Consider the following 56922-nt stretch of genomic DNA (forward strand, 5'->3'; position numbering starts at 1 on the left):
CGTATTACCGCGGCTGCTGGCACGAAGTTAGCCGGGGCTTCTTCTCCGGGTACCGTCATTATCTTCCCCGGTGAAAGAATTTTACAATCCTAAGACCTTCATCATTCACGCGGCATGGCTGCGTCAGGCTTTCGCCCATTGCGCAAGATTCCCTACTGCTGCCTCCCGTAGGAGTCTGGGCCGTGTCTCAGTCCCAGTGTGGCTGATCATCCTCTCAGACCAGCTATGGATCGTCGCCTTGGTGGGCCTTTACCCCACCAACTAGCTAATCCAACGCGGGCCGCTCCAATGGCGATAAATCTTTCCCCCGAAGGGCACATTCGGTATTAGCACAAGTTTCCCTGTGTTGTTCCGAACCAAAGGGCACGTTCCCACGCGTTACTCACCCGTCCGCCACTCCCCCGAAGGGGCGTTCGACTTGCATGTATTAGGCCTGCCGCCAGCGTTCGCTCTGAGCCAGGATCAAACTCTCAGGTTGAGTTGACGTTCTGACTTTCAGCGTCATCGACCCTCAACGGATCGACTGGCTATAGTCTGCGTAGTTCTTGACGAGTTCCCACAAATCGTGGCCACGCCGAAGCGCGACCATATTCATGGTGTCTTCAAGAGACCGCAGTCACAGTCAGCGTCGAGATAGTCTGGTTAGGACTATCGCCAAGACGCCGCCGCCTGCGTTTCTCTTTCCAATTCAACGATGTCAAAGACCCGCACCGGCTTTCGCCGAGCCCACTGTTTAGCGCCGGTGGCCGGCGGAGGCGGCTATCTATTGAGCCGTCTCAGTGGTGTCAACCGGCCTTTTTCGAGGCTTTGCGACATTTCCGAGAAGCCTCGGATTTGACCGCAAAAATCACCGCGGGCCGCCGAGGGAAGCCCTCCAAGTCCGTGACGATTCGATTGAGGCTCGGGAACATACTCATTTCATTTCGAAGATCAAGAGCCGATTTCGGCGCCCGCCGTCGATCCGATTTGAGCCCCGCCCGAGCGGGAGGCGGCTATCTAGTGGCCGTCCCCCTGGGTGTCAACCGATCCTTTTCCCGAACCTTCCGGGAGGATCCGTGGCTGATCTCCGAAAGCTTCGGATCTTCGAGCCCGGCCCCGCTCCAGCGCGTTCGGGAAGCAAGCTTCCCTCGACCCTGAGGCGGAACTGTCGACCTCTCGGAATGCGCCGGCTTCTTCAGGATTTTCAAGAGCTTGCGCCCTCTCCGATCCGTCCGTCGCCGCCCCGTTCCGAGCGGAGGCGGCTATCTATTCGGCCCCCCGGCCCCCGTCAACACCCTGTCGCAAAGAATCTCGGAGACCGCCGGCATGCCGCATCCGCCGCATCCCCGCGGCGGCGCCCGGCATGCCCCGCGCGTATGGGCGCGTTCCTTGCACGCGAGGCCCGGCCCCGTCACAACGGGGGACGGAGGCGCCATGCTCTCGCAGAAGGCCAAGTACGGATTGCGCGCGCTCGTGGCGCTGGCGCGGGCGGAGGGCGCCCAGGTGTCGGCGGGCGAGCTGTCGGTGCGCGCCGGCGCCCCGCGCAAGTTCCTGGAAGCCATCCTGCTGGAGTTGTCGCGCAACCAGATCGTGGTGAGCCGGCGCGGCAAGTTCGGCGGCTATGTGCTCGCGCGCGAGCCGGGCGCCATCACCTTCGCCGAGGTGATCCGGGTCATCGACGGCCCGCTGGCGCTGGCGCCCTGCGTCTCGCCGCGGCTCGGCTTCCGTAAGTGCGCCGACTGCCCCGACCTCCTCACCTGCACCCTGCGCGAGGCGCTGGCCCGCGCCCGCGACGCCACGGCCGACGTGCTGGAGGGCTACACCCTGGCCGACGCGGCCGCCTCGGGCGTCGTCGACGGGATCACGCCGGCGGCGTAGGGAGGTCGCAGGTCCCGACGGGCGTAAGCGGGAAGCCGTGGCCTTGCGAACCGGCCAACCCGGCCAGCGGGACCACCCCCTTGGAAGCTTCCGGCCTCAGGTAGAGGAGGTGATCAGGCTGTAGCTGCACTTCGACGGGATAGCCATGATCATGGTCAGGCCGCGTGCCCCCGAGTCCGTCCGCCTCCCGCCAAGGAAAGTTCAGATCCATGTAGGGCAGCCTGTAGCGCCACTCGCAGCCGTCGAACCTGATCGTCAGGTTGGGGCCGTAGATGTTCCAGATGCGCACCGCGCCGCCGGGTTCCAGGTCAATCTTCCTGGCCTGTTGTCCACCCTTCGCGATCTCCAATGCGAGGGGCCGCCCTACTCCATTATGAAGCCGGATGTTCGGCGCGATATCACAGGCGCTCAGCCCCAAAGACATCGCAACGCTTGCGATGATCACCCGGCAAAGGCGCGCAGGCCTCTGGATGGCGCGCGTCATCTCCGCCCTCGCCTCGGCGCCCAAGCTCCTCCGTCTTTGAGTGGGCCCCGCTCGTTCCAATTGTGATCGCCGTGCCAGCCCTCCCCAGGGGTTCCCGGGCAGCTCCGGGTCGTCGGCCGCACCGGATGCTGCTCGAGCGGCTCGAACCCGACCTTCCCGTCGGCGCCCCGGAATGAGGCGATGGGCACGAGATAGGGCGCATCGCCCGTTGCGCGACGCACGGCGGCGCCGATCACCAGGCCTTCGCCGGCGGCCAGGGACACCCTGCGAAAATAGGCCTCTTCGTAGACATAGTCGCACCCCTCCAGCTCCAGCGTCACCCGGCCGCCGTTGACGAGGGCGTCCACCCGGAACCGCTGCCGCTGACCTGGCGCAAGCCCGACGACCTTGTCCTGCCAACCGACTTCGCCGTTCCGGCCATCGACATGCACGCCTATGGCGCCGCCGGTCTCATTGACCAAATGCGGCCTCGGTACGACCGAGCACCCGGCCAGCAGCACGACGATCAGGAGAAGCGCCCTCACCGGGACTTTCCCGCCGCCCATGGCCGCGGCGGATTCAACTGAGGGCCACGCTCGTTCCAGTTGGAAGGCCCATGGCCGGTAATCTGGCCGTCCTCGTCTTTCTCACGGCGCAGGATGGACGAAAGCAATCCCGCAATGTTCGAGGGCAGATACAGTGGCCCAAGCGCTTCGCCCTGATATGTATGCTGCTCTTCGTGCTCTTGGACAGGATGGCCGTAGAGCGTTCGATACCTCGCCCAGCCAGCATCGTTCGGATCGTAGGGATCGCCGGCATAGGTGATCGTGTTTCCGAGCGTGATCGCTCCCACGCCGCCGGCGGGTTGTTCACGAATTCCACCGCGTTGTTCCCGAACTGAATGCGCGGGTCGTTCGGCTGATCGCCCGGCCGCAACCGGTTCAGTTGCCCCGCCGCGTAGCCCGCCAGGCCGTAACCCAGCCCGAGCGCCGTGTTCGGCGCGTTCCAGAGCTTGCCGGCGACGTCCGCCAGCCCGACGCTCCGCGGCTTCCTCGGCGCTCGTTCCAGCGCAGCCCGCTCGGAAGGCGTCAAGCCTCCCACCATCGGCTCACCGCCCCGAAACGACGGCCTCCGCCGCCCGGGACCGTCCACGCCAAGTCCTTCGAACCTCGTCGCCATCTCGCTCGCCTCGCCATCGCGCATCACCGATGTTCACCATCGCATGAACGCGCCGCCAGGTGAAGAACAAAAGAAGAACATGTGGTAGCCCCAGGGTCCGCCCCCGATACCGCTCATCCCGGCGAACGCCGGGATGAGCGGAAGTTATTGAATTCCCTCAGAGGGAATCGAGTTCGGACGCTAGCTGGCGGCGATGTAGGCCTTGAGGCCGTCGGCCTCGGCCTCGACCTCGGAGATCTTCCACTTCACCAGGTCGCCGATGGAGACGATGCCCACCAAGCGGTCGTTCTTGCAGACCGGAAGGTGGCGGATGCGCCGGTCGGTCATGCGGCCGAGCAGGCTGTCGATCGTCTCGCCCGGCTCGGCGAAGAGCACGTTGGCGGTCATGAAGTCGCTGACCGGCCGGGCCAGCACGCCGGCGCCGTGGGCGGCCACCGCGCGGACCACGTCCCGCTCGGAGACGATACCCACCACCATGTCGGCGGCGAGGACGACCAGGGCGCCGACGCCCTTCGTGTGCAGGTGCTCGACCACGGCGCCGACCGCTTCGTCGGGCCCGATCGTGAAGACCGAGTCGCCCTTGGCCTTGAGGATCTGCGAGACCAGCATGTGGGCCTCCGTTTCCATTGCGTCACGCGCAGGGAAGCGCAATTTCAACCCTGACACAATGCACGCGCCCGTCACGCCCGCGTGAGGCGGCGCGAGCCTTCGAGCAGCGTTGGCGCGTCAGCGCCGTTTTGATTCAACCACGAAGATCACCAAGAGCACGAAGGCGCCGCGGATGAGCTGGGCGCAACGCGCGTCTCCGACCCTTCGTGCTCTTGGTGATCTTCGTGGTGGGAATCAGGGCGCCTGCGGCGCGCAGGAAGCTCGCCGGCCTCAGTCGTCCTTGTGGGCCAGCCAGCCGAACGGCTGGATGAGCAGGACGCCCGCCGCGAAGCCCGCCAGGTGCGCCTCCCAGGCGACGCCCGCGTCGCCGGCGCCGACCATGAGGCCGCCGGTGAAGGCCATGATCACGTTGACGACGATCCAGGCCGTCCCCATGCCCGTGACGGCCTGGGAGAACAGCGGGCCCACCTCGCCCTTGCCGCCGATCAGCCGCGCGGCCGCGCCCATCAGGCCCGACGCCGCGCCCGAGGCGCCGACCATGGCGTTGGGCTGGCCCCAATGGGCCGCGGCGAAGCCCAGGGCGGCCACCACCCCGCAGGTCAGGTAGAAGAGGAAGAAGCCGGCCGCGCCCAGGAGCCGCGGCCCGAAGAACCGCGAGACCGGCGCGCCGAAGGCCAGGATGAAGGCGGCGTTCATCAGGGCGTGCGGCCAGCCCCCGTGCAGGAACTGCGACGTGATGAGCGGGGCGAAGTCGCGATACAGCAACTGGTCGGGCGAGAAGGCGTAGGCGTCGACCAGGAACGGGAACCGCGACTGGACCGCATAGATGGCCAGGATCCCCAGGCAGATCACCACCACCGGCCACGGCGCGTTGACGATCGGCTCGGACGGGGGGCGATAGCCGGGCTGGCCGGGCTGGGGCGACGGCTGCGGCCCCTGACCGCCGGGCGCGGGCGCTTCGAAGTGGACGGCGTGCATCGGTCCCCATGTAGGCCGGATCGCGCGCCGCCCCAAGCCGCCTCGAAGCGGCCTTGCCGCCGCCATCAGGCTTGGCGATGGTGCGCGGCTGTTTCCAGCGGTTTCCAGGCAGACTTGATGATCCGTCCCCTCGGGCAAGGCGCGGCCCTCCTCGCGGCGTTCTCCCTCGCCTTCGCCCCCCCGGCCTGGAGCCAGGCGTCCCCCGCGCCGCCCCCGGCCAGGCTCGCGCCCGGCGAGTGGCCGCAGGGGCAGTCCGACCTCAAGCCCGATCCGGCGATCCGCTTCGGCGCCCTGCCCAACGGCATGCGCTATGCGCTGCGCCGGCAGACGATCCCGGCGGGCCAGGCGGCGTTCCGCCTCTGGTTCGGCGCCGGGTCGATGATGGAGACCGACGAGCAGGCCGGCCTCGCCCACTTCCTCGAGCACATGGCCTTCAACGGCTCGAAGAAGGTCAAGGAAGGCGAGATGGTGAAGATCCTGGAGCGCCTGGGCCTGGCGTTCGGAGCCGACACCAACGCCTCGACCGGCTTCTCCGAGACCATCTACAAGCTGGACCTGCCCAGGACCGACGCCGAGACGGTCGACACCTCGCTGATGCTGCTGAGCGAGGCGGCGTTCGACCTCACGCTGGACCAGGCGGCGATGGACCGCGAGCGCGGCGTGGTGCTGGCCGAGGAGCGCGCCCGCGACACCCCCGGCTATCGCGTCGCCAAGGCGCGGACGGCCTTCCTGCTGAAGGGCCAGCGCCTGCCGACCCGCTGGCCGATCGGCAAGGTCGAGGTGCTGAAGACCGCGCCCGTCAGCCGGATCGCCGACTACTACAGGACCTGGTACCGGCCGGACCGCGCCGTGTTCGTGGCCGCCGGCGACTTCGACCTCGACGTCATGGAGGCGAAGATCAGGGCCACGTTCGGCGGCTGGAAGGCCCAGGGGCCGGGCCGCCCGGACCCGGACCAGGGGCCGGTGGCCCGGCGCGGCGCCGAGGCCCGGCTGGTCGTCGACCCGGGCGTGACCCAGTCGATGCAGGTGGCGTGGGTCTCGCCGCCCGACCTGTCGCTGGACACCCTGGCCAAGCGCCGGCGCGACCTGATCGAAGGGCTGGGCCTGTCGGTGCTGAACCGCCGCTTCTCGGCCATCGGCCGCGGGGGCGATCCGGCGTTCCTGGGGGCGCAGGTCTACAAGGGCGAGCAGGACGATGCGGCCGAGGTCGCGACCCTGGTGGTCAGCGCCGAGACCGGGCGCTGGCGCGAGGCGCTGACGGCGGCCGAGCAGGAACAGCGCCGGCTGGTGCAGTACGGCGTGCGCCAGGACGAGCTGGACCGCGAGATCGAGGAGGTCCGCGCGGGCCTGAAGGCCGCCGCCGCCGGGGCCAACACGCGCCGGCCGGCCGACCTGGCCAACGAGATCGTGGGGTCGCTGGCCGACCACACGGTCGTGACCTCGCCCGCCGACGACCTCGCCGCCTTCGAGGCCGGCGTGCAGGGGCTGAAGGCCGAGACCGTCAACGCGGTGCTGAAGACCGTCTTCCAGGGCGAGGGCCCACTCCTCTTCATGAGCTCGCCCACGCCGATCGAGGGGGGCGAGGCGACGCTGCTGGCGGCGCTGAAGGCCTCGCAGGCGGTGGCCGTCGCGCCGCCCGCCGCCACCGCGCAGGTGGCCTGGCCCTACGAGACGTTCGGCCCGCCGGGCGCGGTGGTGGAGCGGCGCGAGGTGAAGGACCTGGGCGTCACCTTCGTGCGGTTCGGGAACGGCGTGCGGCTGACCGTGAAGCCCACCCCCTTCCGCGACGACGAGGTGCTGGTCCGGGTGAACGCCGGCTCCGGGATGCTGTCGCTGCCCAGGGACCGGCAGAGCCCCTACTGGGCCTCCAGCGCGGTGATCGAGGGCGGCCTGAAGAAGATCGGCGTCGAGGACATGGAGCGGGTGCTGGCCTCCAGGGTCTATGGCGGCCGCTTCGGGATCACCGACGACGCCTACACGCTGACCGGCGGCACGCGGACCGGCGACCTGCCCACGCAGCTCCAGGTGCTGGCCGCCTACCTCACCGAGCCGGCGTGGCGCGACGCGGCGTTCACGCGGATCAAGGCCGCGTCCAGGACGATCCACGACCAGTTCGAATCCACCGTGGGCGGCGTGCTGCAGCGCGACCTGGCGGGCCTGACGCACTCGGGCGACCGGCGCTGGACCTTCCCCAGCCGCGACGAGATGGCCAGCGCCCGGCTCGCCGACGTGGAGGCCGCCATCATGCCCGACCTGTCCAAGGGCCCCGTCGAGGTGGTGATCGTGGGCGACGTGACGGTCGACGCGGCCATCGCGGCGATGGCGCCCACCTTCGGCGCCCTGCCCCCGCGGCCCGACCCGACGCCGGTCCCGGCCGCCGCCCGCGCCGTCGCCTTTCCGAAAGGCAACGCCGCGCCGCTGAAGCTCATCCACAAGGGCCGCGCCGACCAGGCGATCGGCTACATCGCCTGGGGCACCACCGACTACTGGGCCGACCCGCAGCGGGCGCGCGACATCGCCGTGCTGCGCGAAGTCATGAAGCTGCGGCTGACCGACGAGCTGCGGGAGGCGCAAGGCGTGACCTATTCGCCCGACGCCAGCTCGCAGCACAGCCTGGTCTGGAGCGGCTGGGGCTACATCGCCGCCAACGTCGAGGCGCCGCCGGACAAGCTGCCGGGCTTCTTCAGCGACGTGCAGAAGATCGCCAGGGACCTCAGCGAGCACGAGGTCAGCGCCGACGAGCTGGCGCGGGCCAAGACGCCGCGGATCGAGGGCATCCAGCGCGCCATGCTGACCAACGGCTACTGGCTGGGCGAGCTCTCGGGCGCGCAGGCCGACCCGCGCCGCCTGGACGTGACCCGCCAGATCCTGCCCGGCACCGAACGCGTCACCGCCGCCGACGTGAAGCGCGCGGCCCAGGCGGTCCTGAAGCCGGAGAAGGCGTTCAAGCTGGAGGTCGTGCCCGCCTCCCTCCCCTGAATGGGGAGGGACAGGCCGCGTGAGCGGCCAGGGTGGGGCGGTTTAGTGCGAGACCTGAGAGCGTGGGGATGATCCAGACTTCCCCACCCTGCTCGCCTCCGGCGAGCTGTCCCTCCCCATTAAGGGAGGGAAGCGGGGTCGTAGACCGGAGCGTCGTCGGCCGGGAGGAAGGCGCGGCCGCGGATGGCGTCGGAGACCTTCTCGGCGATCATGATGGTGGGGGCGTTGGTGTTGCCGCCCACCAGGGTCGGCATGACCGAGGCGTCGACCACGCGCAGGCCCTGGAGGCCCTGGACGCGGCACTCTGCGTCGACCACCGCCATCGGGTCGCCCGCGACGCCCATGCGGCAGGTGCCGACGGGGTGGTAGATCGTCTCGGACGAGCGACGGATCCAGGCGTCGATGTCGGCGTCGGACTGCACCGCGGCGCCGGGCGAGAACTCTTCCTTGACGTAGGGCTTGAGGGCGGCCTGCTTCGCGACCTCGCGCATCATCTTGACGCCTTCGCGCAGCGCGCGGCGGTCCTCCTCGGCGGCGAGGTAGTTGGCGAAGATCGCCGGGTCGGCGGTGGGATCGGCGCTCCGCAGCCCGACGCGGCCGCGGCTCTCGGGCCGGAGCTGGCAGATGTGGAAGGTGAAGCCGTCCTTCTTCACCTGCACCTTGCCGTGGTCCTGCATGATGGCGAGGACCGTGTGGACCTGCAGGTCGGGGCGGTCCAGGTCGGGCCGCGAGCGCAGGAAGGCGCCCGATTCCAGCATGTTCTGGGCGCCCAGGCCCTTGCGCTGGAACAGGTATTCCAGGCCGATCGCCAGCGTCCTGAAGCCCTTGCGCAGGGAATAGATCGTGATCGGCTCGGGGCACTCCCACGACATGCAGACGTCGAGGTGGTCCTGCAGGTTCTCGCCCACGCCGGGCAGGTCGTGGACGACCTCTATGCCGTGCTTGCGAAGCTCCTCGCCCGGGCCGATGCCCGAGAGCTGCAGGATGTGCGGCGACTGCACCGCGCCCGCCGACAGGATGACCTCGGCGTCGGCATGGAAGGTCTGCGTCTGGCCCTTGTCGTCGAGGGCCTCGATGCCGGTCGCGCGGCCGTTCTCCACGATGATGCGGCTGGTGCGCAGCCCGGTTAGGCAGGTGAGGTTCGGCCGGTCCAGCGCGGGGTAGAGGTAGGCCCGCGCGGCGCTCCAGCGCTCGCCCTCGTGGATGGTGAGCTGGTAGGGGCCCCAGCCTTCCTGCTGGAAGCCGTTGAAGTCGCTGGTCCGCGGGTGGCCGGCCTCGGCGCCCGCCTCGATGGCGGCGCGGTAGATCGGGTTGGGCGACTTGGCCTTCGACACATGCAGCGGCCCCTCGCCGCCGTGCCAGGCGTCGCCGCCGCCCTCCAGGCTCTCGGCCCGCTTGAAGTAGGGCAGCACGTCGGCATAGCCCCAGCCGCCCAGGCCCATCTGCCGCCACTGGTCGTAGTCGCGCGCGTGGCCGCGGATGTAGATCATGCCGTTGATCGACGACGAGCCGCCCCAGCCCTTGCCGCGCGGCCACCACAGCCTGCGGCCGTCGAGGTTGGGCTCGGGCTCGGTCCAGAAGCCCCAGTTGAAGGCGCCCTGCTTGCTGATCAGGCCGCCCACGCCGGCCGGCATGGTGACCATCAGCGACTTGTCCTTGCCGCCCGCCTCCACGAGCAGGACGGTCTTGCCGCCGTCCTCCGAGAGCCGGTTCGCGAGCACGCAGCCGGCCGAACCGGCGCCGATGATGATGTAGTCGAAGCGGGTCATTCGGGGTGCGCCTGGGCAGCGTTCGGTTGGGGCGCGACCCTCGCCCAGCCCGCGGGGTTCCGCAAGATTGAACGCGGCGTCAACTTTGCGAGAAGGCCCGTGAGGTCCGGCAGCGGAAGGACAGCCGCCGCCGGATCAACCGCAGCAATCAGCGCCCCTTCCAGTTGGGCGCCCGCTTCTGGGCGAAGGCGAGCGGGCCTTCCTTGAAGTCCTCGGAGGCGTAGAGGGCGGCGACGGCAGGGTACTTGTTCTGGCCCCTGAGCGCCGCTTCCAGGCTGGGCTCGTCCAGGCCCGCCAGCACCGCCTGCTTCGAGGCGCGGATCGACATCGGGCCCAGCTCGCAGATGCCGGCGGCGATCTCGCCCGCGCGGCGGAGCAGGTCCTGCGGCGCGGTCACCTCGTGGACGAAGCCCAGGTCCTTGCCCTCGGCGGCCGAGACGCGCCGCGCGGTGAGGATCATGCCCATGGCCCGCTTGGTCCCGATGGCGCGCGGCAGGCGATGCAGGCCGCCGGCCAGGGCGGCCAGCCCCACCCGCGGCTCGGGCAGCGAGAACACCGCCGCCTCGGACGCCACGATGATGTCGCACGCGAGCGCGATCTCGAAGCCGCCGCCCATGGCCACGCCGTTCACGGCCGCGATAAGGGGCTTGGTCAGGTCGAAGCGCGCGGTGATGCCGGCGAAGCCCGACGGCGGCGACTTCATCTGGCCGCCGCCCGCCTGATACTTGAGGTCGTTGCCGGCCGAGAAGGCGCGGTCGCCGGCGCCCGTGACGATGCCGACCCACTGCTCCGGATCAGCGGCGAAGGCGTTCAGCGCGTCGTCCATCTCGAAGTGCGCCGGCGAGTGCATGGCGTTCATCACTTCGGGGCGGTTCAGCGTGATCGTCGTGACCGGCCCTGCGCGGTCGACCTTGATGAATTCGTAGGCCATGGCGTCCTCTCCCTCATTCATCCCTCCTCTTCAGGGGAGGGACAGGCCGCGAAGCGGCCAGGGTGGGGCTTACCGACTGGACCCAGCGTCACGCCAAGTCCTGTTTCCCCACCCGTCCGAGGCTTCGCCTCGTCCACCCTCCCCTAAAGAGGAGGAGTGATTCAAGCGATCTGGCCGGGCTCGCGCCGATAGCGCTTCCAGTTCTCGACGTCGCAGCCTCCGTGCGGTAGTGATTACAGACGATTACAAGAGACTACGCCATGCCCGCCCGTCCGACCGCGCCGATCACGATCCGCACGTCCATGACCGAGGAGATCGACGCGCTGGCCGCCGCCATGGACCGCTCGCGCAACTACATCATCAATCGGGCCATAGAGCAGTACCTTGAGGCTAACGCCTGGCAGGTCGAGCGCATCCGGGAGGGCCTCGCGGCCGCGCGAGACGGGCGCGTGACGCCGGCGGACGAGGTCTTCGACGCCATCGCCGCCAAGCACGGCTGGCCGCGTTGAAACGGGTCGTCTTCGCGGAGCCCGCTGCGCGCGACCTCGAAGACATCATCGACCACATCGCTCTCGACAACCCCGTCGCAGCCGAGCGGGTCTATCGCGCCATCGTCGAAGCCAGCCGCCGGCTCGCGCGGTTCCCCGACCTCGGCCGGCCCGGCCGGTTCTCCGGCATGCGCGAGCTCAGCGTCACGCGCCTGCCCTATCTGATCGCCTACGAAGCCGATCGCCGGACCGTCACCATCCTCGCCGTCTTTCACACGTCGCGCGATCTGGCCCGGGCGCTCGCCGAGCGCCGGAGCGGCGCCGGATCGTGAGCCATGCGGATCAACCGGCCGCCCCAAGCTCCCGCCGGTAGCGCTTCCAGTTCTCGACGTAGTGGGCCGAGCCGAGGGCCACGCGGGCGGCCTGTTCGGGGGAGAGCTCGCGGATCACCTTGCCGGGCGCGCCCATGACCAGCGAGTTGTCCGGTATCTCCTTGCCTTCGGTGATCAGGCAGTTGGCGCCGATCAGGCAGTTCTTCCCGATCTTGGCCCCGTTCAGCACGATCGAGCCGATGCCGATCAGCGAGCCGTCGCCGATCTCGCAGCCGTGCAGCATCACCATGTGGCCGACGGTGACGTTGGCGCCGATGGTCAGCGGCGAGCCGGTGTCGGTGTGGCAGACGCTGCCGTCTTGGATGTTCGAGCCTTCGCCCACGACGATCGGGTCGTTGTCGCCGCGAAGCGTGGCGCCCCACCATACCGACGCGTTCTTCTTCAGAATCACGCGGCCCATAACCGCAGCCGTCGGCGCAATCCAGTATTCGTCATCATTCGGTAGCTCAGGTGTCACATTGCCTAAGTTGTAGACGGCCAATTCCCAACCCCTCTTCTTCCCGCCAAGCCCCCTTTAACGACTCGTAAAGGACGCTACCCTCATTCTAGTCGGGCGATTCGAGAGGGTGAAAGCCTTCCCGAAAGCCGCCGCGGGGGTTTCGCCTCCGTGTCTCGCGCTGGACGGGGTGGATGGCGCCGAGCTTGTTGCTCCACCGGGTCGTTTCACCCGGAACCGCAGACGAAACCGGGCCTCCGGGCGCGGCGCGCGGACTCCGCCACCACCGTTCTCTCCCACCATGTGAAGGGCGCTCCCACGCGGGACGCCCTTTTTTCTTGCCCCCTGAGGAGGCCTTATGAGCAAGCGGGCTCTGAAGCGACAAGTGCGCGAAGGCGCGTTCGACGCCGGTCAATTCCAGGGAGACGACAAGATCCGCCGGCTGCCGGTGGACCGGGGCTGGTCGCCCCTGCAGCACCACAACGACGACCGCGAGCAGGGCTACCTCAAGACCATCAAGGCCAAGTCCGAGGGCCAGCAGCAGCTCCTGAACGCCATCGACGCCAAGAGCCTGGTCCTGGCGCTGGGGCCGGCCGGCACCGGCAAGACCTATCTGGCCATCGCCAAGGCCGTGGAGGCGCTGGAGAGCGGTCGGGTCGGGCGGATCGTGCTGTCGCGCCCGGCGGTCGAGGCCGGCGAGTCGATCGGCTTCCTCCCCGGCGACGCCGAGGACAAGCTCGCCCCCTACCTGCGGCCGCTCTACGACGCCCTGTCGGACCGGCTGTCGATGAAGCGGGTGCGCGCCCTCATGGCCGAGGGCGCGATCGAGATCGCGCCCGTGGGCTTCATGCGCGGCCGTACGCTCAACAACGCCTTCGTGGTGATCGACGAGGCGCAGAACTGCACCTACACCCAGATCAAGATGCTGCTGACGCGCCTCGGCTGGCATTCGACGATGGTGGTGACGGGCGACCCCGACCAGTCCGACCTGCTGCCCGAGTTCTCGGGCCTGGGGCCGGTGGCGACGAAGCTGGAAGAGGTGAGCAACATCGCCGTCGTCCGCCTGGCCGACCGCGACATCGTCCGCCACCCGCTGGTGGCCGAGATGCTGGGCGTCCTGTAGCACCCCGGGACGTACGGCAAGTGGGGAGAGGGCTCGCTCCGGCGGGCCCTTTTCTTTTGCCGGACCGCTTGAACCGGCCGTGCGACGCATGTAGATAGTTCGACAACCTAACTATCTGCCGAGTCCATGCCCCAGGCCGTAGACGACACCGACATCGCCGCCCTCGCCGAGGCCCTGCGCCCGGCGATCCTGAAGGTGTCGCGGCGCCTGAGGCAGGAGGCGCAGAAGGTCGGGCTGTCGATCCAGGACGCCACGCTGCTGGCGTACATCCGCAAGAACCCCGGCGTCGGCGTGAGCGCGCTGGCCGAGGCCGAGGGCACGGCGAAGCCGACCATGAGCGCCCACGTCAAGCGCCTGGAGGCCGAGGGCCTGGTCGCCCGGAGCGACAACGCGGACGACGGCCGCCGGTCCGGCCTCAGCATCACTGCGGCGGGCGCCCGCAAGCTGGAGGCGCTGCGCCGCGGGCGCAACGACTGGCTCGTCGGCCGGCTGTCGCGCCTCGGCGAGGACGAGCGCGCCCTGCTGGCGGCGGCGGCCCCGGCCCTCTTCCGGCTGGTCGAGCCATGACCCCCAGCGACGAGACCCTCGACACCGCCCCGCCGCCCGAGGCCGCCGCGCCCCATGCGGCGGCGGAGGCGGTGAGGCAGGCCGAGTTCAAGCGCGGCTGGCTAGTGCCCGCCATCATCGGCTCGGCGCTGCTGATGCAGACGCTGAACGCCACGGTGATCACCAATGCGCTGCCGGCCATGGCGCACAGCTTCCACGTGGAGCCCGTCAGGCTCAGCGTGGCGATCACCACCTACATGCTCTCGGCGGCGATCTTCCTGCCGCTGTCGGGCTGGCTCGCCGACCGTTTCGGCGCCCGGCGGGTCTTCATGTGCTCGATCGTGCTCTACGCCCTGGGCTCGGCCGCCTGCGGGCTCGCGGGCTCGCTCTGGCAACTGGTCGCCGCGCGCTTCGTCCAGGGCGCCGCGGGGGCCACGCTGATGCCCGTCGGCCGGCTCGTGCTCCTGCGCACCACGCCCAAGAGCGAGCTGGTGGGGGCGCTCTCGGTGGTGACCATGCCGGCGCTGCTGGGGCCCGTGGTCGGGCCGGTCATCGGCGGGGCGATCGTGACGTTCGCCGACTGGCGCTGGATCTTCTTCATGAACCTGCCGATCGCCCTGCTCGGCCTGTTCCTCGTCTACCGGCACGTCCCCGAGGTGCGCGAGCAGGACGCGCCCAAGGTCGACATCCTGGGCATGGTCCTGACCGGCCTGGGGCTCGCCGCCCTCATCGTCGGCTTCGAGAGCCTGGGCCGCGACTCGCTGAGCCCGCTCGCGGTCGCCGGCCTGTTCGGCGCGGGGCTCGCCATGCTGGGCGTCTATGGCTGGCACGCGAACCATACGCCGCACGCGGTGGTGAACCTGACGATCTTCAGGCATCGCACCTTCTCGGCCTCGGTGATCGGCGGGGCCTGGATGCGCATCGCCATGGGCGCGAACCCCTTCCTGCTGGCGATGCTGCTCCAGGTGGCGTTCGGCCTCTCGGCCTTCGCGGCGGGCCTGATGACCTTCATCTCGGCGGTCGGCGCGCTGGTGATGAAGACCGCCGCGCCGCCGATCCTGCGCGCCTTCGGCTTCCGCACCACGCTGCTGGTCAACGCCGTGATCGTGGGCGTGAGCTTCATCGCCTATTCGTTCTTCCGCCCCTCGTGGCCGCACTGGGCGATCATGGTGGTGCTGGGCGTCGGCGGCTTCTTCCGCTCGCTGCAGTTCACGGCGCTGAACGGCATGGCCTACGCCGACATCGACCAGGACCAGATGAGCCGCGCGGCCACGACCTCGTCGATGGTGCAGCAACTGGTGCAGTCCATCGGCATCGGCCTCTCGGCCAGCCTGCTGCATTTCCTGATGACCCTGCACGGGGCGACGAAGCTGACGCCCGAGATCGTCGCGCCGGCCTTCATCGTCGTCGGGCCGGTGACCATGATCTCGATGTGGTGGTTCTTCCGCCTGCCGGCGGACGCAGGCGACGAGATGAACGGGCGCACGCGCGCCTTGGAATAGCCTTGCCAATCTTCTATGACGCGCGCTTCTTTTTCTCCGGAAGCCTGCCGAACCATGAAATTTCTTGCCGTCCTCGCCGCCCTGTTCCTCGCGGCGAGTTCGCCTGTCTGGGCCGCCCCCGCCGCCAGGCCGGGCGCCGCGAAACGGGTGGTGCTGCCCGCCGACGTGCGGCCCGACCGCTATGAGATCCACGTCGCGCCCGACGCCGCGAAGCTGACCTTCGACGGCCATGTGAAGATCGCGCTGACGGTGGTGAAGGCGACCGACCGCATCGTGCTGAACGCCGCGGACCTGACGATCGGCAAGGCCAGCCTCTCCGGGACCGACGCGGCGCCGAAGGTGGTGTGGAACGAACAGGAGCAGACGGCCGCCTTCGTCTTCCCGAAGGCGCTGGCGCCCGGACGCTACACGCTCGACATCGACTACGCGGGCCGGATCTTCCAGCAGCCCGCGGGACTGTTCTACCTCGACGACACCGCGCCCGACGGGGGCAAGCGCCGCGGCCTCTACACCCAGTTCGAGAACTCCGACGCCCGCCGCTTCGCGCCGATGTGGGACGAGCCGGGCGTCCGCGCGGTCTTCTCGCTCAGCGTCGAGACGCCGTCCGGCCAGATGGCGGTCTCGAACATGCCGGTGGCCGACGACAGGACGAGCGCCGCGGGCCGGCGCACCGTGCGCTTCGCCGACAGCCCGAAGATGAGCTCGTACCTGCTGTTCCTGGCGGTGGGCGACTTCGAGCGCGTGTCGCGGAAGGCCGGCCCGGTCGACGTGGGCGTCGTGGTGCGCAAGGGCGACGCGGCGAAGGCCGGGTTCGCGCTCGATGCGACCGTGAAGCTGCTCGACTACTACAACGACTGGTTCGGCACGCCCTACCCGCTGCCCAAGCTGGACCTGATCGCCGCGCCGGGCCGCAGCCAGTTCTTCTCCGCCATGGAGAACTGGGGCGCGATCTTCTACTTCGACTACGCCATCCTGCTCGACCCGAAGCTCTCGACCGAGGCGGACCGCCAGCAGGTGTTCGTCACCATCGCGCACGAGACGGCGCACCAATGGTTCGGGGACCTCGTCACCATGTCGTGGTGGGACGACCTCTGGCTCAACGAGGCCTTCGCCTCCTGGATGGAGAACAAGGCCACCGACCACTTCCATCCTGAGTGGAACATCTGGCTCTCCACCCAGGCCGGCCAGCAGCGGGCCATGCGGCTGGACAGCCGCACCGGCACGCACCCGGTGATCACCGACATCCCCGACGTCTTCGCCGCCGCCAGCGCCTTCGACGACATCACCTATCAGAAGGGCCAGGCGGTGGTGCGGATGCTGGAGACCTACGTCGGCGAGGACGCCTTCCGCGACGGCGTGCGCGCCTACATCAGGAGGCACGCGTACGGGAACACGGTCTCGGACGACCTCTGGGCCGCCCTGGACGCCGCCGCCCCCGGCAAGGACGTGGGCCGGGTGGCGCGGGACTTCCTGACCCAGCCCGGCGTGCCGCTGATCCGCGCCAAGACCGGCGCGGGTGGAACGACCCTCACCCAGGACCGCGTCGCCGCCGACCCGACGCAGAAGGCGCCGCAGACCTGGCGCACGCCGGTGAGGGCCGCCGCCCTGGCCGGCGGGACGTGGGAGGGCGTCGTCAGCGCCGGGAAGCCGCAGGCGGCGCCGCTCGCCGCGCCCGTCGTCGTGAACGCCGGCCAGACCGGCTACTTCCGCACGCTCTATTCGCCGGCGCTGTGGGCGAAGCTGGCCCCGGCGTTCGCGAGGCTGGCGCCCGCCGACCAGCTCGGCCTGCTCTACGACAGCCGCGCCCTGGGCGAGGCGGGCTATGCGCCGATGAGCGACTTCCTGGCGCTGGCGAAGAACGCCCCGGCCGACGCCGACCCGCTGGTGCTCGACACGCTGGCGATGCAGCTCGCGGCGCTGGACACCCTCTACGAGGGCCGCCCGACGCAGGACGCCTTCCGCGCCTTCGCCCGCGCCCGCCTCGCGCCCATGGCCGCCCGCCTGGGCTGGGACGCCAGGGCCGGCGAGCCGGACAACGCCGCCATCGCACGCCGCACGCTCCTCGGCGTCCTGGGCGACATGCGCGATCCCGCCGTGATCGCCGAGGCGAAGGCGCGCTTCCAGCGCTGGCTGGGCGACCCCGACAGCCTGGAGGGCGCCGGCCGCCGCACGGTGCTCGCGATCGCCGCGACCCACGCCGACGAGGCGACCTGGGAGGCGCTGAAGGCGCGCGCCCTGGCGTCGAAGGACGTCGCCGACCGCTCGCGGCTGCTGAGCTACCTCGCCCTCAGCGACGACCCGAAGCTGATCGACAGGGCCCTGGCGCTGGCGATCTCCAGGGACGTCAGCCCGACCGACGCGCCGACGATCATCGCCACGGTCGCGTCGAACCACCCCGACAAGGCGTACGACTTCGCCATCGCGCACCGGGCGCAGGTGGACGAGTTCCTGGAACCCACCAGCCGCACCTCGTACTACGCCGAGCTCGCCGCCGGCTCGCGCGATCCGGCGATGCTGCAGAAGCTCGCGAAGCTGAGGGCCACCGTGCCGGCTTCTGCGCGCGGCGAGGTGGCGAAGGCCGAGGGCGCGATCCGCTACCGCCTGGACGTCATCGCCAAACGCCTGCCCGAAGCGGACCGCTGGCTGGCGGCGGACGGGGGCTAGGCCCCCCAACTCCGCTCATCCCGGCGAATGCCGGGACCCAGATGGAATGTCTCTGCGGAAGGCTCCAAGGGCTCTAAGCCCTTCCAGTCAGCTTCCACGCCATTGGATCTGGGTCCCGGCATTCGCCGGGATGAGCGGATATCAAGCGTAGACCTGCGGACGCAGCGGCTTCACGCGGACCGAGAGGCCCGGGGCGACGCCCGCCGGCAGGGTCGGGCCGTGGCCGATGAGCTCCATCAGGACGCCTTCGATCCGGCAGTCGATGCGGACGTCGGGGCCGCGCCGGGCCACCGCCAGCACCTCGGCCGCGAGACCTGCCCCTTCGGCCGGCGCGAAGGCGACCTCGTCGGGGCGGAAGAACACCTGGACGGCGCCCTGCGTCGCGCCTTCGGGCGCGGCGGTCTCCCAGTCGGCGACGGTGAGGCTCCCGCCCTGCACGACGCCGGGGAGCTGGCAGGCCTGGCCCAGGAAGTCGAACACGAACGGGGTCGCCGGGTGCTCGTAGACGGCGTTCGGCGCGCCGAGCTGGACCAGCTCGCCGTCCTTCAGGATCGCGACGCGGTCGGCCAGGTCGAGGGCCTCCTCTTGGTCGTGGGTGACGAAGACGGTGGTGACGCCGGCCCGGTCGTGCAACTCGCGCAGCCAGCGGCGCAGTTCGCGGCGGACCTGGGCGTCGAGGGCGCCGAAGGGCTCGTCCAGCAGCAGCATCCTGGGCTCGATGGCGAGCGCGCGGGCGAGCGCCACGCGCTGGCGCTGGCCGCCGGAGAGCTGGCTGGGGAAGCGTTTCTCCAGGCCCTGGAGCTGCACCAGGTCGAGGAGCCGGGCGACGCGGTCCCTGATCTCGGACTTGCCGGGCCGCTCCCTGGCCGGGCGGACCGTGAGGCCGAAGGCGATGTTCTGGGCCACCGTCATGTGCCGGAAGAGCGCGTAGTGCTGGAACACCATGCCCACCTTCCGCTTGCGGACGGGCAGCGCCAGGAAGTCCTCGCCGTCGAAGCGCACCTCGCCGGCGTCGGGCTCCTCGAGGCCCGCCAGCACGCGCAGCAGCGTGGTCTTGCCCGAGCCCGACGGTCCGAGCAGCGCCAGGAACTCCTTGTCGCGCGCCTGCAGCGACACGTCCTTCAGCGCCGGGAAACGCCCGTACGCCTTGGAGATCCCGCGGATTTCGAGCGCCAGGTGCTCGTCAGTGCTTTCGACCAGCGGAGAGCTCCCCGGAATGACGCCATTCGAGTGCGGTCTTGAGGACGAGCGTGACGATCCCGAGACCGGCGAGGAGCGACGCCGCGGCGAAGGCTCCGACAGAGTCATAGTCATTGTAAAGCACCTCGACGTGGAGCGGGAGCGTGTTGGTCAGGCCGCGGATGTGGCCCGAGACCACCGAGACCGCGCCGAACTCGCCCATCGCCCGCGCATTGCAGAGCAGGACGCCGTAGAGCAGCGCCCACTGGATGTTGGGCAGCGTCACCCGCCGGAAGGTGGTGAAGCCGCTGGCGCCCAGGGTGAGGGCCGCGGCCTCCTCGTCGGCGCCCTGCTGCTGCATCAGCGGGATGAGCTCGCGGGCGACGAAGGGGAAGGTGACGAGGATCGTCGCCAGCACCAGGCCGGGGACGGCGAAGATGACCTTGAGGTCGTGGGCCAGCAGCCACTTGCCGAACAGGCCCTGGGCGCCGAACAGCAGCACCCAGACCAGGCCCGAGACCACCGGCGAGATCGAGAACGGCAGGTCGATCAGGGTGAGCAGCACGCTCTTGCCGCGGAACTCGCACTTGCTGATCGCCCAGGCCGCCGCGATGCCGAACACGGCGTTGAGCGGCACGGCGATGGCGGCGACCAGCAGGGTGAGCCTGATGGCCGAGACCGCGTCCGGCGCCTTCAGCGCCGCGAGGTACTGCGGCAGGCCCTTCAGCAGCGCCTCGCGGAAGACCACGTAGAGCGGCAGCAGGATCAGCCCGGCCATCGCCAGGACGGAGATGGCGACCATGACGAAGGCCACGCCCGGCAGGCGCACCTTCACCATCGGCTCGGAGGAGGTCGCGGCCGTCATGCGCGCCCCCGGCGCGAGAGGTAGATCTGCACCGCGTTCATCGCGACCAGCGCCCCGAACGAGATGGCCAGCATGGCCAGGCCGATCGCGGCGGCGCCGGCGTAGTCGTACTGTTCCAGCTTGATGACGATCAGCAGCGGGGCGATCTCGGTCTTCAGCGGCATGTTGCCGGCGATGAAGATCACCGAGCCGTATTCGCCGACCGCGCGGGCGAAGGCCAGGCTGACGCCCGACAGCAGCGCGGGCGCGAGCGCGGGCAGCACGACACGGGTGACGCGCTGGAGGTCGGTGGCGCCCAGGGTCATGGCCGCCTCCTCCACGTCCTTGTCGAGGTCCTGCATCACCGGCTGGACCGAGCGGACCACGAACGGCAGGCCGATGAAGACCAGCGCGATGAAGATGCCGAGCGGCGAATAGGCCGTCTTGATCCCCAACTGCGCGGCGAAGGCGCCGATCGGGCCCGTCGGCGAATAGATCGCCGTCAGCGCGATGCCGGCCACAGCGGTCGGCAGCGCGAACGGCAGGTCGACCAGGGCGTCCAGGATGCGCCGGCCGGGGAATGCGTAGCGGGTGAGCGTCCAGGCGATCAGCAGGCCCAGCGGCGCGTTGGTCAGCGCCGCCAGCAGCGAGATGCCGAAACTGACCCGCAGCGCCGAGGCGACGCGCGGGTCGCTCAGGGTCCTGATCACGCCGTCCAGCCCGATCTCCCATGGGCGCACCGCCAGCGCCGCCAGCGGGATCAGCACGATCAGCGCCAGGTAGACGAGCGTGATCCCCAGCGAGAGCTTCAGCCCCGGCAGGATCGAGTGCTCGACCAGCCGCGGGCGCCGCGGCCAGGCGTCGGTGACGGGCCGGGGAACCGGCGGGACGGAGAAGCGGTCGGTCACGCGGGTTTGTAGATCTGGTCGAACAGGCCGCCGTCGGCGAAGTGGGCCTTCTGCGCGGCCGCCCAGCCGCCGAAGTCGGCGATGGTGGAGAGCGTCAGCGCCTTGAAATCGACCGCATGCCTCGCCGCCACCGCCTCGTCGCGCGGCCGGAAGTGGTGTTTGGCGACGATCTCCTGGGCTTCCGGCGTGTAGAGGAAGTTCAGGTAGGCCTCGGCGGCGGCACGGGTCTTGTGGCGGTCGACGTTGGCGTCGACGATGGCCACCGGCGGCTCGGCCAGGATCGAGGAGGTCGGGTAGACGATGTCGAAGTTCGGGCCGAACTCGTCGAGCGTCAGGTAGGCCTCGTTCTCCCAGGTCAGCAGCACGTCGCCGATGCCGTTCTTCGCGAAGGTGGTGGTCGCGCCGCGCGCGCCGGTGTCGAGCACCGGCACGTTCCTGAAGAGCCTGGCGATGTAGTCGCGGCCGGCGGCCTCGCCGCCCTGCTTCAGCCCGTAGCCGTAGGCCGCCAGATAGGCCCAGCGCGCGCCGCCCGACGTCTTGGGGTTCGGCGTGACGACGCCGATGCCCGGCTTGATCAGGTCGGCCCAGTCGTGGATGGCCTTCGGATTGCCCTTCCGCACCAGGAAGATGATCGTCGAGGTGTAGGGCGTCGAGTTGTCCGGCAGGCGCGACTGCCAGTCCGGCGGCAGGAGCTGGGCGCGGGTGGCCAGTTCGTCGATGTCGGCGGCGAGCGCCAGGGTGACGACGTCGGCCTGCAGGCCGTCGATCACCGCGCGGGCCTGCTTGCCCGAGCCGCCGTGGCTCTGCTTGATGTCGAGCGGCGCGCCCTTCCAGGTGGCGAGGAACGCCCTGTTGATGTCCTCGTAGAGCTCGCGCGTCGGGTCGTAGCTGACGTTCAGCAGGGTCAGCTTCCCCGCGCCCTTGTCGTCGGAACAGGCGGCGAGCGGCAGCGCGGCGGCGCCGGCGGCGAGCAGGAAGCGGCGGGTCAGGCTCATGCGAGCTCCTGGGCTTAGGGCCGTGTCGGATCTGGAACGAACACCATCGCGGCCCGGGTCCCCCGCCCGAGCCGCGCCAAGCTAGCGCCAATATCCCGACTGTTTAAGTAGGAATATCTTGACGGACGGCTAAGTTTCTCCGGGACGGCGGCGCTCTAGAACGCCGCCTTGAGGGTCACGCCCCAGGTGCGCGGGTCGCCGATGTTGCCGACGATCAGGCCCGTGTTGCCGGGGCCGGTGGCGAGCTGCTCGATGTAGTCCTTGTCGAAGGCGTTGCGCACCCAGGCGAAGATGTTGAGCCCGTCGTCCGCGCGGAAGCCGACCCGGAAGTTCGAAAGCGCGTAGCCGTCGACGTAGGTGTAGGCCGAGGGCGACGGGTTCGAGGAGAAGTTCGAGCGGTAGCTGCCGTCGTAGCCCAGGTAGACCTCGCCCGGCTTGCCGAGGACGGTGACGGGCGCGTTGGCCTCCGCGCCGAACGAGAAGCTCCACCTGGAGATGCCGGGCAGCCGCTGGCCCGAGATGTCGCAGTTCGCCGGGCTCAGGCCCCCCGGCGTGCCCGGCGCGCTCGGCGTCTGGCCGGCGGCGACGGTCGTGCCGCCCGAAAGCTCCGGCGGGCACGGCGCGTCCACGAACCTGCGGTATGTGGCGTCGGTGTAGGCGCCGTTGAGATACGCGTTGAAGCGCTCGCTCGGGCGCACCGAGAAGTCGAACTCGAAGCCCTGGCTGCGGACCTTGTCGGCGTTGGCGAGGTAGCCGCGCAGCACGCCGAACTGGCCGTTCGTGACCGTGACCTGGAAGTCGTCGATCCCGGTGCGGAAGGCCGCGAGGTTCAGCGTCGCGCGGCGGTCCCAGAACTGGGTCTTCAGGCCCGCCTCGACGTGGTTGACGCTCTCGGGCTTGATCTGGCCGGCCGACAGGATGGGGTTGCCGGCCGCGTCGGTCGGCAGGCCGTTCTGGTTGATGCCGCCGCTCTTGAAGCTCTTGGCGTAGGTCGCATAGCCGAGGATGTCCGGCGCGATCCGGTAGCTGGCCGTCAGGTCGTAGCTGAAGTTCCAGTCGCTGAAGGTCGGCGCGCTGAGCTGCGGCGAGAAGATCGCGAGCTGGGCGACCCGCCGCGCGCTGGTCTCGCCGAGCAGCACGGGCAGCCCCTGGCCGTCGAACACCCGGCGCTCGTAATAGCCTTCCTTCTTGTCGTAGTTCAGCCGCACGCCCGGCTGGATCGTGAAGGCGTCCGTCACCTTCCAGCTCGCCTGTCCGAACACCGCGAAGCTCGTGCTCTTCAGGTACTGGGTGTTCAGCGCGGTCAGCCCGTCGAGCACCGAGGGATCGTTGGACAGGGCGTTGCTGGGCGTGATGTTGAAGCGGCTGGACGCCGGGCCGTGCTGCTCGGTGCCCTGGGTGTCGATCCGCTGCTTGAAGGCGAAGACGCCGACCACGCCGTCGATGCGGCCGGTCGAGTAGTTGTAGCGCAGCTCCTGGCTGTACTGGTCCTGCTGCGACGGGTTCTGCGACTTGGTGACGATGGGCAGGCCCAGGAAGTCGCGGTCGTTCTCGGGCTGCCAGTCCCAGTAGCGCCACGCCGTGATCGAGGTGAGCGTGCCCGGTCCCACGTTCCAGACCGCGCGCACCGAGGCGCCGCCGATCTCGTTGCGGGCGTTCAGGTTGGCGTCGACGTCGGTGAGCCGGTCGTAGGGGTGGGTGCTGGCGACCGTGTAGCCCAACGCCGCGGTGAGCGCCGCATACTGGCGGTTCAGCGCCCGCTGGGTCGCCCCCGTGCGCACGAAGATCTGGGCGCAGCACTCGGCGTCCTGCTTGTTGTAGTCGCCGGACAGGGTGATGGAGAGGTCGTCGTTCGGCTTCCAGAGGAGCTGGCCGCGCAGGCCGATGTTGTCCTGGCCGTTGATCCACTGGCGGCTGGTGACGTTGTAGATCGCGCCGCGGCGCGTGGTCGTCGAGGCCGCGAGGCGCACCGCCACCGTCTCCGACAGCGGCCCCGAGACCGCCGCCTTGGCCTGCTTGAAGTCGAGGTTGCCGGCCGAGACCTCCGCGTTCGCCTCGAAGCCGAAGGTGGGCTGGTTGGTGGTGATGTTGATCGCGCCGGCCGTCGTGTTCTTGCCGTACAGCGTGCCTTGCGGGCCGCGCAGGACCTCGATGCGCGCCACGTCCAGGAAGTCGAACGTCGCCGAGGCCACGCGGGCGTTGTAGACGTCGTCCACGTAGACGCCGACGCCCTGCTCGAAGCCGTCGCTGGTCAGGCCGAACGGCACGCCGAGGCCGCGGATGTTCACCGTCGTGTTGCGCGGGTTGGACGAATAGTACTGCAGCGTGGGCGTGAGCTGCTGAAGGCGGCCGACGTTGAACGCGCCGGTGGCCGCGATCTTCTCGCCGCCGACCACCGACACGGCCACCGGCACGGTCTGGACCGTCTCCTCGCGCCGGCGCGCCGTGACCGTGATCTCCGACACCGCCGCGCCCTGATCGGCCTCGTCAGCCGCATCGCGCGCCGCTGCGTCCGCGGCCGGAGCCGCCGTCTGCGCCAGCGCCGCCGGCGCAGACCCGCAGAGCAGAACCGAGGCCAAGGCGAAACCGCGCGCCGTCGTCCGAACCGAAGTCATTCTGCACCCCTCAAATCCTGGGATGGCAATAACTCGATAATTCCGACATGAAAAGTAGGAATTAAATCGTCAGGGTTAAGATGAACTCACGCCGCGATCACTTTTCCTCTCCGTCGCGACGGTTTCGGGACTGGCCAGAACGATGACGGCCGCCGCCCGGCTTGGGCGACGGCCGACTCCAGTAAATCGTCTATTGAGGGGCTTAGATCGCCTGCAGGCGACGACGGCGCAGCATGGCGCCCGCACCGCCGAAGCCCACGATCATCAGCGCCCAGACGCCCGGCTCGGGAACGCCGCCGGTGTTGCCGTTGAAGGCGAAGGCCAGCGACTGGCCATCGATGGCGCCGGCGTCGGCTTGGTACAGGCGCCCGCTGCCTTGCCCGTAGCTCGGCGCACCGAGGTTGACGGGGCTATAGTAGCTGAGCACGTAGGTCGTGCCGGCGTTCAGCGCCACGGCGCCGAGATTGACCGTCACCAGCGTCGTGTTGAACGCCGTGTTGACGGCCGACAGCCAGTCGCCCGGCGCGAAGATGCTCGAATAGATCTGCGATCCCGGCGCATCGGACGTCCCGCCCGCGTAGATGAACACCGACACATCGGTGGGGTAGTTGTAGTCGCTCTGGACCGCGAAGGTCAGGGTCTCGGCCGTCGAGTCGGCGGCCACCGAGAACTCGTCGAACACCCGATAGGAGCCGTCGCAGCTCGAGCACCAGGCGTTGGTGTCGGGCGCGACCGTCAGGTCCGGGATGGACTGGAACAGCGTGTCCGCCGAAGCTGAAGTCGCGAAGGCGCTGAGCGCCAGGACGGCGCCGGCGACGGCGCCCTTGAACGAGACCATGTCATAACCCCCAGGAAGCCGCGTCCCCCGGGACCCAGCCATCATGGCATGAAACTAAGTTCGCCAAGCTTCGCTATCGGATTCTCCTGCGGGGCGAGGGCTATTCGGCGGCCAGGAGCGCGCGGCCGGCGGTGAACGAGGTCTTGAGCGCCAGCTCGGCCTTCGCCGTCTCGTACTCGTCGGACAGCCGCGCCACGAGCTCGGCCACCGTCGGCACGTGCTTCACCGCGCCGATGCCCTGGCCGCAGCCCCAGATGTCGCGCCAGGCCTTGGACTTCTGGTTGCCGCCCGAGCCGAAGTTCATGGCCGACGGGTCCGACTTCGGCAGGTCGTTGGGGTCGAGGCCGGCGGCGACCACCGACGGCGCCAGATAGTTGCCATGCACGCCGGTGAAGAGGTTCGTGTAGACGATGTCCTCGCCGGTGCTCTGGACGATCATGTCCTTGTAGCCCTGGGCCGCGGCCGCTTCCTGCGTCGCGATGAAGACCGAGCCGGCGTAGGCCAGGTCGGCGCCCATCGCCTGGGCGGCCAGGATCGAATGGCCGTTGGCGATCGCGCCCGACAGCGCCACCGGGCCGTCGAACCACTCGCGGATCGAATGCACCAGGGCGAAGGGCGAGAGCGTCCCGGCATGGCCGCCGGCGCCGGCGGCGACCGGGATCAGGCCGTCGGCCCCCTTCTCGACGGCCTTGCGCGCGAACCGGTCGGTGATGACGTCGTGCAGGACGACGCCGCCGGAGTCGTGGACCGCCTTGTTCACGTCCTCGCGGGCGCCCAGCGAGGTGATGACGATCGGCGCCTTCCACTTGGACGAAGCCTCCACGTCGTGCTCGAGCCGGTCGTTGGTCTTGTGGACGATGTGGTTCACCGCGAAGGGCGCCGAGGGCGTGTCGGGGTGGTCGCGGTCCCAGATGGCCAGCTCCTCGGTGATCTGGTGCAGCCACTCGTGCAGCAGCGAGGCCGGGCGCGCGTTCAGCGCCGGGAACGAGCCCACGATGCCGGCCTTGCACTGGGCGATCACCAGTTCCGGCACGGAGATGATGAAGAGGGGGCTGCCGATCACGGGCAGGCGCAGGCGGTCACGCAGGACGGGCGGCAGGGCCATGGGTCGATCCTCGAAGGCTTCGTATTAATTTACAATGTATATCCCAGGGTAGCACGGGGCAAGCGGACTTGTCGCCGGTGACGTCGGGTGACGCCCGGAGAGCGTCGGAAACGCCCTCAGTTCGAGAAGATCGGGAAGCGGTTCATCGCCGGGACCACGTCGCACGCGAAGTCCTGCGCCCGCATCGAGGGAGGCGGATCGCCCACCACCACGTAGCCGCGCCGCGGGTCCGAATCGGCGACCGCGCCGTCGCGGATCACACGCGCGCCGCCGGGCAGGTTCATCCGCTCCAGAACGTGGTCGGGCACGCCGTCGGCCACCACGATCTCGCTCGCGCCGCGTTGGGCGCACTCGACCAGCGCGGTCTCCACCGCGGCCAGCCGCGCGATGTCGTCGGGCGCGACGGCCATGTCGAGCGGCACGTCGTAGGCGTGGAGGCGCCGCAGGATCTGATAGGCGTCCGACCAGTTGCGCGCGTGCGCCTGCAGCCGGGCCGCCACCACCATCCGCTCGCAGACGAAGCCGGTGATCGCCGCGCCCATGGTGATCGCGTCCGGCAGGACGCCCGGATTGAACTGGCGCGCGCACGACGTCAGCCACTCCAGCCCGCCGCGGTAGCTGTCCCACGCCTCCATCGCCTCGCTGTTGCCGACGTGGGCGTTGGCGCCCTTCGCGACGGCGGTCGCGGCGATGTGCGGCTCGGGGCTGAAGAGGACGTCGCCCTGGTTCAGCGCGTTGGCGAGCATCACGAAGAAGCTGTAGGCGAACCGCGGCGTCGGGCCGGCGAGGCTGGGCAGCGCCGAGCGCCGCGCGATCCAGCATTCCGGGAAGGCGTGGGCCTCCAGCAGGAAGGCCAGGCAGCGCGCGTACTCGCCCGCGCCGAAACGCCGCTCGCCGTCGAAGTCGTAGAACTTGCCGGTGATGGCGTCGCCCTGGGTCTCGTCGATCAGGTACCAGGGCGCCTGGACCATGCAGAGCGCCGGGTCGGCGGCCATGGCCTCGACGTAGGCCAGGAGCTGGTGCGGCACGGCCAGGTCGTCGTCGGCGATGCTGACCACGAACTCGCCCCGCGCCTCGCGCAGCGTGGTCAGGATGTTGGGATAGGCGCCCAGGTTGCGCGGCTGGCGCATCACCCGCATGCGCGGATGGCGCGCGGCCCAGTCGGCCAGGATCTTCGGCGTCCCGTCGGTCGAGCCGTTGTCGGAAACCACCAGCTCGTAGTCGATCCCCGCGGCCTCGAACGCCGTCAGGTGATGGGTGAGGTAGCGCTCCAGGTAGTGGGCGCGGTTGTAGGTCGCGAGGCACAGGCTGAGCAGCGGCCGCGCCTCTGAGCGGACGGCGGGAGAGGCAGGCATGCGGGCGGTCCCGAAACGCGGCGATGGAGGCCGACTACGGGCCGTTTCGGTTAAGGAGACGTCAGCGGAAACGGGACCGCCGCGCGCCCCGGTCGTGACCTTGCGTGAACTTGACGTTTGCGGGCGCCGGGGCGCAATTCGCCCATGGCCGACGCAAGCGTACTCGATCCCGGATTCCCGCCCGCGGGCGAGGACGCCTGGCGTGCGCTGGTGGCCAAGACGCTCGGCGACAAGCCGTTCGAGAGCCTGAACAAGGCCACCGTCGAAGGCCTGCCGATCGCGCCCCTCTACGCCGCCAGCACGGCCGAAGCGTCCTTCCCCGCCCGGCCGTTCGACGCCGAGCGGCCGTGGGACCTGCGGGTGCTGTCGGCCCAGGCGGACCCGGCCAGGGCCAACGCCGAGTTGCTGGCCGATCTCGAAGGCGGCGCGGCCTCGGTGATCGTGGCCGGCCACGCGACGGCCGAGGCGCTGAACGTGGCGCTGAGCAATATCATCGTCGAACTGGCGCCCGTCGGGCTCGACGCCGGCTTCGCGGGGCCGAAGGCGGCCGACGCGCTGCATGCGGTGGCGAAGTCGTCGCCCGGGGCGAGGCTCGACTTCAACCTCGACCCCCTGAGCGCCTTCGCCGAGGCGGGCGCCTCGCCGGGCCCGGTCGGGAGCCACATCGTCAGCGCCGCCACGGTCGCGGCGAGGCATGCCCAGACCTATCCCCACGCCCAGTTGTTCCTGGCCTCGGGCCGGGTCGCCCACGAGGCCGGCGGCGGCGAGGCGCTGGAGGTGGCCGTGGCCGCCGCCGCCGCGATCGCCTACGCCAAGGCGATGGTCCGCGCGGGCGTGGCGGCGGGCGAGGCGTTCGCGCGCATCACGCTCGGGCTGGCGGCCGACGCCGACTACTTCCTGACCATCGCCAAGCTGCGCGCGGCCCGCGCCGTCTTCGCCCGCATCGCCACCGCCTCGGGCGGCGCGGCGCAGGCGCGGATCGAGGCGCGGACGTCGCGGCGGATGCTGACGGCGCAGGACCCCTGGACCAACATGATCCGCCTGACCGCCGCCGGCTTCGGCGCCGCGGCCGGCGGGGCCGACGCGGTGGTGCTGGGCGCCTTCACCGACGCGCTGGGCCTGCCGACCGCGTTCGGCCGACGCCAGAGCCGCAACACCCAACTGGTGCTGATGGAAGAGGCCGCCGTCGGCCGCGTCGCCGACCCGGCCGCGGGCTCGGGCTACCTCGACAGCCTGACCGACCATATCGCGCGGGCGGCCTGGGCCAGGCTGCAGGCCATCGAGGCCGCTGGCGGGATCGTCGCGGCGCTGGAGAGCGGCCTGGTCGCCCGCGAGGTCGCGGCCGCCGTCGCCGGGCGCGGCGACCCGAAGATCCTGGGCGTCACCGCCTTCCCGCCGACCGAGAAGACCGACGTGGACGTCGACGCCGGCGCCGTGGCCGTCGCGCCGGACGTCCGGCTTCCCGGCCCCGACAGCACGTGTCCGCCGCTCACTCCGGTGCGGCTGTCCGAGAAGCACGAGGTTCAGGCGTGACCGGCTTTCCCGACTTCGCCACCCTGCCCTACGATGGCGCCGCGCCCGCTTTCCCGCCCGCCAGCGGCGCAGCCTGGGACACCCCGGAAGGCATCGCCGTCCGGCCGGCCTATGCCGCCGAGGACGCGTCGGACCTCACCGCGCTGGCCGGTTTCCCGGGCCTGGCGCCGTTCGTCCGCGGCCCCTATCCGACCATGTACGCCACCAACCCGTGGACGGTGCGCCAGTACGCGGGCTTCTCGACGGCGGAGGATTCCAACGCCTTCTATCGCCGCAACCTGGCGGCCGGTCAGATGGGCCTCTCCATCGCCTTCGACCTGGCCACCCACCGCGGCTATGACTCGGACCACCCGCGGGTGACGGGCGACGTCGGCATGGCCGGCGTGGCGATCGACTCGATCCTCGACATGCGCACGCTGTTCGACGGCATCCCGCTCGACAAGATGAGCGTGTCGATGACGATGAACGGGGCGGTGCTGCCGATCCTGGCGCTCTACATCGTCGCCGCCGAGGAACAGGGCGTGCCGCACGAGAAGCTCTCGGGCACGATCCAGAACGACATCCTGAAGGAGTTCCTGACCCGGAACACCTACATCTACCCGCCCGGCCCCTCGATGCGGATCATCGCGGACATCTTCGCCTATACCTCGAAGGAGATGCCGCGGTTCAACTCGATCTCGATCAGCGGCTACCACATGCAGGAAGCCGGGGCGACGCTGGACCTGGAGCTGGCCTACACGCTCGCCGACGGCATCGAATATGTCCGCGCGGGCGTCGCGGCGGGCATGACGGTGGACCAGTTCGCGCCGCGCCTGTCGTTCTTCTGGTGCGCCGGGATGAACATGTTCATGGAGGTGGCCAAGCAGCGCGCCAGCCGCCTCCTCTGGGCGAAGCTGATGAAGCAGCACTTCGACCCGAAGGACAGCCGCTCGCTCAGCCTGCGCGCCCACACCCAGACCTCGGGCTGGTCGCTGGCGGCGCAGGACGTGTTCAACAACGTGCCGCGCACGGCCATCGAGGCGATGGGCGCCACCGGCGGCCAGACGCAGAGCCTGCACACCAACTCGCTGGACGAGGCGCTGGCGCTCCCCACCGACTTCTCGGCCCGCATCGCGCGCAACACCCAGCTCTTCCTGCAGATGGAGAGCGGCCAGAACCGGGTGATCGACCCCTGGGGCGGCAGCTTCTACGTCGAGCGCCTGACCGCCGACCTCGCGGCCCGCGCCCTCACGCATATCGCCGAGGTGGAAGCGCTGGGCGGCATGGCCGCGGCGATCGAGGAAGGCCTGCCGAAGCGCCGGATCGAGGAAGCCTCGGCCCGCATCCAGGCCCGGATCGATTCCGGCAAGCAGAGCGTGGTCGGCGTGAACCGCTACAGGCCCGAGACGCCGGACGACATCCCGGTGCTGAAGGTCGACAACACCGCCGTGCGCAACGCCCAGTTGGAGAAGCTGCGCCGCCTGAAGGCCGAGCGCGATCCGGAAGCCGTGGCCGCCGCCCTCGACGCCCTGACCGCCGGCGCCTCGGGCAAGGGCAACCTGCTGGAACTGGCCGTCGACGCCGCGCGCGCCAAGGCCACCGTCGGCGAGATCAGCTACGCGCTGGAGAAGGTGTTCGGCCGCCACAAGGCGCACGCCGACGCGGTGAAGGGCGTCTACCTGCGCGAGGCGGGCGCGACCGCCGCCTCCGAACGCGCCAAGGCGATGACCGAGGCCTTCCGCCAGGCCGACGGCAAGAAGCCGCGCATCATGGTCGCCAAGATGGGCCAGGACGGCCACGACCGCGGCCAGAAGGTGATCGCCTCGGGCTTCGCCGACCTCGGCTTCGACGTGGAGATCGGCGACCTCTTCCAGACGCCGGCCGAGGCGGCCGCGGAAGCCGTCGAGACCGGCGTGCATGCGGTGGGCGCGAGTTCGCTCGCCGCCGGCCACCTGACCCTGGTGCCGGAACTGAAGGCGGAGCTGGCCAGGCTGGGCCGGCCCGACATCCTGGTCTTCGTCGGCGGCGTCATTCCGCCCGAAGACTTCAAGGCGCTGGAGACCATGGGCGTCGCCGCGGTCTTCCCGCCCGGCACGGTCATCCCCGAGGCCGCCATCGAGGTGCTCGAACGCCTCAACGAGCAGCTCGGCTACGCCCAGGAGCAGGCCGCGCAGTAGGGCTGCCCGTCATGCAGAATGCATGACAGGTCGGCCGTTCCGCCCTATGCTCGGACGGCATCGGAGCCTGAACCATGCCCTCCCCCGTATCCCTGCGTCTCCCGGACGACGACCTCGCCATCATAGACAGCGCGGCGCGGCGCCAGGGGCGATCGCGCACCGACTTCATGCGCGCCGCGGCGGTCCAGGCGGCGGAAGCGGTTCTGCTCGAGAGCACCATCATCCGTATGTCTGCGGGCGGCTTCGCGGCCTTCATGGCCGAGATCGACAAACCCGGGGAGCCCATCCCGGAGATGGTGGAGAAGCTGCGGCGCGCACAGCGACGCGCGGCGGAAGGCTGACGGCTTGGCCCTCTCGCGGCCGACGTCCATCACCGCCGAGCATGTCGTGGCCGGCTTCGACTGCGGAAAGCCCGCCCTCAACGCCTGGCTCTCGGACCGCGCACACCGCAACCAGGATCTCGCCTTCACGTCCGTCGTCGTGATACACGACGACAATAAGGTCGTCGGGTTCTACGGGCTGTCGCCGACCGCCGTGCAGGCCGCGGCGCTTCCCAGGTCGGTCAGGACGGGCCAACCGCCTGCGCTGGTCCCCTGCGTCCTGTTGGGACAGCTCGCCGTCGATCGCCGATGGCAAGGCCGGGGCCTGGCGTCACGCCTCGTTCTCGACGCCTTCAGGCGCGCCTCGGCCGCCGCGGACCTGATCGGCGGCCGCGCGCTCCTACTGCACGCGATCGACCTCGAAGCGGCGGCCTTCTGGCGGGCCTGGGGCTTCATCCCCAGCGCCGACGATCCCCTCCTGCTGCTCAGAGGCCTTGCCAGCATCCGCGCCTCGCTCGACAGCGCCGTTTGATTCAACCACCAAGATCACGAAGGGCACGAAGGCGCCGCGGGTGAGCTGAGCGCAGCGCGCTTCCCGGACCCTTGGTGATCTTGGTGATCTTGGTGGTGGGAATCAGGGCGCCTGCGGCGCGTGCTGCGCCGACAGGTTCGCCCCTCATCCGTCAGCCTGCGGCCGTCACCCCAGCGGCGTGTTCTCGTTCGGGCCGTCGGAGGCGTTGCGGCGGCGCTGGGGCAGCAACGCCTGGGCGGCCGCCAGCTCGGCCTTGTCGAGCGCGCCGTCCTTGTTCTTGTCGACCATCGCGAAGTAGCGGCCCAGCATCTGGCCCATCTGGCCCTTCAGCTCGGCCTTCTGAAGCTTGCCGTCGAGGTTGTCGTCCATCATCCCCAGCATGCGCGTCGGGGCGAAGCGGGCGTCGGAGTCGACTTGCTTGGCCGCCGTCTCGTCCAGCCAGCGGAACGCCACCGAGGTGAACAGCATCTCCTCGTGGCTCTGCTCGCCCCAGGTGACCTTGATGGACGGGTCGGGGTTGGCGGGGTTCCGCTTGGAATTGTCGTAGACGTAGTTGGCGATCAGCTTCGAGCCGGCCGGGACCTTGATCGGCTCGGCGAAGGTGTAGCTGCGCTGCCAGTTGAAGTCGTAGCGCGGCAGGCTGAGCAGCAGGGTCTTCTTGCCGTCCGGCGTCTGCAGCCAGAGGTCGGACGAATAGGCGCGGTAGTGCGCGTGCGGGAAGGCCGAATAGAGCAGCGCGTCGTTCGGGAACTCGACGTAGGCCACTTCCTTGTGGCGCGGCGCGTTCGGCGCGATCTCGATGGTGGGGTCGATCACCACCACGTTGCGCATGATGTACTTCGGCATGTCGTCGCGGAAGTAGACGCCGATCTGGGTCTTATCGACCGTCTCCTTGCCGTACGGCGTGTAGTGCATCTGGAAGCCGACCGCCCCGCCCGCGGGCAGGAAGGTGCCGACGTCGCCGCCGAACACGTTGGACTCGGCGCCCACCGCATAGCCGCCGACCGACCCGCGCCAGCGGGTCTCGGAGGCCACGCCGTTGGCCGGCGCCTCCTTCATCCAGCCGGTCAGCACGTGGTGTACGGCCTGGCGATCGCCCGGCTTCACCGTCGTGGCGCGGATCCAGCGCCCCTCGGTCTGCGGGTTCAGCGTGAACGGGCGCTGGTAGTCGACGACGCCCGAGGCCGGCACCTTGTAGGCCGGCACGTCGAGGATCAGGTCGGGCTTGCCCAGCGGCCACTCGGCGGCGACGCGCTTCTTGGCGGCCAGCGGGTCGGCGCCCTCGCCGCGCGCGCCGCCGGCTTCCACCCAGTGGACCAGCGTCTTGATCTCGGCGGGGGTCAGGTTCTTCGTGTCGGAGAACTTCCCGACATGCGGATCGGCGTTGTAGGGCGGCATCCGGTCGGTGCGGATCACCTCGCGGATCATCGGCGAGAAGCCCTTCACCATCTCGTAGCTGGTGAGCTGCATGGGGCCGATGCCGCCTTCCTGGTGGCAGGCGACGCAGTTCTTCTCGAGGATCGGGGCGACGTCCTTCACGTAGGTGAGCTTGGCGTTGGCCGCCGCGCCGCGTTCCGGGAAGGCGATCATGGCGCCCGTCGAGGCCGCGCCGGCCGGGACCGGCCTGCCGGCCAGGAACGCGTCCAGCGCCGCGCCCGCGCCGGCGATGCCGCCGCGGTACGCCACCGTCCAGGTCTTCGGGTCGACGACGTAGACCTCGGCCGAGCGGGTGACGCCCAGGCCCTCGCCGATGAGCTGGTTGTTGTCGAGCAGGATCGGGACCGCGTAGCCGGCCTTGTCGGCCTCGGCGAGGATCGCCTCGCGGGTGTCCTTCTGGGTGGAGTTCAGCATGCGGAACTCGACGCCCTTGGCGCCATAGGTCCTGGCGAGGTCGTTCAGCGCCTTGGCTTCGGCGCGGAGCGTCTCGTCGCCGTTGGCTTGGGTGACGATCACGAAGGCCGGGGCGTCGGCGAACCGGTAGAGCTCGGTGGCCTCCAGGTTGGCGTCGGCCAGCATGAAGTTGTCGACCGTGGCCGGCGTCGTCGCCGCCGCGTTCACGGCCGAGCCGGCGGCCTGAGCGCTGGTCGCGGAATTGTCCGTCGCGCAACCCGCGATCACGGCGGTGGAGGCCAGCAGAAGGGCGGCAAGGCCGAGGCGGTTGGTCATCGTGGCGTCCCCAATTCTCGAATCGCTGCGTCTGATGCGCATACGGAACGCCCGCGGGAAGAATGCGAGGGCGCGTCCGCAATCTGCGTTATCTTCATTACACGAATATTTCCCGGCGCGCGGCGATGTTGTCCGGCCTCCGCCGGCAGCCAGGGCAATCGCATATGGCTTGTGGGCGGCTCGTCCGCCCGATTCATGAACCGCAGAGATCGCAGAGATGCGCAGAGAAGCTCGCGGATCCACCGGAATCCTCCGCGTATCTCCGCGATCTCTGCGGTTTGACTGACGGCCTTTCGGCCGCCCGCATCCATATGCGATTGCCCTGCGCCGGCAGCGGGCCGCGGGCGAAGCCCGACACGCGTCCCCGCGGCCGGCGATCCGGGGACGGGACAAGCCCGGTCACGACGTCTGGAAATCAAGACGGACGTCCGCAAACCTTGCGGAATGCGGCTTCGTCCTCAGGACTGCGCCGGCGCGGCCGCGGCCTGGCGCGGGGCGCGGCCGGCGGCCAGGTCGAGGCGGTCGCGGTCGCGGATCACGATCCCCTCCTCCTCCATCCGCAGGATGCCGTCGGCCTCCCAGGCGCGGAGCAGGCGGCTGACGGTGTCGCGCTGCAGGCCGGCGTGGGCCTCCAGGGTGCCGTCGGCGGGGCGGATCGGCAGGCGCAGGGCGCCGCCCCCGTCCTCGCGGCCGTGCTCGTCCGACAGGCGGCGCAGCGCCCGCGCCAGGCGGGTGCGCGCGTCGTGGAAGACGATCTCCTCCAGCATCTGGTTCGAGCTGCGCAGGCGCCCGCACAGCAGGGTCACCACCTGCAGCATCGCCTCGGGCGAGGCCTGCAGCACCGGCATCACCGCCTCGCGCTCGAGCTGCAGCACCTGGGTGGGCCGCACGGTGACGGCGGTGGCGGTGCGCGGCCCCTCGTCGAGCAGGGCGATCTCGCCGAACAGGTGCCCGGGGCCCGAGATGCCGAGCACGATCTCGCGACCGTCCAGGGCGTGGACGCACAGCTTCACCTGGCCGCTCAGCACGACGAACAGCGACGTCTCGTAGTCGCCTTCCAGGAAGAGGATGTGGTTCGGCTCCAGCGTGCGCGCGAGGCCGGCGGCGACCACCTTCTCCAGCGCATCGCGGGGCAGGCCCGAGAAGAGCGGCTGGCGCCGAAGCGCCGTCAGCAGCGTGTCTTCGAGGACGTCGCTCATACGATCCCCGAGGCCTGAACGGGCGGAGGGGGCGCCGGACGGGGCGAGGCGGGCACGGCGAACCTGTTCACGACGAAGACCACATTGTGACTTTGCCGAGGCGGGCCGAATTTTCAACAGGCGTGACGCGGTTCATCAACCTTGGCCGTGCGACGCGGTGACGCTGCCCCGCTGGCGATACGACGCGCTGTGGTTGAGGGCAGGCCCAGGCTCGCACCCTGTGTGCAGGTTCGGCGGGCAGGAAAATCGAATAAAATCCTGACCTTACTACTCCGGACGTCAGTCGCCCGGCGGGCGAGTTCGGCTGCCGTCGCCGCGTCGCTCGCCGCGAGGCCGGGCCATCCGGCCCCGACGCTCGGGCCGGCGGTCGGTCTACGCGGGCGGCGGGGGCGGCTCGAAGCCGTCCGGCAGGAAGCCGCGCAGCAGGGCCTCGACCGCCACGGTGAGCGGGCCGCTCAGCTCGCGCTTGCCCTTCTCCATCTCGAGGATGCGGCTCGCGCCATGGTTCTCCTTGAACCGCAGGGCGCGGGCGAGGTCGGCCGGGGACCATCCCATGGCCTCGCGGGCCTGACGGAGGTGGTCGCCGGTGGTGATCATGAGGGTCTCGTCAGCGTTGCGCGGGCGCCCCGCCATACCGGCCCGCAGCGGGTTTCGGAAGGGCCGGCGATTGATGGCGGGCCGCGCGCCGCCAGCTTGGCGCGCATGCGCCACAGCGTGGGCGGCGTTCGACCGGCTGCGCGTCCCATCTTCCCACGACCCGCGGGAACGGGAATCACTACAGGCCGTTGCCTAGTGTCGGCCTGCCGGGCGGCCGATCGAGGACACGAGGGGCGCGCGCCTCCAGGGGAACCGACGTGGCGGCAGGGGTATCGTTTCGGGACACGCTGATCGCGCGCGGGGGCGAGGCCGGGCGCCTCATCGCCGCGCGGGACTGGTCGCGCACGTCCATCGGGCCGATCGAGGCCTGGCCGCAAAGCCTCAAGACGGCGCTGGGCCTCATCCTGTTGTCGCCCGTGCCCATCGTCATGCTGTGGGGCGAGGACGGCGTGATGCTCTACAACGACGCCTACTCGATCTTCGCGGGCGGCCGTCACCCGGACCTGCTGGGATCGAAGGTCCGCGAGGGCTGGCCCGAGGTCGCCGACTTCAACGACAACGTCATGAAGGTGGGGCTGGCGGGCGGCACCCTCGCCTACCGCGACCAGGAACTGACGCTCTACCGGCACGGCCGCGCCGAGCAGGTCTGGATGAACCTCGACTACTCGCCGGTGCTGGACGAGAGCGGCCGGCCCGCCGGGGTCGTCGCCGTCGTGGTCGAGACCACGGAGCGCGTACACGCCGACCAGCGCGCCGCCACCGAGCGCGAGCGGTTCCTGCAGGCGTTCGAGCAGGCGCCCGGCTTCATCGTCGCCATGCGCGGCCCCGAGCATCGGGTCGAGTTCGTCAATGCCGCCCACCGCGCGGTGTTCGGCAGCGCTGGCTGGCCGGGACGGACCATCCGGGAGGCGTTCCCGGACATCGCCGGCCAGGGCTTCTTCGAGATGCTGGACGAGGTGTACGCCACCGGGCGGCGGCATGTGGCGGACGCCGAGGCCGTGGCGTTCCGCCGGCCGGACGGCGTGTTCGAGACCCGCTATCTCACCTTCGTCTACGAACCGATGCGCGACGCCGACGGGACGGTCGTGGGCGTGCTGTGCGAGGGCGCCGACGTCACGGGCGCGCAGGAGGCCCAGGCGGCCCTGCGCCAGAGCGAGGCGCGCTTCCGCACGGCGCTGGAGATCACCACCGTCGGCGCCATCGGCTTCACGCTGGACGGCGCGCTGACCGAGGCGAACGACGCGTTCCTGGCCATGAGCGGCTACACGCGCGCCGACCTGGAGGCCGGCCGGCTCAGCCTGCAGTCGCTGACGGCGCCGGAGTGGCAGCCCACCGTCCACGAAACGCTGGAGGTGCTGCGCGCCCAGGGGGAGACCAGCCCCTACGAGAAGGAATATGTCCGCGCCGACGGTTCGCGCTGGTGGGGCCTGTTCGCGGCGAAGCGGCTGCAGGACGGGACCGGGTTCAAGTTCGTCATCGACGTGACCGAACGCAAGGCGGCCGAGGTCGCCCTGCACGAACAGACCGCGGCGCTGGAGGCGCTGAATCGCGCCGCGGCCACGACCGCGCTGGAGCGCGATCTCGCCCGCGTGGTGCAGACGGTGACGGACACCGGCGTCGAGATCTCGGGCGCCGAGTTCGGGGCCTTCTTCTACAACGTCGCCGACCCCGACGGGGAGAGCTACAGGCTCTACACCCTCTCCGGCGCGACGCGCGACGCGTTCGAGGGGTTGCCGATGCCGCGCAACACGGCGGTGTTCGCCCCCACGTTCAGCGGCGAAGGCATCGTGCGCTCCGACGACATCCGCCGCGACCCGCGATACGGCCGCAACGCGCCGCGCAAGGGCATGCCGGAGGGCCACCTTCCCGTGGCGAGCTATCTCGCCGTGCCGGTGGCGTCGCGCGGCGGCGCGGTGCTGGGCGGGCTCTTCTTCGCCCATTCCGAGCCGGGGCGGTTCACCGAGGCGCACGAACTGCGGATGGTGGGCCTGGCCGCGCAGGCGGCGATCGCCATCGACAACGCGCGCCTGTTCCAGGAGGTCCAGGCCGCCAACGAGACCCTGGAGCAGCGCGTCGCCCAGCGGACCCGGGAGCTGACCGAGGCGCACGAGGCGCTGCGGCAGGCCCAGAAGATGGAGGCGGTCGGCCAGCTCACCGGCGGCATCGCCCACGACTTCAACAACCTGCTGATGGGCATCAGCGGCAGCCTCGAGCTGATCGAGCGCGCGCTGGCCCAGCCGGCCAAGTTCAAGAACATCGAGCGCTATCTGCAGGGGGCCCAGGCCTCGGCCCGCCGCGCCGCGTCGCTGACGCAGCGGCTGCTCGCCTTCTCCCGCCGCCAGACCCTGGATCCGCGGCCCACCGACGTGAACAAGCTGATCTGCGGGATGGAAGACCTCTTCCGCCGCACCGTGGGGCCCGCCATCGAGGTCGAGGTGGTGGGCCAGGCCAGCCTCTGGCCCGCCCTGATCGACAGCTCGCAGCTCGAGAGCGCGCTGCTGAACCTCACGATCAACGCCCGCGACGCCATGCCCGAGGGCGGGCGCATCACCATCGAGACGGCGAACAAGTGGCTCGACGACCGCGGCGCCCGGGAGCGCGACCTCGCGCCGGGCCAGTACCTGTCGATCTGCGTGACCGACACCGGGACGGGCATCGCCAAGGAGGTGATCGACCGCATCTTCGACCCGTTCTTCACCACCAAGCCGACCGGCGAGGGCACGGGCCTCGGGCTCTCGATGGTCCACGGCTACGTGCGCCAGTCCGGCGGGCAGGTGCGGGTCTATTCGGAAGTCGGCCAGGGCACGACCATGTGCCTCTACCTGCCGCGCTACGCGGGCGCGGTGGAGGACGAGGACATCCAGCAGATCGTCGCGCCGGAACTGGGCTCGGGCGAAGCGGTGCTCATCATCGACGACGAGGCGACCGTGCGGATGCTGATGGCCGACGTCCTGGCCGAGGCCGGATACACGGTGCTGCAGGCGCAGGACGGCCCCTCCGGCATGCGGATCCTGGAGTCGGAGCAGCGGATCGACCTCCTGATCACCGACGTGGGCCTGCCGGGCGGCATGAACGGCCGCCAGGTCGCCGACGCCGCGCGGCTGACCCGGCCCGACCTCAGCGTGCTCTTCGTCACCGGCTTCGCCGAGAACGCCGCCATCGGCAACGGCCACCTGCCGCCCGGGATGGAGGTCGTCACCAAGCCGTTCGGTGTGGGGCGCCTGGCCGCGAAGGTCAGCGAGATCATCGAGCGGCGCGCGCTCGCGGGGCGGGCGGCGACCTGACCCCGATCCGGTCGCGGGCGCTCAGCCGCCCGACTGCGCCTTCCCGCCCGGCGCGGCCACGATCATCTTCACCAGCGCTTCGGTGACCTTGGGCTCCAGGCCCTCGGTGTGGCCCTTGTCCAGGCGCACCACGTCGGCGACGACGCGGCCGTCACGGCACTTCGGGTAGACGTAGACCTCCGACGTCCCGGGCCGCGCCTTCATGCCCCAGACCTTGTAGCCGGCCCGCGCGTAGTCCCAGACGTAGCCGGCCTTCGCATCGACGATGTCCTTCTCGCGCATGCGCGCCCCGCAGCCGTACCTGTCGGCCCAGGGCGAGGTGGCGGGCAGGCTGTCGATCTCCCACTGGCCCACCTCGAAGATGTGGCTGAAGTCGCAGGCGGGGGTCGCGCCGCCGGGGATGGCGCCGCGCGGGCGCGGGTCGGGCGGCGAGCCGTCGGGCTTCGGCGGGCCGAAGGTGGTCACGAACGGGGCCTGGCCGATGCGGCCGCCGCTGAGCGACAGCCAGCCGTCGACCTTGCCCTTGAAATAGTCGCTGCAGACGATGCGGCTGGAGGTGAAGCCGCCCTGGCTATGCCCCGCCAGCCACATCGAGCGGATGTTGGAGCGGCCGAAGGCGTCGAAGACGAAGTCGGTGATGTTCTGCAGGTGGGCGTCGTCCGCCGCGGGTTGCCACATGCGCACGCCGGGACCGGAGCCGCCCATGGTCCCCATGGTCGCCGCGGTGGGCGTGGCCACCACCAGCCGGTATTTCCGCACGTAGTCCGAGGCCGGGAAGTAGTGGCGCTGCCAGTTCCCGACGGAGCCCGCGCCGTGGATGTTGAGGATGAAGGTGACCTTCTCGCCCGGCTTCAGGTCGCACGGATAGTCGAGGAAGAACTTGCGGCCGGTCTTGACGTCCACAGCGTTGCCGAGGTCGGCGAGCGCCGGCGCGCAGGCCTCGCCGTCGCAGCGCGCCGGCTGCGGGGTCGTGCAGGCCACCCCGCCCACGTCGCGGGCGAGCGCGGGGCCGGCGATCAGCGTCCCGAATGCGGCCAGCGCCGCCAGTTGCAGCTTCATGGTTCCCTCCCGGCTCACTTGGCGGCCATCATCAGCTTGACGATAGCCTCGGTCACGTTCGGCTCCAGGCCCTCGGTGTGGCCCTTGTCCAGCCGCACCACGTCGGCGACCACCCGGCCGCCCTCGCACTTCGGATAGGCGTAGATCCTCGCCGACCCCGGCCGCGCGGGGCCGCCCCAGACCGGGTTGGGGTTCGGCTGGGGCCGCGTGTCCTGGACGTAGCCGGCCTTGGCGTCGACCACCGTCGTCGGCTTGGCCTGCGCCTGGCACTTCAGCTTCTCGGCCCATTTCGAGCCGCCCGGCAGGCCCGCGGCGGTCAGCTCGTGCTCGCCGGTCTCGTAGATGTGGCTGAACGGGAAGTCCGGCAGCACCGAGGCGTCGGCGGCCAGCCGCATCGGCGCGCCCGGCGGCGTCCCGGGCGGGGGCGGCGGCGGGCCGCCGGGGCCGCCCGAGCCGGTGGGGATCGGCGCCCTCACCGCCTCGCGTTTCGAGCCCAGCCGCCCGCCCGAGAGGCTGACCCAGCCGGTCAGGCGGCTCCGGAAGAACTCCGTGGCGAGCAGGCGGTTCGAGGTCTGGCCGCCCAGCGAGTGGCCGGCGAGCCAGAAAGCCTTGATGTTCCCCTTGCCGACCGCGCCCTCGACCTCGGTCACGATGTCGCGCAGGTACTGGTCGTCCATCTCAGGGTTCCAGCCGTTGCGCGTGCCCGACGGCGTGGCGATCACCAGCCGGTACTTCTCCTTGAGGTCGATCAGCGGGAAGTAGTGGCGCTGCCAGTTGCCGATCGAGCCGCCGCCGTGCAGCGAGAGCACGAAGGTGACCTTCTCGCCCGGCTTCAGGTCGCAGGGGTAGTCGAGGAAGAACTTCCGCCCGCTGTTCGTCTCGACCGCGTTGCCGAGGTCGGCGAGCTCGGCCGGGCCGCAGCCCGAGGCGGCGCAGTGGACCGGCGCCGGCGCCGAGCAGGCCACGCCCATCAGATCCTTCGCCGCCGCCGGGGACGCGAGCGCCGCCCAGCCCAACGCCAGCCCAAGCGCGAACGTGCGCGTCATGGCATCCTCCCTCACCCGCCGGTCTCCGCCGGTTCGCTCTGGCCTAGCACTGGTAGGGAATCTTTGCAGGCTTATTTCGGCGCGTGCTATCGGCGGCGGGTGAGCATCGCCGAACACCGCCCGCCCCTCGACAAGGCCGCCATCGTGGCGGCGGCGCTGAAGCTGCTGGACGACGTGGGCCTGGACGAGCTCTCCACCCGGCGGCTGGCGGCCGAACTCGGCGTGAAGGGCCCCTCGCTCTACTGGCACTTCAGGAGCATGGGCGAGCTTCGCGACCACATGGCCGAGGCGCTGCTGGGCGCCGAGGTTCCGCCGCCCGGCCCCGACCCGCGGCCGGGCGACTGGCGCGACTGGATGGCCGAGGGCGCGCGCGGCATCCGCCGCGCGGCCCATTCCAGGCGCGACGGCGGCCGGCTGCTGGCAGGCTGGCGGCCCACGGCCGAGCGGCGGGCGCGGCTCTATCCGGCCAACCGCGCGCGGCTGGAGGCGTCCGGGTTCGGCGCGGACGACGCCCGCCTCGCCTTCCTGGCGCTGGGCCGCTACGCCATGGGCTGGGCGCTCACCGAACAGGCCACCGACGGCCGCACGCCGGAAAGCGACGCCGACTTCGAGTCCGGCCTCTCCGCGATGCTGGACGGCTTCGCGCTGCGGCTGCGGGCCTAGCACCCCGAAGGCCGGCGCGCCGGACGGGGCGCGTCGGCGCCGTTTGATTCAACCACGAAGGGCACGAAGGTCACGAAGGCGCCGCGGATGAGCCGGGCGCAGCGCGCTTCTCGGACCCTTCGTGGTCTTCGTGTCCTTCGTGGTTGAAATAGAGCGCATGCGGCGCACGCAGAGCCGACAGGTTGCGCCCGATCATGCGTCGGCCTGCGGCGGAGTTGACGACCCCATTGGCTGCGCGGCTAGCATGAGCCGAGGGGGAAGCGTCATGGCGTCGGGCGAGATCTGGCAGTGGTCGGCGGTGGAGACGGCGGCGGCGATCCGGGAGCGGCGCGTCTCCGCGGTCGAGGTGGCCGAGGCGCAACTGGCGCACATGCGCGCGGCGAACCCGGCGATCAACGCGGTGGTCGTGGACCTGTCGGACCAGGCGATGGCGGCGGCGCGGGCCTGCGACGCGGCGCAGGCGGCGGGCGAGCCGCTGGGGCTGCTGCACGGCGTGCCGGTGACGGCCAAGATCAATATCGACCTCGAGGGCCAGGCCAATTCCAACGGCGTGGCGGGCCTGGCGGGCCTGATCGCGCCGGGGGACTCGCCGGTGGTGGCGAACTTCCGGGCGGCGGGGGCGGTGATCCTGGGCCAGACCAACACGCCGGAGTTCTCGCTGCGCGCCTTCACCGACAACCCGCTGCACGGGCAGACGCTGAACCCGTGGGACCCCGCGGTCACCTGCGGCGGCTCGTCCGGCGGCGCGGGCGCGTCGATCGCGGCGGGGATCGCGGCCATCGCCCACGGCAACGACATCGGCGGCTCGCTGCGCTGGCCCGCGGCGGTGAACGGGGTCTGCACCATCAAGCCGACGCTGGGGCGCATCCCGGCCTTCAACCCGAGCGCCACCGCCGAGCGGCCGCCGATGGCGCAGCTCATGAGCGTGCAGGGGCCGATCTGCCGGACGGTGGCCGACGTGCGGCTGGCGCTGGCGGCGCTCAGCCGCCGCGATCCGCGCGATCCGTGGTGGGTCCCCGCGCCGCTGGCCGGCCCGCCGGTGGCGAAGCGCGTGGCGAAGGCGGCGATCCCGGACGACATGGACTGCGACCCGCGCGTGCTGGCCCTGGTGGACCGGGCGGCCGAGGCCCTGGCCGACGCCGGCTACGAGGTGGTCGAGGCCGAGGTCCCGGACATCTCGGGGACGTGGCGGCTCTGGTGCGACCTGATCTCCACCGAGATCGAGACGCTGCAGGCCGAGGCGATGCGGGCGCTGGGCAGCAAGCCCTTCGTCGGCGCGCTGGACGGCATCCTGCACATGGCCGCGATCCGCGACCGCGCCGGCTACATGCAGGGCGTGGCCGACCGCGCGGCGATCCTGCGGCGGTGGCTGCTGTTCCTGGAGGACTATCCGGTGATCCTCACGCCGGTCACCGTGCGCCCGACGCCGGCCTTCGACGCCGACCTGAAGGGCGACGCGGCGGTGCGCGCGATCTTCTGGAACGACCTGCGCTTCGTGGGCGCGATCAGCGTGCTGGGCCTGCCGGTGGCGGTGACGCCCGCGGGGCTGCTCGACGGCCTGCCCGTGGGCGTGCAGCTCATCGGCTCCCGCTACCGCGAGGACGTCTGCCTCGACGCGGCCGCCGCCATCGAGGCGCGCGTGGGCGTGCTGGCGAAGGAGCTGTGGGCGCGCTGAGCCGCCCTTCCCGCACTCTACGCTTGTCATCCCGGTTTCGCCGAGAGGCGAAGACCGGGACCCAACCCTCCGGTGCTCTGAGCCGGCCAGCATGGCCCCGACCGCCGGGGCCGCCCCTCAACCCTCGACGCACCCGACGGTTGGGTCCCGGTCTTCGCGTGTCGCGAAACCGGGATGACAACGATTGGGGAAGTGGGCGCCCTGGATGACGCGCGCGGAAATGGCTGGACTGACCTAACGTCGGGGGCGGAAGGTTTCCGGGAACGGCGGAAGCCGACTGGCATCACGAGGAAAGACCATGTCCGAAGCCTGGATCATCGACAGCGCCCGCACGCCGCGCGGCATCGGCAAGGTGGGCAAGGGCGCGCTGGCCGACCACCATCCGCAGCACCTGGGCGCGGCGGTCCTGGCGGCGCTGGCCGAGCGCAACGCGCTGAAGACCGAAGAGGTCGACGACATCATCTGGGGCTGCTCGTCCCAGCGCGGCAAGCAGGGCGGCGACATGGGCCGCATGGCCGCCCTCGACGCCGGCTACAACATCAAGGCCTCGGGCGTGACGCTGGACCGCTACTGCGGTTCGGGCATCACCGCGGTGAATCTGGCCGCGGCCCAGATCATGTCGGGCATGGAAGACTTGGTCATCGCCGGCGGCTGCGAGATGATGAGCTACACCGCCTCGTCGGCCCCGCCGCGCGATCCGGACGCCGGCCCGCCGCTGATGGACTCGGGCAACCTGCGGCTTCGTGCGCGGCACCCGCAGAGCCACCAGGGCGTCTGCGGCGACGCCATCGCCACCATGGAGGGCATCAGCCGCGCGGACCTCGACGCCCTGGCCCTCGTCAGCCAGCAGCGCGCCGCCAAGGCGATCGCGGAAGGCGCCTTCGACCGCGCCCTGGTGCCGGTGTTCCGCGAGGACGGCAGCCTCGCCCTCGACCACGAGGAATTCCCGCGCCCGCAGACGACCGCCGAGGGCCTGGCGGCCCTGAAGCCGTCGTTCGAGGCCATGGCCAACGTGCCGCTCGACAACAAGGGCACCACCTTCGCCGGCCTCATCAACCAGAAGTACCCCGACCTGAAGATCCAGCACTTCCACCACGCCGGGAACTCCTCGGGCGTCGTGGACGGCTCGGGCGCGGTGCTGCTGGCCTCGCCGGAGTACGCCGGGAAGAACGGCATGAAGCCCCGCGCCCGCGTGGTGGCCATGGCCAACGTCGGCGACTGCCCGACCCTGATGCTGAACGCCCCGGTCCCGGCGGCCCGCAAGGTGCTGGCCAAGGCCGGCCTGACCATCGACGACATCGACCTGTTCGAGATCAACGAGGCCTTCGCCGTCGTCGCCGAGAAGTTCATCCGCGACCTGAAGCTCGACCGCGAGAAGGTCAATGTGAACGGCGGCGCCATGGCGCTCGGCCACCCGATCGGCGCCACCGGCGCCATGCTGATCGGCACCATCGTCGACGAACTGGAGCGCCGCGACCTGAAGCGCGGCCTGGTCACCATGTGCGCCGCCGGCGGCATGGCCCCGGCCATCATCGTCGAGCGCATGTAGTGGTTCTCAGCCGCCAGCGCCGCTTCGTCACGCCCGGTCCGGAGGAGACGATCGAGGAACTGGCGGCGCGCGCCCTGCCCGGCCAGCCGCTCCAGGCGGCGGTGGACAGCATCAAGAGCTGGAACCTGCACGTCTTCGCGATGCGCCGGCCGCCCGGCCTGATGCTGGGCTCGGACGTGATCTTCGTGGAGCCGCCGGTCTCGAATGGATGAGGCGGTGATCGTCGGCGCCGACATCGTCGCCGGCCACGACGGGACGGCCGAGCTGGTGGTGCGGCTCCTGCACCCCGACGGGTCCGAGCATCCGGTGCTGCTGGACGAGGACACGGGGCTGAAACTGATGGAGGCCTGCGGGGCGGCGAGCCTGGAGGACCTCTACGGCCAGTCCTGGCGGCGGATCGTGCCGGAGAGTTAGGTTGGAATGTTCTGCTCCTCCCTCTCGATCGTCATCCCGCGGCTTGTCCGCGGGACCCATGAACACGAGAGAGGCCGATGGCCCGCAGCGTCGCCGCCGCGATCTCCCGGGCGCCACGGAGTTCATGGGTCCCGCGAACAAGTCGCGGGATGACGTACATTATTATTCAATGAGTTGACCGAGGACGCAGCTCATCAGGAGGCTTCGATGTTCGACGTGATCGTGCGGGGCGGGACGGTGGTCGACGGGACCGGCGCGCCAGGCTTCGCCGGCGACGTGGCGGTCAAGGACGGGCGCATCGCCGCCGTCGGGCAGATCTCGGGCGAAGCGCGGACCGTCGTGGACGCCAGGGGCCGCGTCGTGGCGCCCGGCTTCATCGACCCGCACACCCACTTCGACGTGCAACTGCTCTGGGACGGGGCGGCGCGCCCGGCCCTGGAGCACGGCGTCACCTGCGTGGTGCCCGGCAACTGCTCGCTGTCGCTGGCGCCGCTGAAGGCCGACGACCGCAAGGCCGTCGTCGGCATGTTCCAGCAGATCGAGGAGATGCCGCCCGAGGCCTTCACCACCGCCTTCGAATGGACCTGGGAAGACTTCGCCGGCTACCGCGCCGCCATTGAGAAGGGCCTGTCGATCAACGTCGCCCCACTGGTCGGCCACAGCGTGATCCGCCTCTGGGTCATGGGCCCGGCCTCGCAGGAGCGCGCCGCGTTCCCCGACGAGATCGCCGCCATGCAGGCGCTGCTGCGCGAGTGCCTGAAGGCGGGCGCGGTCGGCCTCTCCACCAGCTTCGTGGACCTGGACGCGCACGGCAAGCCCGTGCCCAGCCGCTATGCCCAGTTCGACGAGCTGGACGCGCTCTGCGCCGTGCTGGGCGAGTTCGGCCGCATGCTGCAGGTGGTGCCCGAGTTCTACGCCACCGACATCACCATCGCGCGGATCGACCAGCTCGCGGAGCTCTCGATCCGGCACGGCATCCCCACCACCTTCTCGCCGCTGTTCGACACGCTCGCCGTGCCGGACAACGCCGAGCGCGCCATCGCCCGCGTCGAGGAGCAGTTCGCCCGCGGCGCCCGCGTCTGGCCGCAGATGCAGACGCGGCCGATCGACATCAGCTTCAGCCTGCTGCGCCCCAGCCTGTTCTTCGCCCGGCTGCCGCGCTGGGTGCGGATCCTGCGCCAGCCGTTGGAGCAGCGCGTGGCGGCGCTCACCGACCCCGACACCCGCGCCAAGATGCTGGCCGACCTCGGGCCCGACGGCGGCGAGGCGATGTTCGGCCGCCTGGTCGCCCGCGGCGGCGACGCCTGCCCGCCCGAGTACGTCGGCAAGACCCTGTCGGAGATCGCCCGGCTGCGCGGCCAGCCGGCCGGCCTGGCGCTGATCAAGCTCTCCTTGGAGAACGGCCTGGACGTCGCCTTCCTGTCGGCCAGCCAGGGCCACCAGTCCACCGACCGCATCGGCCCGATGCTGGCCCACCCGCTGGTGCATATCGGCGCCAGCGACGGCGGGGCGCACCTGGCCTCGTTCTCGACCTACGGCGACACCGGCTACCTGTTCTCGGAGTTCGTGCGCAAGGCGGGCGCGATGAGCCTGGAGAAGGCGGTCGCCAAGATCACCTCCGAGACGGCCGACATCTGGGGCCTGAAGGACCGCGGCCGCCTCGCGCCCGGCCAGTGCGCCGACATCGTGGTGTTCGACGCCGACGCCATCGACCGCGGCGACGAACTGCCCGCCTTCGACATGCCGGGCGACGGCATGCGCTATGTCCGCGCCGCCAGGGGCGTGGACACGGTGCTGGTCAACGGCGAGGTGGCCTATGCGCAAGGCGCCTACACCGCGAGCCGCTCGGGCGTCGTCTGCGTCTGACCGTCGCTACCTCTCACCTCCCGCCACTTCGCGCGGGAGGTAAAAGAGCGCTCGCACGAGACGCGAATACTTAACGAGAAGTTAACACGCCACGCTCTCGCCATGTCGTTCGGGGCGGACGGACGCACTTTCGCCTAACATTATTGTGCAACTGGAGGAACTGACGAACTCAATCTTCTGTTGTAGGATCGCCGGCGGTGCAGAAGGTCACTGTCCCCATAGCAGGAACAAGCTTCACCGTAGAGAACGAGCCCCCGATGTTCTCAGCCGCCACATCCTCCGATCCGGGCGTCGCCCGTGAGCTCAGCAACGCCCGCACGCGCCTGGCCGTGCAGGAGCGCGAGATCCAGGAACTGAACCACCGCGTGGCCAACAGCCTGCAACTGGCCGCCGACATGCTGGTGTTCGAACAGCTCCGGTCGCGCGACCCGCAGGCCACCGCCGCGCTGGAGGCCAGCCGCGCCCGGCTCGTCGCCGTCGGCGAACTGCACCGCTACCTGCACGAGCACGCCGGCAAGGCCTCGGTCGAGCTGGCGCCGTTCCTGACGGGCCTCTGCCAGGCGATCGCCGCCTCGACGGGCCTGGCGTGCTCGGCGCAGGCCGACCTGACCGCCGTCTCCGGCGACATGGCCCAGCAGCTCGGCATCGCCATCAACGAGTTCGCCATCAACGCCGCCAAGCACGCCTACGACGGCAAGCCGGGCGGCCAGCTCACCGTCACCGCCCGGCGCGAGGGCTACGACCTCGTCCTCAGCGTCGCCGACGCGGGCAAGGGCCTGGCGAACGGCCTGCAACGCGCGGGCGTGGGCGGCGGCCTGGGCATGTCGATCGTCGCCGCCATCGTGCGCGACCTGAAGGGCGCCCTGACCGTGCAGAGCGACGCCGGCGTCTGCTTCACCATCCGCGCCCCGGTGGCGACGGCCGCGCCGCGCGTCGACCGCTCGTTCCAGGCCTGGGCGGGCGACTAAGGCCAATCAGCGCCCTTCTCCCGTAGGGGGATAAGTGGCGCGGCATGCGCCGCAGGCGCCCTGATTCCCACCACGAAGGACACGAAGATCACGAAGGGTCCGAGAAGCGCGCTGCGCCCAGCCCATCCGCGGCGCCTTCGTGATCTTCGTGTTCTTCGTGGTTGAATCGACACAGCGCTGGCGCGCCAACGCAGATCGAAGGTTCGCACGACCTCATCCGGCGCTGCGCGCGCCACCCCGGATCAAGTCCGGGGAATGACGTACTTGGTTGGGTCCGCGGTAGGTCAGGGATCCAGGTCGGCGGCGTCGGGGTACTGGCGCGACAGCCGGTCGGAGGCGACCTGCAGCAGGCGGATGGCCTCGTCCACTTCCTCGCGCTGCCGGACGAGCTGGGCCACGCGGCGCTTGTGGATCTTCAGGGCCTCGGCGTCCTGGGCGGCCGAGCCCTCCTCGTCGTAGGCGTCGAGGATGTCGCGGATCTCGGCGATGGAGAAGCCGACGCGGCGGCCGCGCATGATGAGCTGCAGGCGGGCGCGGTCCTTGTAGGAATAGACCCGCGCCGTGTCGCGCCGGGTGGGCGAGAGCAGCCCCTGCTCCTCGTAGAACCTGAGCGCCCGCGGCGTGGCGCCGAACTCGCGGCAGAGCTGGGTGATCGAATAGGTCCGGTACGGCGGACGACGCAGGTTGAGCAGCAGCGACACCTTGTTCTCCTCCCTCACAGCCCGAGCACCAGCCGGGCGATGATGTCTCTCTGGATCTCGTTGGAGCCGCCGTAGATCGAGGCGGCCCGGTTGTTCAGGTAGCGCGGCATGGCCACGAGGCCGGCCTCCGGCCCGACCGGCTCGACGTTGGAGCCGGCGAGGCGCGCGGCGGGCTGGTCGACGCCCGCGTAGGGCCCGAGCGCGGCGACGGAGATCTCGTCCACCCGCTGCATCGCCTCCGTGCCGTTGATCTTCAGCATCGAGGAGGCCGGGCCCGGGTTCCCGCCCCCCGCCAGCGCCGAGAGCACGCGGCGCTCGGAGACGTCGATGGCGGTCACCGCGATCTGCGCCTCGGCGACGCGGCGGCGATGCCAGCGGTCCTCGCCGTGGGCGGCCTCGGCGATCCTGTCCGCCCGCGCCAGCCCGACCTGGAGGCCGGGCGCCGAGCCCCCGCCCCGCTCGAACTCCAGCAGGTACTTGGCCACCGTCCAGCCCTGGTTCTCCTCGCCGACGCGGCCCGTCTTGGGCACGCGGACGTTGTCGAAGAAGACCTGGTTCACCTCATGCTCGCCGGCCAGGGTGATGATCGGCTTCACCTCGATGCCGGGCGTGTCCATCTCCAGCAGCAGGAAGGTGATCCCGGCCTGCGGCTTGCCGCCGGCGTCGGTGCGCACGAGGCAGAACATGCGGTTGGCGTGCTGGGCGTGCGTCGTCCAGATCTTCGACCCGGAGAGAACGTAGTGATCTCCGTCGCTTACGGCCTTGAGTTGGAGCGAGGCGAGGTCCGATCCACTGCCCGGCTCGGAGTAGCCCTGGCACCAGTAGTCCTCGCCCGAGAGGATGCGCGGCAGGTAGAACGCCTTCTGCCCGGGCGTGCCGTAGCCCATGATCACCGGAGCGACCATCTTCAGGCCCATCGGCGCGAGGCTGGGCGTTCCGGCGCGTGCGCACTCGGCGGCGAAGATCGCGCGCTGGACTTCGTTCCAGCCCGGCCCGCCGTACTCCCGGGGCCACGACGGCGCGGCCCAGCCCCTGGCGTGCAGGATCCTCTGCCAGGGCAGGCTGTGCTCCGGATCGCAGAAGACGGAGGTGAGCCTGCGGCCCGCCTCGCGCAGCTCGGGCGTCAGGTTCTCGTCCAGGAAGGTCCGGACCTCGTCGCGGAAGGCGAGGTCCTCGGGGCTCAGGTCCAGGTCCATCGGGGCGAAGATTGAGGCGGCCCGGAACCTAAAACAAGTTCTGAAAATCGTTGTCGCAGCGGCAACCCGTGACGGAAACCTGCAAAAAATCCTCGATCGCGGCGTCTCGTCCCATGCGTCCTCGCGCGGAGAGCGAGTAGGTTCAACGCGTGGGAGATTCTTAGCGGACGGGAGCGGGATGCGCCCGGAACACTGGCGGGCGCGCCTGACGGGCGCGGCGCTCATGCTTGCGGCCCTGTCGGGCGCGGCCACCGCCGCGCCGGAGGCGATGCTGCGCGCGCCCACGCCGAAGGAAGCGGCCGATTGGAAGCAGCTCGTCGCCGAGGCCGAGGCGGCCCGCGCCGCCGGCGACTGGAGCCGGCTGGAGAAGGTGACCCGCCAGCGCGCCGCGCTCGAGAGCAGGACCTTCGGGCCGGAAGCGCCGACCACCGCGGCCTCATGGTCCTGGATCGGCCAGGCGCTGGTGAAGCGCGGCCGCGACGCCGACGCCGAGCCCTACTTCCGGCGCGCCCTCGAAGCCTCGCGGAAGACCCTGGGCGAGCGGGACCCGCAGACCCTGCTGGCGCTCGCCAACCTGGCCGGGGTGCATGAGCGGCAGGGGCGGTTCGGCGACGCCGAGCCGCTGCGCCGCCAGCTCCTGACCGCCACGCGCGCCCTGTTCGGCGAGAGGGGGCCCGAGGCGGCCGCCGCGTCTGTGGCCCTCGCCGACGTGCTGCGCGCCGACATGAAGGCCGCCCAGGCCGAGCCCCTCTACCGCCTGGCCCTCGACATCGACACCCGCGCGTTCGGCGACAAGGACCCGCGCCTGGCGCAGGACCTGGGGAGCCTCGGGGCCACGCTGGACGAGTTGGGCCGCCACGCCGAGGCCGAACCGATGCTGCGCCGGGCGCTCACGCTGCGCCGCGCGGCTTTCGGCGAGCGCGACGCCGCCACCGCCCAGGCCTACGCCCGCGTCGCCGCCAACCTGGACGCCCAGGGCCGCCACGTGGAGGCCGAGCCGCTCTACCGGATGGCGCTGGCCACGGACCGCGACGTGCGCGGCCCGAACCATCCGGCGACCGCCGCCGACACCGCCGAGCTGGGCGCGAACCTCGCCGCGCAGGGCCGCCACGACGCGGCCGAGCCGCTGCTGCGCAGGGCGCTGGACATCCGCCGCAAGGCGCTGGGCGACAAGCACTTCGACACCGGCGTCAGCTACGCGGCGCTCGCCGACACCCTGGCCGCCCGCGGCAAGGCCCGCGAGGCCGAGAAGCTGCACAGGAAGGCGCTGGAGATCGTCGTGGCCGCTCGGGGCGAGAAGAGCCCCGCCGCCGCCGACGCGCAGGCGGGCCTGGGCGCGGACCTCACCGCCCGCAGCCGCTACGCCGAGGCGCGGCCACACCTGGAAAAGGCCCTGGAAGTCCGCCGCGCCGTCCTGGGCGAGCGGCACCCGGCCACGGCCAGGGCGCTGGATGCGCTGGCCGACAACCGGCACAGGCTGTCCGACAACGGGCAGGCCGAGGCCTACGCCTCGCAGGCCGTGGCGATCGTGCGCGCGCGCCGCAGCGCCGACCTGAAGGCCGCGGGCTCCGACCCCGACGCCGCCATCCGCCGCGCCCGCGCCGACGCCGAGGGCGGCCACGGCGAGGAGCCGGTCTTCCGCCGCTACCTGCGCGTGGCCTGGCTGGCGGCGAAGGAGCGGCCCGGCGAGTTCGGCCGGCTGCAGGACGCGGCCTTCACCGCCGCGCAGGACCTGGAGGTCTCGCCGGCCGCCCGCGCGCTGGCCCAGACCGCCGCCCGCGCCGCCTTCAGCCGCCAGGCCGCCGCCGGCGACGCCCGCGTGCGCCAGGCGCTGGCCGGCCAGGTCCGCCAGATCGAGGGCCAGCTCATCGAGGCCCTGCCGCAGAACGATCCCGCCAAGGCCGCCCGCGTCGGCGCCGCCCTCGACGCCGTGGGCCGCGAGCTCGCGGGCCTCGACGCGAAGCTCGCCAGGGACAATCCGCGATACGCCGAGATCATCGCCCCCCAGGCCCTGACGCTGGCCCAGGCCCAGAAGCGGCTGCGGCCGGGCGAAGGGCTGCTGCTGATCGTGCCGCTGGGCGACGACGTGCATGTGTTCGCGGTCTCCAGGACCCGCGTGGCCTGGAACCGCGTGGCCGGCGGCCAGGCCAGCCTGGAGAAGCGGCTGAAGGCGCTGCGCTGCCAGATGGACGACGAGTCCTGCGGCCGCATCGGCCCGCCGGGGAAGCTGCCGGCCTACGACGTGCAGACCGCCTACGGCGTCTACAGGGACCTGATCGCGCCGGTGGAAGACGGCCTGGCGGGCGTCGAGCGCCTGTTCGTCACCGCGTCGGGCGCGCTGGGCGGGATTCCGCTGGGCGTGCTGCCGGTGTCGCTGCCGCCGCAGGACCGCAACGGCGCGGCGCTGGGGCCCGTGGGCTGGCTCGCCGACCGCTACGCGCTGACCACGCTCCCCGCCGTCGCCAGCCTGCGTGCGGGCGCGCCCAGCAAGCGGCCCGCGGGCCAGCGGTGGGCCTTCGTGGGCTTCGGCGACCCGGCGCTCACCGGTCCGCAGCCGGCCGCGCGGCGCCTGGCCGATCCGAAGCAGCTCGCCGCCGCCTTCGCGCCGCTGCCGGGCTCCGCCGACGAGCTGAAGGCGATGGCCAGGACGCTGGGCGCGCCGCCGACCAGCCTGAAGCTGGGCGCGAAGGCGACCGAGACGGCGATCAAGACCTCGACCGACCTGCCCCGCGCGAACGTCGTCGCCTTCGCCACGCACGGGCTGCTCTCACGGCAGATCCAGGGCCTGGACGAGCCGGGGCTCGTGCTGACGCCGCCCGCCAGGGCGACGGCGCAGGACGACGGCGTGCTGACCGCCTCCGAGGCCGCGGCCCTCGACCTCTCCGCCGACTGGGTGATCCTCTCGGCCTGCAACACCGCCGGCGCCGACGGCCAGCCGGGGTCGGACAACCTCTCGGGGCTGGCGCGGGCCTTCCTCTACGCCGGGGCGCGCGCGCTGCTGGTCAGCCACTGGCGGGTGTTCGACGACTCGACGGCCGCGCTGACGGTGCAGACGCTCGCGATCCAGCGCGCCGACCCCAAGCTCACCAAGGCCCAAGCCCTGCAGCGCGCCATGCGCGTCGTCCGCACCGGCCGCACGCTCGACGGCAAGCCCCTGCCCGGCTGGCGGCCGGAGTGGTCCCACCCCGCCTACTGGGCGCCCTTCGTGGTGATCGCGGCCGACTAGGTCCTAGTCCGTCGCGGCGGGCCCGGCCTGGGCGGTGGCGGACTGGGCCCCGGCCGCCTTGGCGTCGAGGCCGCGCTCGACGGCCTCAAGGCTCTTGTTGATCCGCTGGATCTCTTCCGCCGTCGGCTGGCGGCGCGTGGACATCAGGACCCCCATCACCCGCTTGCGCTCGCCGCCCGGGACGTTCGGATCGACCACCGAATAGGTCCGCACCTCGCCCGCCACCGCCAGGGTGATCTTGCGTTCGGTCAGTTGCGCCTCGGTCTGCGGCGGGAAGAGGTCGTCGCCCTGGATGCGCCGGTCGACGCCGCCCAGCACCGCCGGGGCGAGGTAGGCCTCGTTGCCCGCATAGCGGCCGGTGAACGCCTGCGGCTCGCCCCACGGCCCGGTCCAGCGGTAGAAGATGTGCTGGCCCACCTGGGTCATCTTCACCAGCGTCGGCGCCCAGTACGGGGCCACGTACTGGGCGTGATAGTGCGTGGCCGAGCCCACGCCCTTGTCGACGTAGCCGTTCAGCGCCCGCTCGGCGACCGCGCGGGCCCGGGTCCACAGCGCCGCCATCGGCTTGTAGCGGAGCGAGCCGTCGCAGGTGAAGGTGAACTGGCAGCCCGTGGCGCGCGCCGAGCCCTGGTAGACCACGCCGCACACGCTCTTCGGATAGGCCGGATGACGCAGGCGGTTCAGCACGACCTGGGCGACGGCCTCCTGCCCCACCTCGGGCTCGCGGGCGGCCTCGTAGTAGACGGCCTCGCTCAGGCACTGGACGGCGCGCGCGCGATCCTCGTCGGCGCCCTTCAGGACGAAAGGCCGCATCGGCCGGATCGGCAGGGTGGCGAACGGGCGGAGCGCGTTCAGCTCCTCGGCGGTCTGGCCCTGCGCCTCCGCCTCGGTGAAGCCGAGGTCGGGCAGGTGGGCGAGGTCGAGCTTGTTCCAGCCGGTCGCGCGGCCCCAGGTGTCCGGCGCGCGCGAGCCGGGATCGTGCCGCAGCGCCAGCGCCCGCATGGCGGGGTCCATCGACGAGGCCAGCTTGTAGAGCCCCGCGTCCGAGAGCCCGCGCGAGGCGAACCGCGCCTTCTCCTTCGCGGAGAACCCGTCCCTGGGCGCGCACGCAGGACCGGCCAGCAGGGCCGTCAGGACCAGGGCGGCCCCGGCCTTCGTCCAGCCCGGACGAGACCTGTTCCAGCGCGCGGATGCCAGGGGAGCTCCCCTCCGTGGTTGACCCAAAGCCGTCGCATATAGGCGCATACCGGCGGCATTTGGACCCCCGCGGGGCAAAAACCGTGCAAGTTGCGACACTGCGGACATCTCGTCTCAGGGCGCGGCTACGCGGTTGCAACCGCCTCGGACGCATCACATCCTGGGGGCGAGAGGGGTGCTCACCGCCATGCTGCCGGCGCTTTGGCCGCTACGTCTGATCCCGCGACGCTCGCCGCCGTTCCTGACGGGGCTGGCGATCACGCTGGGCGCGCTCGCCGGCGCGGCGCTCATCCGGGGCGCGGCGCTGGGCTGGGAGAACGCCGTCGGCGCCTCGGTCACCACCCTTCCCGCGCTGATCCTGGCGACGCTCTACGCCGGGCCACGCTGGGGCTGGGGCGCGCTGACCCTGGCGGTGGTCGTCGGCTGGCACGCGCCGGTCATCGTCACGGCGCCCCAGACCTCGGTCATGATCATGTTCGTGATCTCGGCGGCGCTGACGGTCATCGTCTCCTCCAGCCTGCGCGAGGCGCTGCTGCGGCTCGACGAGGCCAACGCCACCCAGGCCGCCGCCCAGCGCACCCTGGAGGTCACCGAGAACCGCTTCCGCACCCTGGCCGACAGCGCGCCGATCCTGATGTGGGTCACCCGCAGCGACGGCCGCCGCGAATTCACCAACAAGGCCTACAACGACTTCATGGGCGCCGACTTCGTCACGGCCGCCGAGGTCGACTGGCGCAGGTTCCTCCATCCCGACGACCTCGCCCGCGTGCTGCGCGAGCAGGTGGCGGGCGAGAGCTCGCGCCGGCTCTTCACCCTGGAGGCCCGCTACCGGCGCGCCGACGGCGAGTTCCGCTGGATCCGTTCGGTCAGCCAGCCGCGCTGGGGCGCCGACGGGGCCTTCGACGGCTTCATCGGCGTGGGCTTCGACGCCACCGACGCCAAGCAGGCCGAGGACGACCTGAAGCGGATCAACGACCTCCTGGCCGAGCGGGTGCAGGAGGCCCTGGCCGGGCGCGACGAGGCCGAGGCGGCCCTGCAGCGGGCGCAGAAGCTGGAGGCCGTGGGCCAGCTCACCGGCGGCGTGGCGCACGACTTCAACAACCTGCTCACCGTCGTCATCGGCGCACTCGACCTGATGCAGCGCCATCCCAGGGACGAGGCCCGCCGCGCGCGGATGATCGAGGCGGCGCTGGGCGCGGCCCGCCGCGGCGAGCGCCTGACCCAGCAGCTCCTCGCCTTCTCCCGCCGCCAGGCGCTGAAGCCCGAACCGGTGCAGGTCGATGCGCTGCTGAAGGACTCCGAGGCCCTGCTCAGCCGCGCCGTCGGCGAGGCTGTCACCCTGATCGTCTCGCCCGCGGCCCCCGACTGCGTCGTCAACCTCGACCCCAGCCAGTTCGAGGCGGCGGTCATGAACCTCGTGGTCAACGCCCGCGACGCCACGCCCCCGGGCGGCATGATCCGCATCGAGACCCTGCCCGTGACCCTGAAAGCCCGGCAGGTCGAGGCGCTGGAGGCGGGCGAGTACCTCTGCGTGGGCGTCCACGACACCGGCGCCGGCATGGACGACGCCACCGCCCAGCGCGCCTTCGAGCCCTTCTTCACCACCAAGGCGCACGGCCGCGGCACGGGCCTCGGCCTCTCCCAGGTCTACGGCTTCGCCCGCCAGAGCGGCGGCACGGCCACCGTGGACAGCGCCCCGGGCAGGGGCGCCAGCGTCAGCCTCTATCTCCCCCGCGTCGCGGCCCCTGAAGCGGCGGCGCTCGTCGCGGCCGGCGAGGCGGAGCCGGCCCGCGGCCGCGCGCTGCGCATCCTCCTCGCGG

Annotated in this window: 47 protein-coding genes and 1 rRNA gene (1 of these 48 only partly in view); 23 read left to right on the forward strand and 25 right to left on the reverse strand. The window is 70.9% G+C overall.

Annotation, left to right across the window (positions count from 1 at the left end; all coding sequences use genetic code 11):
* Positions 1-478: ribosomal RNA gene (locus KF737_RS15440) — 16S ribosomal RNA — on the reverse strand; the annotation flags it as partial.
* A 935-nt stretch (positions 479-1413) separates the two neighbouring features.
* On the opposite strand from KF737_RS15440, the gene KF737_RS15445 reads away from it, so the two are divergent.
* Positions 1414-1857: an Rrf2 family transcriptional regulator gene (locus KF737_RS15445; protein ID WP_296456613.1), complete on the forward strand. Its 444-nt coding sequence runs from the start codon at positions 1414-1416 to the stop codon at positions 1855-1857.
* On the opposite strand, the gene KF737_RS15450 is transcribed toward KF737_RS15445, so the two are convergent.
* The 3 genes from KF737_RS15450 to KF737_RS15460 are packed head-to-tail and all read right to left on the reverse strand — an operon-like array spanning position 1841 to position 3173.
* A complete protein-coding gene (locus KF737_RS15450; RefSeq protein ID WP_296456616.1) occupies positions 1841-2341 on the reverse strand; it encodes a hypothetical protein in 501 nt (166 codons plus the stop codon). The two genes, KF737_RS15445 and KF737_RS15450, sit on opposite strands and share 17 nt — an antisense overlap.
* Positions 2338-2865 carry a hypothetical protein gene (locus KF737_RS15455; protein WP_296456619.1) on the reverse strand — a complete coding sequence of 176 codons (528 nt, stop codon included), beginning with the start codon at positions 2863-2865 and terminating at the stop codon, positions 2338-2340. Before KF737_RS15455 ends, KF737_RS15450 begins: the two co-directional genes overlap by 4 nt.
* Positions 2862-3173: a hypothetical protein gene (locus tag KF737_RS15460; RefSeq protein WP_296456622.1), complete on the reverse strand. Its 312-nt coding sequence runs from the start codon at positions 3171-3173 to the stop codon at positions 2862-2864. The genes KF737_RS15455 and KF737_RS15460 overlap by 4 nt, the downstream gene beginning before the upstream one ends.
* Positions 3174-3311: 138 nt before the next feature.
* Here KF737_RS15460 and KF737_RS15465 point away from each other — a divergent pair, with 138 nt between their 5' ends.
* Complete coding sequence (locus KF737_RS15465; protein ID WP_296456626.1) at positions 3312-3587, forward strand: hypothetical protein; 276 nt, start codon at positions 3312-3314, stop codon at positions 3585-3587.
* Positions 3588-3679: 92 nt separating this feature from the next.
* On the opposite strand, the gene KF737_RS15470 is transcribed toward KF737_RS15465, so the two are convergent.
* Both KF737_RS15470 and KF737_RS15475 read right to left on the reverse strand, forming a co-directional pair.
* Positions 3680-4108, reverse strand: a complete 429-nt coding sequence (locus KF737_RS15470) for a CBS domain-containing protein (protein ID WP_296456629.1) — start codon at positions 4106-4108, stop codon at positions 3680-3682.
* A gap of 270 nt (positions 4109-4378) precedes the next feature.
* The gene (locus KF737_RS15475) at positions 4379-5086 is read right to left on the reverse strand and encodes a rhomboid family intramembrane serine protease (protein WP_296456633.1); all 708 of its coding nucleotides are present in this window, start codon (positions 5084-5086) and stop codon (positions 4379-4381) included.
* Positions 5087-5203: 117 nt separating this feature from the next.
* Here KF737_RS15475 and KF737_RS15480 point away from each other — a divergent pair, with 117 nt between their 5' ends.
* Positions 5204-8065: a pitrilysin family protein gene (locus tag KF737_RS15480; RefSeq protein WP_296456636.1), complete on the forward strand. Its 2862-nt coding sequence runs from the start codon at positions 5204-5206 to the stop codon at positions 8063-8065.
* Between the two features lie 119 nt (positions 8066-8184).
* Here the strand turns inward: KF737_RS15480 and KF737_RS15485 are convergent, their stop codons facing one another.
* Both KF737_RS15485 and KF737_RS15490 read right to left on the reverse strand, forming a co-directional pair.
* Entirely contained in the window at positions 8185-9834 is a 1650-nt protein-coding gene (locus KF737_RS15485; RefSeq protein WP_296456639.1) for a choline dehydrogenase, read from the reverse strand.
* Positions 9835-9982: 148 nt separating this feature from the next.
* The gene (locus KF737_RS15490; protein ID WP_296456643.1) at positions 9983-10765 is read right to left on the reverse strand and encodes an enoyl-CoA hydratase-related protein; all 783 of its coding nucleotides are present in this window, start codon (positions 10763-10765) and stop codon (positions 9983-9985) included.
* Positions 10766-11025: 260 nt separating this feature from the next.
* Between KF737_RS15490 and KF737_RS15495 the strand changes: the two genes are divergently transcribed.
* On the forward strand, positions 11026-11274 hold the full coding sequence (locus KF737_RS15495) for a CopG family ribbon-helix-helix protein (RefSeq protein WP_296456647.1): 249 nt from the start codon (positions 11026-11028) through the stop codon (positions 11272-11274).
* Positions 11271-11585 carry a type II toxin-antitoxin system RelE/ParE family toxin gene (locus KF737_RS15500; RefSeq protein WP_296456651.1) on the forward strand — a complete coding sequence of 105 codons (315 nt, stop codon included), beginning with the start codon at positions 11271-11273 and terminating at the stop codon, positions 11583-11585. The genes KF737_RS15495 and KF737_RS15500 overlap by 4 nt, the downstream gene beginning before the upstream one ends.
* Positions 11586-11595: 10 nt before the next feature.
* On the opposite strand, the gene KF737_RS15505 is transcribed toward KF737_RS15500, so the two are convergent.
* Positions 11596-12126, reverse strand: a complete 531-nt coding sequence (locus KF737_RS15505; protein ID WP_296456654.1) for a gamma carbonic anhydrase family protein — start codon at positions 12124-12126, stop codon at positions 11596-11598.
* Between the two features lie 313 nt (positions 12127-12439).
* Here KF737_RS15505 and KF737_RS15510 point away from each other — a divergent pair, with 313 nt between their 5' ends.
* From KF737_RS15510 to KF737_RS15525, 4 genes are all read left to right on the forward strand, one after another.
* Positions 12440-13204, forward strand: coding sequence for a PhoH family protein (locus tag KF737_RS15510; RefSeq protein ID WP_296456657.1), 765 nt, complete (start codon positions 12440-12442; stop codon positions 13202-13204).
* Between the two features lie 126 nt (positions 13205-13330).
* Complete coding sequence (locus tag KF737_RS15515; protein ID WP_296456660.1) at positions 13331-13771, forward strand: MarR family transcriptional regulator; 441 nt, start codon at positions 13331-13333, stop codon at positions 13769-13771.
* Positions 13768-15252 (forward strand): MFS transporter, encoded by a 1485-nt coding sequence (locus tag KF737_RS15520; protein WP_296456663.1) that lies wholly within the window; start codon positions 13768-13770, stop codon positions 15250-15252. The genes KF737_RS15515 and KF737_RS15520 overlap by 4 nt, the downstream gene beginning before the upstream one ends.
* A gap of 54 nt (positions 15253-15306) precedes the next feature.
* Positions 15307-17916, forward strand: a complete 2610-nt coding sequence (locus tag KF737_RS15525) for a M1 family metallopeptidase (RefSeq protein WP_296456666.1) — start codon at positions 15307-15309, stop codon at positions 17914-17916.
* 141 nt (positions 17917-18057) lie between these two features.
* Here KF737_RS15525 and KF737_RS15530 read toward each other — a convergent pair whose 3' ends face one another.
* From KF737_RS15530 to KF737_RS15565, 8 genes are all read right to left on the reverse strand, one after another.
* Positions 18058-19092 carry a sulfate/molybdate ABC transporter ATP-binding protein gene (locus tag KF737_RS15530; RefSeq protein WP_296456864.1) on the reverse strand — a complete coding sequence of 345 codons (1035 nt, stop codon included), beginning with the start codon at positions 19090-19092 and terminating at the stop codon, positions 18058-18060.
* A gap of 7 nt (positions 19093-19099) precedes the next feature.
* On the reverse strand, positions 19100-19897 hold the full coding sequence (cysW, locus tag KF737_RS15535; RefSeq protein WP_367273241.1) for a sulfate ABC transporter permease subunit CysW: 798 nt from the start codon (positions 19895-19897) through the stop codon (positions 19100-19102).
* 59 nt (positions 19898-19956) lie between these two features.
* On the reverse strand, positions 19957-20778 hold the full coding sequence (gene cysT, locus KF737_RS15540; protein ID WP_367273242.1) for a sulfate ABC transporter permease subunit CysT: 822 nt from the start codon (positions 20776-20778) through the stop codon (positions 19957-19959).
* A gap of 65 nt (positions 20779-20843) precedes the next feature.
* Entirely contained in the window at positions 20844-21842 is a 999-nt protein-coding gene (locus KF737_RS15545; protein WP_296456676.1) for a sulfate ABC transporter substrate-binding protein, read from the reverse strand.
* A 155-nt stretch (positions 21843-21997) separates the two neighbouring features.
* Positions 21998-24457: a TonB-dependent receptor gene (locus KF737_RS15550; RefSeq protein ID WP_296456678.1), complete on the reverse strand. Its 2460-nt coding sequence runs from the start codon at positions 24455-24457 to the stop codon at positions 21998-22000.
* Between the two features lie 202 nt (positions 24458-24659).
* On the reverse strand, positions 24660-25295 hold the full coding sequence (locus KF737_RS15555) for a PEPxxWA-CTERM sorting domain-containing protein (protein ID WP_296456683.1): 636 nt from the start codon (positions 25293-25295) through the stop codon (positions 24660-24662).
* A 100-nt stretch (positions 25296-25395) separates the two neighbouring features.
* On the reverse strand, positions 25396-26400 hold the full coding sequence (locus KF737_RS15560) for a nitronate monooxygenase family protein (RefSeq protein ID WP_296456686.1): 1005 nt from the start codon (positions 26398-26400) through the stop codon (positions 25396-25398).
* 116 nt (positions 26401-26516) lie between these two features.
* A complete protein-coding gene (locus tag KF737_RS15565) occupies positions 26517-27755 on the reverse strand; it encodes a glycosyltransferase family 2 protein (RefSeq protein WP_296456688.1) in 1239 nt (412 codons plus the stop codon).
* 144 nt (positions 27756-27899) lie between these two features.
* Here KF737_RS15565 and KF737_RS15570 point away from each other — a divergent pair, with 144 nt between their 5' ends.
* The 4 genes from KF737_RS15570 (at position 27900) to KF737_RS15585 (ending at position 32296) form a co-directional block, all read left to right on the forward strand.
* Complete coding sequence (locus tag KF737_RS15570) at positions 27900-29288, forward strand: methylmalonyl-CoA mutase family protein (protein WP_296456691.1); 1389 nt, start codon at positions 27900-27902, stop codon at positions 29286-29288.
* A complete protein-coding gene (scpA, locus tag KF737_RS15575; protein WP_296456694.1) occupies positions 29285-31444 on the forward strand; it encodes a methylmalonyl-CoA mutase in 2160 nt (719 codons plus the stop codon). Before KF737_RS15570 ends, scpA begins: the two co-directional genes overlap by 4 nt.
* Before the next feature lie 74 nt (positions 31445-31518).
* On the forward strand, positions 31519-31785 hold the full coding sequence (locus KF737_RS15580) for a DUF1778 domain-containing protein (protein ID WP_296456695.1): 267 nt from the start codon (positions 31519-31521) through the stop codon (positions 31783-31785).
* A 46-nt stretch (positions 31786-31831) separates the two neighbouring features.
* Positions 31832-32296 carry a GNAT family N-acetyltransferase gene (locus KF737_RS15585; protein ID WP_296456698.1) on the forward strand — a complete coding sequence of 155 codons (465 nt, stop codon included), beginning with the start codon at positions 31832-31834 and terminating at the stop codon, positions 32294-32296.
* Positions 32297-32461: 165 nt separating this feature from the next.
* Here the strand turns inward: KF737_RS15585 and KF737_RS15590 are convergent, their stop codons facing one another.
* The 3 genes from KF737_RS15590 to KF737_RS15600 all read right to left on the reverse strand — a co-directional run bounded on the left by KF737_RS15590 (position 32462) and on the right by KF737_RS15600 (position 36258).
* Complete coding sequence (locus KF737_RS15590) at positions 32462-34462, reverse strand: redoxin domain-containing protein (RefSeq protein WP_296456701.1); 2001 nt, start codon at positions 34460-34462, stop codon at positions 32462-32464.
* A 458-nt stretch (positions 34463-34920) separates the two neighbouring features.
* The gene (locus tag KF737_RS15595) at positions 34921-35661 is read right to left on the reverse strand and encodes a Crp/Fnr family transcriptional regulator (RefSeq protein ID WP_296456704.1); all 741 of its coding nucleotides are present in this window, start codon (positions 35659-35661) and stop codon (positions 34921-34923) included.
* A gap of 372 nt (positions 35662-36033) precedes the next feature.
* A complete protein-coding gene (locus KF737_RS15600; protein WP_296456706.1) occupies positions 36034-36258 on the reverse strand; it encodes a helix-turn-helix transcriptional regulator in 225 nt (74 codons plus the stop codon).
* A 257-nt stretch (positions 36259-36515) separates the two neighbouring features.
* On the opposite strand from KF737_RS15600, the gene KF737_RS15605 reads away from it, so the two are divergent.
* The gene (locus tag KF737_RS15605) at positions 36516-39542 is read left to right on the forward strand and encodes a PAS domain S-box protein (protein WP_296456711.1); all 3027 of its coding nucleotides are present in this window, start codon (positions 36516-36518) and stop codon (positions 39540-39542) included.
* A gap of 21 nt (positions 39543-39563) precedes the next feature.
* Here the strand turns inward: KF737_RS15605 and KF737_RS15610 are convergent, their stop codons facing one another.
* Positions 39564-40601 carry a hypothetical protein gene (locus KF737_RS15610; RefSeq protein ID WP_296456714.1) on the reverse strand — a complete coding sequence of 346 codons (1038 nt, stop codon included), beginning with the start codon at positions 40599-40601 and terminating at the stop codon, positions 39564-39566.
* 14 nt (positions 40602-40615) lie between these two features.
* Positions 40616-41647 carry an alpha/beta hydrolase gene (locus tag KF737_RS15615; protein ID WP_296456717.1) on the reverse strand — a complete coding sequence of 344 codons (1032 nt, stop codon included), beginning with the start codon at positions 41645-41647 and terminating at the stop codon, positions 40616-40618.
* Between the two features lie 99 nt (positions 41648-41746).
* On the opposite strand from KF737_RS15615, the gene KF737_RS15620 reads away from it, so the two are divergent.
* The 7 genes from KF737_RS15620 to KF737_RS15650 all read left to right on the forward strand — a co-directional run bounded on the left by KF737_RS15620 (position 41747) and on the right by KF737_RS15650 (position 48782).
* Positions 41747-42310 carry a TetR family transcriptional regulator gene (locus tag KF737_RS15620; protein ID WP_296456721.1) on the forward strand — a complete coding sequence of 188 codons (564 nt, stop codon included), beginning with the start codon at positions 41747-41749 and terminating at the stop codon, positions 42308-42310.
* Between the two features lie 265 nt (positions 42311-42575).
* Positions 42576-43985 carry an amidase gene (locus KF737_RS15625; RefSeq protein WP_296456724.1) on the forward strand — a complete coding sequence of 470 codons (1410 nt, stop codon included), beginning with the start codon at positions 42576-42578 and terminating at the stop codon, positions 43983-43985.
* 298 nt (positions 43986-44283) lie between these two features.
* Positions 44284-45534: an acetyl-CoA C-acetyltransferase gene (locus tag KF737_RS15630; RefSeq protein WP_296456726.1), complete on the forward strand. Its 1251-nt coding sequence runs from the start codon at positions 44284-44286 to the stop codon at positions 45532-45534.
* Complete coding sequence (locus KF737_RS15635; protein ID WP_296456729.1) at positions 45534-45746, forward strand: hypothetical protein; 213 nt, start codon at positions 45534-45536, stop codon at positions 45744-45746. The genes KF737_RS15630 and KF737_RS15635 overlap by 1 nt, the downstream gene beginning before the upstream one ends.
* Positions 45739-45948, forward strand: coding sequence for a hypothetical protein (locus KF737_RS15640; RefSeq protein WP_296456732.1), 210 nt, complete (start codon positions 45739-45741; stop codon positions 45946-45948). The genes KF737_RS15635 and KF737_RS15640 overlap by 8 nt, the downstream gene beginning before the upstream one ends.
* Before the next feature lie 207 nt (positions 45949-46155).
* Positions 46156-47814: an amidohydrolase family protein gene (locus KF737_RS15645; protein WP_296456736.1), complete on the forward strand. Its 1659-nt coding sequence runs from the start codon at positions 46156-46158 to the stop codon at positions 47812-47814.
* A gap of 257 nt (positions 47815-48071) precedes the next feature.
* A complete protein-coding gene (locus tag KF737_RS15650; protein WP_296456739.1) occupies positions 48072-48782 on the forward strand; it encodes a sensor histidine kinase in 711 nt (236 codons plus the stop codon).
* Positions 48783-49066: 284 nt separating this feature from the next.
* On the opposite strand, the gene KF737_RS15655 is transcribed toward KF737_RS15650, so the two are convergent.
* Together KF737_RS15655 and KF737_RS15660 are read right to left on the reverse strand one after the other, a co-directional pair.
* Positions 49067-49483 carry a MerR family DNA-binding transcriptional regulator gene (locus KF737_RS15655; RefSeq protein WP_296456742.1) on the reverse strand — a complete coding sequence of 139 codons (417 nt, stop codon included), beginning with the start codon at positions 49481-49483 and terminating at the stop codon, positions 49067-49069.
* A gap of 14 nt (positions 49484-49497) precedes the next feature.
* Positions 49498-50679: an acyl-CoA dehydrogenase family protein gene (locus KF737_RS15660; RefSeq protein WP_296456745.1), complete on the reverse strand. Its 1182-nt coding sequence runs from the start codon at positions 50677-50679 to the stop codon at positions 49498-49500.
* A gap of 178 nt (positions 50680-50857) precedes the next feature.
* Here KF737_RS15660 and KF737_RS15665 point away from each other — a divergent pair, with 178 nt between their 5' ends.
* Positions 50858-53905: a CHAT domain-containing tetratricopeptide repeat protein gene (locus KF737_RS15665; protein ID WP_296456748.1), complete on the forward strand. Its 3048-nt coding sequence runs from the start codon at positions 50858-50860 to the stop codon at positions 53903-53905.
* Positions 53906-53908: 3 nt separating this feature from the next.
* Here KF737_RS15665 and KF737_RS15670 read toward each other — a convergent pair whose 3' ends face one another.
* Positions 53909-55129 (reverse strand): cell wall hydrolase, encoded by a 1221-nt coding sequence (locus tag KF737_RS15670; protein ID WP_296456751.1) that lies wholly within the window; start codon positions 55127-55129, stop codon positions 53909-53911.
* Positions 55130-55289: 160 nt separating this feature from the next.
* Here KF737_RS15670 and KF737_RS15675 point away from each other — a divergent pair, with 160 nt between their 5' ends.
* Positions 55290-56922 carry the 5' portion of an ATP-binding protein gene (locus KF737_RS15675; RefSeq protein ID WP_296456755.1) on the forward strand. It continues 350 nt past the right edge of the window, so 1633 of the gene's 1983 nt are visible here — the first part of the coding sequence; the start codon lies at positions 55290-55292; its stop codon lies beyond the right edge, outside the window.

The sequence above is a fragment of the Phenylobacterium sp. genome, assembly GCF_019636135.1.
Taxonomy (GTDB): Bacteria; Pseudomonadota; Alphaproteobacteria; order Caulobacterales; family Caulobacteraceae; genus Phenylobacterium.

What these genes read in the sequence shown, in the direction of transcription:
- KF737_RS15485 (WP_296456639.1), bottom strand. Translation starts at nt 9,834, where the DNA reads ATGACCCGCTTCGACTACATCATCATCGGCGCCGGTTCGGCCGGCTGC.
- KF737_RS15645 (WP_296456736.1), top strand. Translation starts at nt 46,156, where the DNA reads ATGTTCGACGTGATCGTGCGGGGCGGGACGGTGGTCGACGGGACCGGC.
- KF737_RS15660 (WP_296456745.1), bottom strand. Translation starts at nt 50,679, where the DNA reads ATGGACCTGGACCTGAGCCCCGAGGACCTCGCCTTCCGCGACGAGGTC.
- KF737_RS15450 (WP_296456616.1), bottom strand. Translation starts at nt 2,341, where the DNA reads ATGACGCGCGCCATCCAGAGGCCTGCGCGCCTTTGCCGGGTGATCATC.
- KF737_RS15625 (WP_296456724.1), top strand. Translation starts at nt 42,576, where the DNA reads ATGGCGTCGGGCGAGATCTGGCAGTGGTCGGCGGTGGAGACGGCGGCG.
- KF737_RS15490 (WP_296456643.1), bottom strand. Translation starts at nt 10,765, where the DNA reads ATGGCCTACGAATTCATCAAGGTCGACCGCGCAGGGCCGGTCACGACG.
- KF737_RS15580 (WP_296456695.1), top strand. Translation starts at nt 31,519, where the DNA reads ATGCCCTCCCCCGTATCCCTGCGTCTCCCGGACGACGACCTCGCCATC.
- KF737_RS15570 (WP_296456691.1), top strand. Translation starts at nt 27,900, where the DNA reads ATGGCCGACGCAAGCGTACTCGATCCCGGATTCCCGCCCGCGGGCGAG.
- KF737_RS15650 (WP_296456739.1), top strand. Translation starts at nt 48,072, where the DNA reads ATGTTCTCAGCCGCCACATCCTCCGATCCGGGCGTCGCCCGTGAGCTC.
- KF737_RS15600 (WP_296456706.1), bottom strand. Translation starts at nt 36,258, where the DNA reads ATGATCACCACCGGCGACCACCTCCGTCAGGCCCGCGAGGCCATGGGA.
- cysW (WP_367273241.1), bottom strand. Translation starts at nt 19,897, where the DNA reads ATGGTCGCCATCTCCGTCCTGGCGATGGCCGGGCTGATCCTGCTGCCG.
- KF737_RS15640 (WP_296456732.1), top strand. Translation starts at nt 45,739, where the DNA reads ATGGATGAGGCGGTGATCGTCGGCGCCGACATCGTCGCCGGCCACGAC.
- KF737_RS15565 (WP_296456688.1), bottom strand. Translation starts at nt 27,755, where the DNA reads ATGCCTGCCTCTCCCGCCGTCCGCTCAGAGGCGCGGCCGCTGCTCAGC.
- KF737_RS15470 (WP_296456629.1), bottom strand. Translation starts at nt 4,108, where the DNA reads ATGCTGGTCTCGCAGATCCTCAAGGCCAAGGGCGACTCGGTCTTCACG.
- KF737_RS15555 (WP_296456683.1), bottom strand. Translation starts at nt 25,295, where the DNA reads ATGGTCTCGTTCAAGGGCGCCGTCGCCGGCGCCGTCCTGGCGCTCAGC.
- KF737_RS15475 (WP_296456633.1), bottom strand. Translation starts at nt 5,086, where the DNA reads ATGCACGCCGTCCACTTCGAAGCGCCCGCGCCCGGCGGTCAGGGGCCG.
- KF737_RS15545 (WP_296456676.1), bottom strand. Translation starts at nt 21,842, where the DNA reads ATGAGCCTGACCCGCCGCTTCCTGCTCGCCGCCGGCGCCGCCGCGCTG.
- KF737_RS15610 (WP_296456714.1), bottom strand. Translation starts at nt 40,601, where the DNA reads ATGAAGCTGCAACTGGCGGCGCTGGCCGCATTCGGGACGCTGATCGCC.
- KF737_RS15525 (WP_296456666.1), top strand. Translation starts at nt 15,307, where the DNA reads ATGAAATTTCTTGCCGTCCTCGCCGCCCTGTTCCTCGCGGCGAGTTCG.
- KF737_RS15550 (WP_296456678.1), bottom strand. Translation starts at nt 24,457, where the DNA reads ATGACTTCGGTTCGGACGACGGCGCGCGGTTTCGCCTTGGCCTCGGTT.
- KF737_RS15515 (WP_296456660.1), top strand. Translation starts at nt 13,331, where the DNA reads ATGCCCCAGGCCGTAGACGACACCGACATCGCCGCCCTCGCCGAGGCC.
- KF737_RS15445 (WP_296456613.1), top strand. Translation starts at nt 1,414, where the DNA reads ATGCTCTCGCAGAAGGCCAAGTACGGATTGCGCGCGCTCGTGGCGCTG.
- KF737_RS15480 (WP_296456636.1), top strand. Translation starts at nt 5,204, where the DNA reads ATGATCCGTCCCCTCGGGCAAGGCGCGGCCCTCCTCGCGGCGTTCTCC.
- KF737_RS15590 (WP_296456701.1), bottom strand. Translation starts at nt 34,462, where the DNA reads ATGACCAACCGCCTCGGCCTTGCCGCCCTTCTGCTGGCCTCCACCGCC.
- KF737_RS15495 (WP_296456647.1), top strand. Translation starts at nt 11,026, where the DNA reads ATGCCCGCCCGTCCGACCGCGCCGATCACGATCCGCACGTCCATGACC.
- KF737_RS15630 (WP_296456726.1), top strand. Translation starts at nt 44,284, where the DNA reads ATGTCCGAAGCCTGGATCATCGACAGCGCCCGCACGCCGCGCGGCATC.
- KF737_RS15615 (WP_296456717.1), bottom strand. Translation starts at nt 41,647, where the DNA reads ATGACGCGCACGTTCGCGCTTGGGCTGGCGTTGGGCTGGGCGGCGCTC.
- KF737_RS15665 (WP_296456748.1), top strand. Translation starts at nt 50,858, where the DNA reads ATGCGCCCGGAACACTGGCGGGCGCGCCTGACGGGCGCGGCGCTCATG.
- KF737_RS15560 (WP_296456686.1), bottom strand. Translation starts at nt 26,400, where the DNA reads ATGGCCCTGCCGCCCGTCCTGCGTGACCGCCTGCGCCTGCCCGTGATC.
- KF737_RS15595 (WP_296456704.1), bottom strand. Translation starts at nt 35,661, where the DNA reads ATGAGCGACGTCCTCGAAGACACGCTGCTGACGGCGCTTCGGCGCCAG.
- KF737_RS15510 (WP_296456657.1), top strand. Translation starts at nt 12,440, where the DNA reads ATGAGCAAGCGGGCTCTGAAGCGACAAGTGCGCGAAGGCGCGTTCGAC.
- KF737_RS15520 (WP_296456663.1), top strand. Translation starts at nt 13,768, where the DNA reads ATGACCCCCAGCGACGAGACCCTCGACACCGCCCCGCCGCCCGAGGCC.